General features: G+C 67.8%; 54 protein-coding genes, 1 other RNA gene and 1 pseudogene (2 of these 56 cut by a window edge). 30 read left to right on the top strand and 26 right to left on the bottom strand.

The genetic code is table 11. The features are described 5' to 3' along the window. A protein-coding gene (locus QGN32_RS22050; RefSeq protein WP_326546298.1) for a cytochrome c oxidase subunit 4 crosses the window boundary here: on the bottom strand, positions 1-383 show its 5' portion. The gene continues 37 nt to the left of window position 1, outside the view; the window shows 383 of its 420 coding nt (coding positions 1-383); the start codon lies at positions 381-383; its stop codon lies off the left edge, out of view. Between the two features lie 9 nt (positions 384-392). Further along, positions 393-1439: an aa3-type cytochrome oxidase subunit II gene (ctaC, locus tag QGN32_RS22045; protein ID WP_326546297.1), complete on the bottom strand. Its 1047-nt coding sequence runs from the start codon at positions 1437-1439 to the stop codon at positions 393-395. Positions 1440-1589: 150 nt separating this feature from the next. Here ctaC and asnB point away from each other — a divergent pair, with 150 nt between their 5' ends. Continuing rightward, the gene (gene asnB, locus QGN32_RS22040) at positions 1590-3518 is read left to right on the top strand and encodes an asparagine synthase (glutamine-hydrolyzing) (protein WP_326546296.1); all 1929 of its coding nucleotides are present in this window, start codon (positions 1590-1592) and stop codon (positions 3516-3518) included. A 131-nt stretch (positions 3519-3649) separates the two neighbouring features. Here asnB and QGN32_RS22035 read toward each other — a convergent pair whose 3' ends face one another. After that, positions 3650-4633, bottom strand: a complete 984-nt coding sequence (locus QGN32_RS22035) for a carbohydrate kinase family protein (protein WP_326546295.1) — start codon at positions 4631-4633, stop codon at positions 3650-3652. Between the two features lie 119 nt (positions 4634-4752). Here QGN32_RS22035 and QGN32_RS22030 point away from each other — a divergent pair, with 119 nt between their 5' ends. Beyond that, complete coding sequence (locus tag QGN32_RS22030) at positions 4753-5385, top strand: Rv0361 family membrane protein (RefSeq protein WP_326546294.1); 633 nt, start codon at positions 4753-4755, stop codon at positions 5383-5385. Positions 5386-5406: 21 nt separating this feature from the next. On the opposite strand, the gene QGN32_RS22025 is transcribed toward QGN32_RS22030, so the two are convergent. Beyond that, positions 5407-5781 carry a HesB/IscA family protein gene (locus QGN32_RS22025; RefSeq protein ID WP_326546293.1) on the bottom strand — a complete coding sequence of 125 codons (375 nt, stop codon included), beginning with the start codon at positions 5779-5781 and terminating at the stop codon, positions 5407-5409. A gap of 133 nt (positions 5782-5914) precedes the next feature. On the opposite strand from QGN32_RS22025, the gene QGN32_RS22020 reads away from it, so the two are divergent. From QGN32_RS22020 to QGN32_RS22005, 4 genes are read left to right on the top strand one after another with little or no spacing between them, the layout of a single operon-like run. Then, on the top strand, positions 5915-6595 hold the full coding sequence (locus QGN32_RS22020; RefSeq protein WP_326546292.1) for a DUF3043 domain-containing protein: 681 nt from the start codon (positions 5915-5917) through the stop codon (positions 6593-6595). 5 nt (positions 6596-6600) lie between these two features. Continuing rightward, the gene (locus tag QGN32_RS22015) at positions 6601-7131 is read left to right on the top strand and encodes a bifunctional adenosylcobinamide kinase/adenosylcobinamide-phosphate guanylyltransferase (RefSeq protein WP_326546291.1); all 531 of its coding nucleotides are present in this window, start codon (positions 6601-6603) and stop codon (positions 7129-7131) included. Beyond that, complete coding sequence (cobT, locus tag QGN32_RS22010) at positions 7128-8186, top strand: nicotinate-nucleotide--dimethylbenzimidazole phosphoribosyltransferase (RefSeq protein ID WP_326546290.1); 1059 nt, start codon at positions 7128-7130, stop codon at positions 8184-8186. Before QGN32_RS22015 ends, cobT begins: the two co-directional genes overlap by 4 nt. A 3-nt stretch (positions 8187-8189) precedes the next feature. Beyond that, positions 8190-8912, top strand: coding sequence for an adenosylcobinamide-GDP ribazoletransferase (locus QGN32_RS22005; RefSeq protein WP_326546289.1), 723 nt, complete (start codon positions 8190-8192; stop codon positions 8910-8912). Positions 8913-8921: 9 nt separating this feature from the next. On the opposite strand, the gene QGN32_RS22000 is transcribed toward QGN32_RS22005, so the two are convergent. Beyond that, positions 8922-10028 (bottom strand): branched-chain amino acid aminotransferase, encoded by a 1107-nt coding sequence (locus tag QGN32_RS22000; protein ID WP_326546288.1) that lies wholly within the window; start codon positions 10026-10028, stop codon positions 8922-8924. A gap of 23 nt (positions 10029-10051) precedes the next feature. Continuing rightward, positions 10052-11155 (bottom strand): glycine cleavage system aminomethyltransferase GcvT, encoded by a 1104-nt coding sequence (gcvT, locus tag QGN32_RS21995; RefSeq protein ID WP_326549202.1) that lies wholly within the window; start codon positions 11153-11155, stop codon positions 10052-10054. Positions 11156-11215: 60 nt separating this feature from the next. Here gcvT and QGN32_RS21990 point away from each other — a divergent pair, with 60 nt between their 5' ends. Beyond that, complete coding sequence (locus QGN32_RS21990; RefSeq protein ID WP_326546287.1) at positions 11216-12301, top strand: adenylate/guanylate cyclase domain-containing protein; 1086 nt, start codon at positions 11216-11218, stop codon at positions 12299-12301. 17 nt (positions 12302-12318) lie between these two features. Beyond that, positions 12319-13836: a leucyl aminopeptidase gene (locus tag QGN32_RS21985; RefSeq protein ID WP_326546286.1), complete on the top strand. Its 1518-nt coding sequence runs from the start codon at positions 12319-12321 to the stop codon at positions 13834-13836. Between the two features lie 3 nt (positions 13837-13839). On the opposite strand, the gene QGN32_RS21980 is transcribed toward QGN32_RS21985, so the two are convergent. Continuing rightward, positions 13840-15606: an SDR family oxidoreductase gene (locus QGN32_RS21980; protein WP_326546285.1), complete on the bottom strand. Its 1767-nt coding sequence runs from the start codon at positions 15604-15606 to the stop codon at positions 13840-13842. Positions 15607-15643: 37 nt separating this feature from the next. Then, the gene (locus QGN32_RS21975) at positions 15644-16000 is read right to left on the bottom strand and encodes an oxidoreductase (protein ID WP_326546284.1); all 357 of its coding nucleotides are present in this window, start codon (positions 15998-16000) and stop codon (positions 15644-15646) included. Positions 16001-16158: 158 nt separating this feature from the next. Here QGN32_RS21975 and sucB point away from each other — a divergent pair, with 158 nt between their 5' ends. The 5 genes from sucB to QGN32_RS21950 are packed head-to-tail and all read left to right on the top strand — an operon-like array spanning position 16159 to position 21240. Continuing rightward, a complete protein-coding gene (sucB, locus tag QGN32_RS21970) occupies positions 16159-17943 on the top strand; it encodes a 2-oxoglutarate dehydrogenase, E2 component, dihydrolipoamide succinyltransferase (protein WP_326546283.1) in 1785 nt (594 codons plus the stop codon). Between the two features lie 17 nt (positions 17944-17960). Then, positions 17961-18866: a TIGR01777 family oxidoreductase gene (locus QGN32_RS21965; RefSeq protein WP_326546282.1), complete on the top strand. Its 906-nt coding sequence runs from the start codon at positions 17961-17963 to the stop codon at positions 18864-18866. A 10-nt stretch (positions 18867-18876) separates the two neighbouring features. After that, entirely contained in the window at positions 18877-19560 is a 684-nt protein-coding gene (lipB, locus tag QGN32_RS21960; protein WP_326546281.1) for a lipoyl(octanoyl) transferase LipB, read from the top strand. Beyond that, entirely contained in the window at positions 19557-20483 is a 927-nt protein-coding gene (gene lipA, locus QGN32_RS21955; protein WP_326546280.1) for a lipoyl synthase, read from the top strand. The genes lipB and lipA overlap by 4 nt, the downstream gene beginning before the upstream one ends. 4 nt (positions 20484-20487) lie before the next feature. After that, positions 20488-21240 carry a DUF4191 domain-containing protein gene (locus QGN32_RS21950; protein WP_326546279.1) on the top strand — a complete coding sequence of 251 codons (753 nt, stop codon included), beginning with the start codon at positions 20488-20490 and terminating at the stop codon, positions 21238-21240. Between the two features lie 85 nt (positions 21241-21325). Here the strand turns inward: QGN32_RS21950 and QGN32_RS21945 are convergent, their stop codons facing one another. Next, entirely contained in the window at positions 21326-21808 is a 483-nt protein-coding gene (locus QGN32_RS21945; protein WP_326546278.1) for an RDD family protein, read from the bottom strand. Positions 21809-21954: 146 nt separating this feature from the next. On the opposite strand from QGN32_RS21945, the gene glnA (QGN32_RS21940) reads away from it, so the two are divergent. The 3 genes from glnA (QGN32_RS21940) to QGN32_RS21930 all read left to right on the top strand — a co-directional run bounded on the left by glnA (QGN32_RS21940) (position 21955) and on the right by QGN32_RS21930 (position 24195). Continuing rightward, positions 21955-23391, top strand: a complete 1437-nt coding sequence (gene glnA / locus QGN32_RS21940; protein ID WP_326546277.1) for a type I glutamate--ammonia ligase — start codon at positions 21955-21957, stop codon at positions 23389-23391. Between the two features lie 75 nt (positions 23392-23466). Beyond that, the gene (locus tag QGN32_RS21935; protein ID WP_326546276.1) at positions 23467-23991 is read left to right on the top strand and encodes a DoxX family protein; all 525 of its coding nucleotides are present in this window, start codon (positions 23467-23469) and stop codon (positions 23989-23991) included. A gap of 75 nt (positions 23992-24066) precedes the next feature. After that, positions 24067-24195 (top strand): hypothetical protein, encoded by a 129-nt coding sequence (locus QGN32_RS21930; RefSeq protein WP_326546275.1) that lies wholly within the window; start codon positions 24067-24069, stop codon positions 24193-24195. Here the strand turns inward: QGN32_RS21930 and QGN32_RS21925 are convergent. The 8 genes from QGN32_RS21925 to QGN32_RS21890 form a co-directional block, all read right to left on the bottom strand. After that, positions 24192-25052 carry a TIGR03619 family F420-dependent LLM class oxidoreductase gene (locus QGN32_RS21925; RefSeq protein ID WP_326546274.1) on the bottom strand — a complete coding sequence of 287 codons (861 nt, stop codon included), beginning with the start codon at positions 25050-25052 and terminating at the stop codon, positions 24192-24194. The two genes, QGN32_RS21930 and QGN32_RS21925, sit on opposite strands and share 4 nt — an antisense overlap. After that, the gene (locus QGN32_RS21920; protein WP_326546273.1) at positions 25049-25684 is read right to left on the bottom strand and encodes a PaaI family thioesterase; all 636 of its coding nucleotides are present in this window, start codon (positions 25682-25684) and stop codon (positions 25049-25051) included. The genes QGN32_RS21925 and QGN32_RS21920 overlap by 4 nt, the downstream gene beginning before the upstream one ends. 3 nt (positions 25685-25687) lie before the next feature. Then, entirely contained in the window at positions 25688-28654 is a 2967-nt protein-coding gene (locus QGN32_RS21915) for a bifunctional [glutamine synthetase] adenylyltransferase/[glutamine synthetase]-adenylyl-L-tyrosine phosphorylase (protein ID WP_326546272.1), read from the bottom strand. Positions 28655-28679: 25 nt separating this feature from the next. Beyond that, entirely contained in the window at positions 28680-30020 is a 1341-nt protein-coding gene (gene glnA / locus QGN32_RS21910) for a type I glutamate--ammonia ligase (protein WP_326546271.1), read from the bottom strand. Positions 30021-30080: 60 nt separating this feature from the next. Next, positions 30081-30761 carry a hypothetical protein gene (locus QGN32_RS21905; protein WP_326546270.1) on the bottom strand — a complete coding sequence of 227 codons (681 nt, stop codon included), beginning with the start codon at positions 30759-30761 and terminating at the stop codon, positions 30081-30083. 262 nt (positions 30762-31023) lie between these two features. After that, the gene (locus QGN32_RS21900) at positions 31024-32553 is read right to left on the bottom strand and encodes an alpha/beta hydrolase (protein WP_326546269.1); all 1530 of its coding nucleotides are present in this window, start codon (positions 32551-32553) and stop codon (positions 31024-31026) included. Positions 32554-32611: 58 nt separating this feature from the next. Beyond that, on the bottom strand, positions 32612-34129 hold the full coding sequence (locus QGN32_RS21895; protein WP_326546268.1) for an alpha/beta hydrolase: 1518 nt from the start codon (positions 34127-34129) through the stop codon (positions 32612-32614). Positions 34130-34174: 45 nt separating this feature from the next. Further along, complete coding sequence (locus tag QGN32_RS21890; protein WP_326546267.1) at positions 34175-35566, bottom strand: WS/DGAT/MGAT family O-acyltransferase; 1392 nt, start codon at positions 35564-35566, stop codon at positions 34175-34177. Positions 35567-35728: 162 nt separating this feature from the next. On the opposite strand from QGN32_RS21890, the gene panB reads away from it, so the two are divergent. Further along, positions 35729-36559 (top strand): 3-methyl-2-oxobutanoate hydroxymethyltransferase, encoded by an 831-nt coding sequence (gene panB, locus QGN32_RS21885; protein ID WP_326546266.1) that lies wholly within the window; start codon positions 35729-35731, stop codon positions 36557-36559. Here the strand turns inward: panB and QGN32_RS21880 are convergent. After that, positions 36556-37335, bottom strand: coding sequence for an enoyl-CoA hydratase/isomerase family protein (locus tag QGN32_RS21880; protein WP_326546265.1), 780 nt, complete (start codon positions 37333-37335; stop codon positions 36556-36558). The genes panB and QGN32_RS21880 overlap by 4 nt on opposite strands. A 63-nt stretch (positions 37336-37398) precedes the next feature. Here QGN32_RS21880 and QGN32_RS21875 point away from each other — a divergent pair, with 63 nt between their 5' ends. Further along, positions 37399-38892, top strand: coding sequence for a CYTH and CHAD domain-containing protein (locus tag QGN32_RS21875; RefSeq protein ID WP_326546264.1), 1494 nt, complete (start codon positions 37399-37401; stop codon positions 38890-38892). A gap of 16 nt (positions 38893-38908) precedes the next feature. On the opposite strand, the gene rnpB is transcribed toward QGN32_RS21875, so the two are convergent. Next, positions 38909-39327: RNase P RNA component class A (rnpB, locus tag QGN32_RS21870), an RNA gene on the bottom strand. Positions 39328-39386: 59 nt separating this feature from the next. On the opposite strand from rnpB, the gene QGN32_RS21865 reads away from it, so the two are divergent. The 3 genes and pseudogenes from QGN32_RS21865 to QGN32_RS21855 all read left to right on the top strand — a co-directional run bounded on the left by QGN32_RS21865 (position 39387) and on the right by QGN32_RS21855 (position 40629). Continuing rightward, entirely contained in the window at positions 39387-39866 is a 480-nt protein-coding gene (locus QGN32_RS21865; RefSeq protein ID WP_326546263.1) for a helix-turn-helix domain-containing protein, read from the top strand. Beyond that, positions 39830-40126: pseudogene (locus QGN32_RS21860) on the top strand (VOC family protein); the annotation flags it as partial. The gene QGN32_RS21865 and the pseudogene QGN32_RS21860, both read left to right, overlap by 37 nt. 5 nt (positions 40127-40131) lie before the next feature. Further along, a complete protein-coding gene (locus tag QGN32_RS21855) occupies positions 40132-40629 on the top strand; it encodes a methyltransferase family protein (RefSeq protein WP_326546262.1) in 498 nt (165 codons plus the stop codon). A gap of 6 nt (positions 40630-40635) precedes the next feature. On the opposite strand, the gene QGN32_RS21850 is transcribed toward QGN32_RS21855, so the two are convergent. Together QGN32_RS21850 and QGN32_RS21845 are read right to left on the bottom strand one after the other, a co-directional pair. Continuing rightward, positions 40636-42195, bottom strand: coding sequence for an HNH endonuclease signature motif containing protein (locus QGN32_RS21850; protein ID WP_326546261.1), 1560 nt, complete (start codon positions 42193-42195; stop codon positions 40636-40638). Positions 42196-42510: 315 nt separating this feature from the next. Continuing rightward, a complete protein-coding gene (locus QGN32_RS21845; RefSeq protein WP_326546260.1) occupies positions 42511-43128 on the bottom strand; it encodes a class I SAM-dependent methyltransferase in 618 nt (205 codons plus the stop codon). Between the two features lie 47 nt (positions 43129-43175). Between QGN32_RS21845 and QGN32_RS21840 the strand changes: the two genes are divergently transcribed. Next, a complete protein-coding gene (locus QGN32_RS21840; protein WP_326546259.1) occupies positions 43176-43757 on the top strand; it encodes a helix-turn-helix domain-containing protein in 582 nt (193 codons plus the stop codon). Here QGN32_RS21840 and QGN32_RS21835 read toward each other — a convergent pair. Genes QGN32_RS21835 through cobC form a run of 4 tightly spaced genes read right to left on the bottom strand, consistent with a single transcriptional unit; the run spans position 43745 to position 47707 of the window. Continuing rightward, the gene (locus QGN32_RS21835) at positions 43745-44833 is read right to left on the bottom strand and encodes a bifunctional RNase H/acid phosphatase (protein ID WP_326546258.1); all 1089 of its coding nucleotides are present in this window, start codon (positions 44831-44833) and stop codon (positions 43745-43747) included. The two genes, QGN32_RS21840 and QGN32_RS21835, sit on opposite strands and share 13 nt — an antisense overlap. Continuing rightward, entirely contained in the window at positions 44830-45567 is a 738-nt protein-coding gene (locus QGN32_RS21830) for a zinc ribbon domain-containing protein (RefSeq protein ID WP_326549201.1), read from the bottom strand. The genes QGN32_RS21835 and QGN32_RS21830 overlap by 4 nt, the downstream gene beginning before the upstream one ends. Before the next feature lie 2 nt (positions 45568-45569). Continuing rightward, positions 45570-46688, bottom strand: a complete 1119-nt coding sequence (locus tag QGN32_RS21825; protein WP_326546257.1) for a Nif3-like dinuclear metal center hexameric protein — start codon at positions 46686-46688, stop codon at positions 45570-45572. Further along, positions 46685-47707: an Rv2231c family histidinol phosphate aminotransferase CobC gene (gene cobC, locus QGN32_RS21820; RefSeq protein WP_326546256.1), complete on the bottom strand. Its 1023-nt coding sequence runs from the start codon at positions 47705-47707 to the stop codon at positions 46685-46687. Before cobC ends, QGN32_RS21825 begins: the two co-directional genes overlap by 4 nt. A 64-nt stretch (positions 47708-47771) precedes the next feature. Here cobC and QGN32_RS21815 point away from each other — a divergent pair, with 64 nt between their 5' ends. The 3 genes from QGN32_RS21815 to QGN32_RS21805 are packed head-to-tail and all read left to right on the top strand — an operon-like array spanning position 47772 to position 49757. Continuing rightward, positions 47772-48443 carry an HAD-IA family hydrolase gene (locus QGN32_RS21815; RefSeq protein WP_326549200.1) on the top strand — a complete coding sequence of 224 codons (672 nt, stop codon included), beginning with the start codon at positions 47772-47774 and terminating at the stop codon, positions 48441-48443. Further along, a complete protein-coding gene (locus QGN32_RS21810) occupies positions 48436-48930 on the top strand; it encodes a low molecular weight protein-tyrosine-phosphatase (protein ID WP_326546255.1) in 495 nt (164 codons plus the stop codon). Before QGN32_RS21815 ends, QGN32_RS21810 begins: the two co-directional genes overlap by 8 nt. Then, entirely contained in the window at positions 48930-49757 is an 828-nt protein-coding gene (locus tag QGN32_RS21805; RefSeq protein WP_326546254.1) for an SURF1 family cytochrome oxidase biogenesis protein, read from the top strand. The genes QGN32_RS21810 and QGN32_RS21805 overlap by 1 nt, the downstream gene beginning before the upstream one ends. Here the strand turns inward: QGN32_RS21805 and QGN32_RS21800 are convergent. Beyond that, a complete protein-coding gene (locus QGN32_RS21800; protein WP_326546253.1) occupies positions 49711-50682 on the bottom strand; it encodes a cobalamin biosynthesis protein in 972 nt (323 codons plus the stop codon). The genes QGN32_RS21805 and QGN32_RS21800 overlap by 47 nt on opposite strands. Before the next feature lie 51 nt (positions 50683-50733). On the opposite strand from QGN32_RS21800, the gene QGN32_RS21795 reads away from it, so the two are divergent. The 5 genes from QGN32_RS21795 to QGN32_RS21775 all read left to right on the top strand — a co-directional run. Next, entirely contained in the window at positions 50734-51546 is an 813-nt protein-coding gene (locus QGN32_RS21795) for an oxygenase MpaB family protein (protein WP_326549199.1), read from the top strand. 485 nt (positions 51547-52031) lie between these two features. Beyond that, positions 52032-53282 carry an IS256 family transposase gene (locus tag QGN32_RS21790; RefSeq protein ID WP_115326418.1) on the top strand — a complete coding sequence of 417 codons (1251 nt, stop codon included), beginning with the start codon at positions 52032-52034 and terminating at the stop codon, positions 53280-53282. Positions 53283-53447: 165 nt separating this feature from the next. Continuing rightward, positions 53448-54637, top strand: a protein-coding gene (locus tag QGN32_RS21785) for an IS3 family transposase (RefSeq protein WP_326546252.1) whose coding sequence is annotated in 2 segments (ribosomal slippage) — positions 53448-53718 and positions 53718-54637 — 1191 coding nt in all. Because the reading frame shifts where the segments join, the coding sequence is not laid out codon by codon here. Between the two features lie 47 nt (positions 54638-54684). Beyond that, positions 54685-55812 carry a tyrosine-type recombinase/integrase gene (locus QGN32_RS21780; protein WP_326546251.1) on the top strand — a complete coding sequence of 376 codons (1128 nt, stop codon included), beginning with the start codon at positions 54685-54687 and terminating at the stop codon, positions 55810-55812. Then, positions 55772-56681 carry the 5' portion of a tyrosine-type recombinase/integrase gene (locus QGN32_RS21775; protein ID WP_326546214.1) on the top strand. It continues 197 nt past the right edge of the window, so only the first 910 of its 1107 coding nucleotides appear in the window; it begins with the start codon at positions 55772-55774; the stop codon falls past the right edge of the window. Before QGN32_RS21780 ends, QGN32_RS21775 begins: the two co-directional genes overlap by 41 nt.

Genomic DNA, 56681 nt, shown 5'->3' with positions numbered 1-56681 from the left:
AGGCCCGCGACTGTGGTGATCACGAAGCAGGCGCCCGCCACGATGAGCCAGGGCAGCCACAGAGCCACCCCGACCGCGGCGATCGACGCCGACAGCGCGATGAGTATCGGCCACCAGCTGTGCGGGCTGAAGAAGCCGAGCTCACCGGCGCCGTCGCTGATCTCGGCGTCCTCGTAGTCCTCGGGCCGGGTGTCCAGGCGCCGGGCCACGAACCGGAAGAACGTGCCGGTGATCAGGGTCAGGCCGGCGGTCAGCACCAGCGCGGTGGTGCCTGCCCACTCGATACCGCCGTACTGGAACATCGCCGTCAACACGCCGTAGACGATGGCGGCGAGGACGAAGAAGGCGGTCAGGAACTCGAACAGCCGGGCTTCGATATGCATGTGGTGTCCCTACTTGCTGGCCTGCGTTAGCTGGGGCGCCAGTTCACCGCGACGGGTGTCGAACGGCTGGGTGGTGACGGCGGTCGGTGACTGGTTGATCGCCTGCAACGCTTCGGCGTTGGTCTTGCCGTCCATGCGCTGCTGCAGATACGCCTTGAAGTCGTTGGGCTCCACCACTCGCAACTCGAAGTTCATCATCGCGTGGTAGGTGCCGCACATCTCCGTGCAGCGGCCGACGAATGCCCCGGTCTGGTTGATCTCGCTGACCTGGAACGTGTTGTCGGAGTTGTTCGCCTTCGGATCCGGTAGCACGTCGCGCTTGAACAGGAACTCCGGCACCCAGAATCCGTGGATCACGTCGGCCGAGGCGACCTGGAACTCGATGCGCTTGCCGGACGGCACCACCAGCACCGGGATCTCCGCCGACGTGCCGAGCGTCTCCACCTTGTCGAACGCCAGGTAGGAGCGGTCCTGGGGGTGTTTGCCCGCGATCACACCGAATTCGCCGCCGTGCTCGCCCTCCGAGCCCTCCGGGCGCGATGCCACCGCGGCCGCGCGCTCAGGGTCGGCGCCATCGTAGGTGAAGGTGCCGTCGGCGAAATCCACTTTCTGATAGCCGAACTTCCAGTTCCATTGGAAGGCGGTGACGTCGACGACGACCTCCGGGTTCGGATCCTCGTGCAGCATTCGCTCCTGAACGACCACGGTGAAGTAGAACAGCACCGAGATGATCAGGAACGGGATCACGGTCAGCACGAGCTCCAGCGGCATGTTGTAGCCGAACTGACGAGGAAGCTCGGTGTCGGTCTTCTTGGCTCGATGGAACGCGGAGGTCCAGAAGATCAGGCCCCACACGATCGCGCCGACGACCAGCGATGCGATCACCGAACCGATCCACAGCTCGCGGTTGACGTGCGCTTCGGGCGTGATGCCCTTCGGCCACCCCAGACCCAGCACCTCGGACCAGCTGCAGCCGCTGAGCAGCAACGTCGTAGCACCCAGGACGATTGCCAGCGACGCCGTACGCGCCACCGCCTTCAGCCCGCGAGGTGTCACGTTGGAGCCTCCTAGAAGTCAGTGACGCGCGACCGCGGTGCGGTCAGTTTCTGGAGCGAATACTACGCAGCGTAGACCACGCGTGGGTGGCGGTCTCAACACACCTCGCACTTTGCGCTCCGCGCCGGCGGATTGGGCATACTTGGCGCCGTGTGCGGACTGCTGGCCCTGTTGCGTGACTCGTCCGCTGATATCTCCCCTGAGCTGATCGAAAGGGTCTCCCGGGCGTCGCACCTGATGCGTCACCGCGGCCCCGACGAGCCCGGGACCTGGTCCGACGACTGGGCCGTGCTGGGTTTCAACCGGCTCTCGATCATCGACATCGCGCACAGCCACCAACCGCTGCGGTGGGGACCGGCGGAGGCGCCCAACCGCTACGTGTTGGTGTTCAACGGCGAGATCTACAACTACCTCGAGCTGCGCGAGGAGCTGAGGGCCCTGCATGGCGTGGTGTTCAACACCGATGGGGACGGCGAGGCGATCATCGCCGCTTACCACCACTGGGGCACCGACGCGCTGACGCGGTTGCGCGGCATGTTCGCGTTCGCGCTGTGGGACACCGAGCGCGGCGAGCTGTTCTGCGCCCGCGACCCGTTCGGCATCAAACCGCTCTACATGGCCACCGGCCCGGGAGGCACCGCGGTGGGCAGCGAGAAGAAGTGCCTTCTCGAGCTGGCCGACACGCTGGGCATCGACCTGGCCATCGACGAACGCGCCGTGCAGCACTACACCGTGCTGCAGTACGTGCCGGAGCCCGAAACCCTGCACCGCGGGGTGCGCAGGCTCGAGTCCGGCAGCTACGCGCGCATTCGCCCGGGCGCCGAACCGGAGGTGACGCGCTACTTCCACCCCCGGTTCGCCGCAGTGCCCTTCTCCGGCCGTGAACAGGCGCGCTACGACGAGATCACCGCGGTTCTGGAGGACTCGGTCGCCAAGCACATGCGCGCCGATGTCACTGTCGGCGCGTTCCTGTCCGGCGGCATCGACTCGACGGCGATCGCGGCGCTGGCCATGCGGCACAACCCGAGGCTGATCACGTTCACCACCGGGTTCGAACGCGAGGGCTTCTCCGAGGTCGACGTCGCGGTCGCCTCGGCCGAGGCGATCGGCGCCAGGCACGTCGCCAAGGTGGTAACGCAGGCCGAGTTCGTCGCCGCGCTGCCCGAGATCGTCTGGTATCTCGACGAACCCGTCGCCGATCCGGCGCTGGTGCCGTTGTTCTTCATCGCCCGCGAGGCCCGCAAGCACGTCAAGGTGGTGTTGTCCGGCGAGGGTGCCGACGAACTGTTCGGTGGCTACACGATCTACCGGGAACCGTTGTCGCTGCGGCCGTTCGAGTACCTACCCCGGCCGCTGCGGCGGTCGTTGGGGCGGGCCTCGCGGCCGCTGCCCGAGGGAATGCGCGGCAAGAGCCTGCTGCACCGCGGTTCGCTCACCCTCGAAGAGCGCTACTACGGAAACGCGCGCAGCTTTTCCGACGAGCAACTGCGCGCGGTGCTGCCCGGCTTCCGCCACGAGTGGACGCACACCGACGTGACCGCACCGGTGTATGCCGCGTCGGCGGGCTGGGACCCGGTTGCGCGCATGCAGCACGTCGACCTGTTCACCTGGCTGCGCGGCGACATCCTGGTCAAGGCCGACAAGATGACCATGGCGAACTCGCTCGAACTGCGGGTGCCGTTCCTCGATCCCGAGGTGTTCGCGGTCGCGTCCAAGTTGCCCCATGACCAGAAGATCACCAGGGCAACTACGAAATTCGCTTTGCGTCGGGCACTGGAGCCGATCGTTCCCCCGCATGTGCTGAACCGGCCGAAGCTGGGCTTTCCAGTGCCGATCCGGCATTGGCTGCGGGCCGGGGAGTTGCTCGACTGGGCTTACTCGATGGTCAACTCGTCACAGGCGGATGAGCTGTTCGACCTGGGGGCGGTGCGCGTCATGCTCGACGAACACCGCAACGGCGCAAGCGATCACAGCCGTCGGCTGTGGACGGTCCTGATCTTCATGCTCTGGCATGCGATCTTCGTCGAGCACAGCATCACCCCGCAGATCGGCGAGCCGACCTACCCCGTGCAGCTGTAGCTACTCGAGCGCCCCTGGATCAGCTGTCGGCGCCGAGCGCCCCTGGATCAGCTGTCGGCGCCGAGCGCCCCTGGATCAGCTGTCGGCGCCGAGCGCCCCTGGATCAGCTGTCGGCGCCGAGCGCCTCCGGATCAGCTGTCGGCGCCGAGCGCCTCCGAGATCTCCGCGGCAGCCTCGTCGCCGTAGGCGTCGCCCAACCGCTGTACCGCCTCGTCACTATTCCAGCCCCACTCCTGCGGCCCCGGCGCCTCGAACACGAGGACGGCCACCAGCGAGGCGAGCTGAGCGGACCGCTCCAGGCTCAGCCCCGCACTGCGACCGGTCAGGAAGCCGGCCCGGAACGCGTCCCCGATGCCGGTCGGATCTGCCTTGTGCTTCTCCGGCACCACACCGACGTGGATGAAGGTGCCGTCGGAGCTGACCAGGTCAACCCCTTTGGGGCCCAGCGTGGTGACGCGCAGCCCGATCTGGCTCATCACCTGAGCCTCACTCCAGCCCGACTTCTGCAACAGCAGGTCCCACTCGTAGTCGTTGGTGAACAGATACGTGGCCCCGTCGATGAGCTTGCGGATCTCCTTACCGGAGAGTCGGGCCAACTGCTGTGAGGGATCGGCGGCGAAGGGCAGGCCGAGGTTCCGGCACTCCTCGGTGTGCAGGAACATCGCCTCGGGATCGTTGGCGCCGACGATGACCAGTTCGGGCGTCCCGATCCGCTTCGTGAGATCGGCCAGCGAGATGGTGCGTGCCTCGGACATGGCGCCCGGATAGAACGACGCGATCTGCGCCATGGCGTCGTCGGTGGTGCAGACGAACCGTGCGGTGTAGGCGGTTTCGGAGACGAGCACGCTCTCGGTGTCCACCCCGACCGCCTCCAGCCAACTGCGGTAGTCGTCGAAGTCGCGGCCCACGGCGCCCACCAACGCCACGTCGCCGCCGAGCACGCCGATGGCGAACGCCATGTTGCCCGCGACGCCGCCGCGGTGCACGACCAGATCGTCGACCAGGAAGCTCAGCGAGACCTTCTGCAGGTGATCGGGCAGCAGTTGTTCGGAGAATTTCCCGGGGAACCGCATCAGATGGTCGGTCGCAATCGACCCGGTCACCGCAATTGTCACGAACAACACCCTTCATTTGTTAAGCCGCCTAGGTAATCCTATGCGCTAACCTGCCTACAAAAACCCGCCAGCCACTGTAGACAGGCACATTCCTACACACATCTCGGGGGAGCAAATCTATGACCGGGCCGTACCCGCCCGAATACGGTGCTGGACCGACCGGCCCGCAAATGTATACGCAATCGTTTCCGTATCCGGAGAATGTTCCGTCGGGATATCCGGGCATGCTGCCCCCGCCGGTGCCGTACCAGAAGAGGAAGCGGTGGCCGATCGCGCTCGGCGCGCTGGTGGCAGTCGCGCTGATCGGCGCGGTGGTGGCGGCCATCGCCTTCTCGGGCGGCAGCAGCGAGGCGCCCAGGCCGGCCACGCTCAGTGAAACGTCGGCAGAGGCCGCGATTCAGGACTACCTGGACGCCCTGACCGATGGCGATGACGAAACGGTTGCGCGGCACACCTCGTGCGGGCTGTTCGACTCGGTGAAGGACAAGCGCTCGGATCTGGCGCTCGCGCGACTGTCGGGCGATGCGTTCCGCAAGCAGTACAGCAGCGCCGAGGTGGTGTCGATCGACAAGATCGTGCAGCCCTCACCGCACCAGGCGCAGGTGCTGTTCACCATGCGGGTGACGCCGGCGAGGGGTTCGCGCCGCGACCGGGCCGACACCCAGGAGCAGCAGGCCGTCGCGCAGTTGTTGGCGCAGGACGGCGAGATCCTGGTGTGTTCCTATCTGCCTCGCACGGCCGGCCAGTACTGACCGATTGCGATCAGTCCAAGCTCAGTTGAACGAGTCGCCGCAGGCGCACGAGCCCGTGGCGTTGGGGTTGTCGATAGTGAAGCCCTGCTTCTCGATGGTGTCGACGAAGTCGATGGTCGCGCCCTGCACATACGGCGCGCTCATGCGGTCCACCGTGAGGTTCACGCCGCCGAACTGCGCGGTCAGGTCACCGTCGAGCGCCCGATCGTCGAAGAACAGGTTGTAGCGCAACCCGGCGCAGCCACCCGGCTGCACGGCGATGCGCAGGGCAAGGTCGTCGCGGCCCTCCTGGTCCAGCAACGCCTTGGCCTTGGCGGCAGCAGCGTCGCTCAGGATGACGCCGTGGGTGGCGGTTGCCGTCCCGGGGGTTCCTGCCGACTCTTCCTGAACTGTCATTACGTCTCCTGTTAGGCCATATCGTTGGCATCCGTGTGGCGCGTACTCAGTCAACGGTACCTCGTTCGGCCGCTATTCCCGAGTCTGTCCCCAGCCCGTCGCCGCTGTCCGCGACGGAAGTAACCTGGCAGCCGTGAACCTGCTGGGCCGTAAGAAAGACAAGCAACCCGAATCGGACACCGGTGTGTCCGACGACACGGTCGAGACTGAGCCCTACGACGATGCCAAGCCCGCCGGCACCACCCCGCCCAAGGGCAGGCCGACCCCCAAACGCGCCCAGGCCAGTCGCAAGCGCGGACCTGTGTCGCCCGCGCCGATGACGGCCGCCGAGGCGCGCAAGCGCCGCAAAGAGATGCGCACCAAGATGACCCGCGAGGAGCGCCGCGCGGAGAAGGCGGCACGCCGCGAGCAGATGTCCGACCGCCGCGAGAAGATGATGGCCGGCGAAGAGGCCTACCTGCTGCCGCGGGACCAGGGGCCGGTGCGCCGCTATGTGCGCGACGTGGTGGACGCCCGGCGCAACGTGCTCGGGCTGTTCATGCCGTCGGCGCTGGGCCTGATCTTCGTGATGCTGGCGGTGCCTTCAGTGCAGGTGCAGCGCCTGCTCTCCCCCGCGATGCTCGTGCTCGTGGTCATCATGGTGATCGACGGCTTCGTCATCGGGCGCCGGGTCAACCGCCTGGTCGACGAGAAGTTCCCCGACAACACCGAAGGCGGCTGGAAGCTCGGTTTCTACGCGGCCAGCCGCGCCTCGCAGCTGCGCCGCATGCGCGCACCACGCCCGCAGGTGAACCGCGGCGACCAGGTCACCTGAGACCGGTGCGCACCCTGGTGCTCGGCGGCATCCGGTCGGGTAAGTCGCGGTGGGCCGAGGCGGCGCTGGCCGACGAGGCGACCGACCCGCAACCGGTGCGCTACCTCGCCACCGGGCCGGAGCCCGTCGGCGACCCCGAGTGGGCGGCCCGGGTGGCCGCGCACCGAGCGCGTCGGCAGGGCCGGTGGTCAACCGTCGAAACCACAGACGTCGCAACGTGTTTGCGTACCGAGCCCATCGCAACCCTGGTCGACGACATCGGTTCCTGGCTGACCGCGGCGATGGACCGGTCGGGCGCTTGGACCGATGGCTCGATCGCCACGGACGTCGACGACCTGCTCGACGCGGTCGGCGGGTTTTCGGCGCCACTGGCGGTGGTCAGCCCCGAGGTCGGGCTGACCGTCGTACCGGCGACGGCCGCGGGCCGCCGATTCGCCGACGAACTGGGTGCTCTCAACCAGCGGCTGGCCACGGTGTGCGACCGGGTGGTGCTGGTCATCGCCGGGCAACCGCTTCCGGTGAAGGAGCGGGCGTGACGGACTTTTCGGCCGTCGTGGCTCCCGACGCGGAGGTGGCCGCCGCAGCGCGGGCACGCCAGGACCAACTCATCAAGCCGGCCGGTTCGCTGGGCAGGCTCGAGGACCTCTCGGTGTGGGTCGCATCGTGCCAGGGCGCATGTCCGCCGCGGCCGTTGAAGCGGGCCCGGGTGGTGGTGTTCGCCGGTGACCACGGTGTCGCGGCGGCGGGTGTCTCGGCCTATCCGTCCGACGTCACCGCACAGATGGTCGCGAACTTCGACGCCGGCGGTGCCGCGATCAACGTGCTCGCCGAGGTCGCGGGCGCGAGCGTGCGGGTGGTCGACATCGCCGTCGACACCGATGAACCGCAGTCACCGTCGATCGGCGCGCACAAGGTGCGCCGCAGCAGTGGCAACATCGCCGTCGAGGACGCCCTGAGCCCGGACGAACTGACCGCCGCGCTGGAGGCCGGCCGCCGCATCGCCGACGACGAGGTCGACGCCGGGGCCGACCTGCTGATCGCCGGCGATATGGGAATCGGGAACACCACTCCCGCAACGGCTTTGGTCGCCGCACTCACCGACACCGAGCCGGTCGTCGTGGTGGGCCGCGGTACGGGCGTCGACGACGCGGGCTGGGCGCGCAAGACCGCGGCGGTCCGGGACGCGCTGTATCGGTGTCGGCACAGCGTCACCGATCCCGTTGCGCTCCTGCGCATCTGCGGGGGCGCGGATCTCGCGGCGATGGCAGGCTTCTGTGCCCAGGCGGCGGTGCGTCGCACACCGCTACTCCTCGACGGACTGGTGGTGACGGCGGCGGCGTTGCTCGCCGAGCGCCTCGCGCCGGGTGCCCGTCAGTGGTGGCAGGCGGGCCACCTGTCCACCGAGCCCGCACATGCGGTGGCCCTGAGCCGCCTCGGCCTCGAGCCGATCGTCGACATGGGGATGCACCTCGGCGAGGGCACCGGGGCAGCGATCGCGCTGTCCATCGTGCGGGCCGCGGTGGCCACGCTGACGTCGATGGCCACGTTCGAGGAGGCGTGCGTCGTCACCCGCCCACGCGAGGAGTGCTAGCTCGTGATCCGATCGCTTGCAGGGGCGTTCGCATTCGGGACCGTCGCACCGGTGCGCGCCACGGCGGCCGTCGGCCCAGGGGCGCTGACGGCTCTCCCGGTGGCGGGCGCGGCGATCGGTGGGCTGGCCGCCGCCACGCTCTGGGCGGCATCCTGGGCGTTCGGACCCGGACCGCTGGCCGGTGTGCTCGCGGTGGCGACGGTGCTGGTGGTGACCCGTGGCCTGCACATCGACGGGCTCGCCGACACCGTCGACGGCCTGGGCTGTTACGGCCCGCCGCAGCGGGCCCTCGAGGTGATGCGTGACGGCTCGGCCGGCCCGTTCGGCGTGGCCGCAGTGGTGGTCGCGGTCCTCATCCAGGCTTTCGCCTTCACCAGCTTGACTGCCGTCGGGCTGGTCGTGGCGGTCATGTCGGGGCGCGTCGCGGCGGTGCTGGCCTGCAGGCGTGGCGTGCCCGCCGCTGAGGGCAGTTCGCTGGGTGGTCGGGTCGCCGGCACCCAATCGGTCGCGGTGATCGTCGCGTGGGTCGTCGCGGTCGCGGCGTTGGCCGTCATCGCCGGTTCACGACCGTGGCAGGGGCCGCTGGCCGTCGTCGTCGCGCTGTCGTGCGGGGCGCTGCTGGTGGCTCACTGTGTCCGGCGCTTCGGCGGCCTCACCGGCGACGTACTCGGCGCCGCGATCGAAGTCACGACCACCGTCGCCGCGCTGGGCCTCGCCATCCGCTGACGGCCAGGCTCAGCCGAGCCGGGCCATCCAGCCGTGCGTGTCGGCGAACGTGCCGCGCTGAATCCCGGTCAGCGTGTCGCGCAGCGCCATCGTGATCTCCCCCGGCCCGCCGTCGGCGATGCCGAACTCACCGTCGGCGTGCTTGACCCGAGCGACCGGCGTGATGACCGCCGCGGTCCCACAGGCGAATACCTCGGTTATCTCGCCCGCGGCCGCCTTCTTCTGCCATTCTTCCACGTCGATCTTGCGCTCCTCGACGGCGAAACCGGCATCGGTTGCCAACTGCAGCAACGAATCCCGTGTCACCCCCGGCAGGATCGAGCCGCTCAGCTCGGGAGTGACCAGCCGTGCCGACCCGCCGCTGCCGAACACGAAGAACAGGTTCATCCCGCCCATCTCTTCGACGTACCGTCGTTCGGCGGCGTCCAGCCACACCACCTGGTCGCAGTCGTTGTCCGCCGCTTGAGCCTGTGCGAGCAGCGAAGCGGCGTAGTTGCCACCGAATTTCGCCGCGCCGGTGCCACCGGGGCAGGCCCGCACGTACTCGGTGGACAGCCACACGCTGACCGGTTTGATACCGCCCTTGAAGTAGGCGCCCGCGGGTGAGGCGATGACCATGTAGCGGTACTGGGTTGCCGGGCGCACCCCGAGTCCGGGCTCGGTGGCGAACACGAACGGCCGCAGATACAGCGATTCCTCCCCACCGGCGGGCGGGACCCATCGCTCGTCGACGGCGATCATCTGACGCAGCGACTCGATGAAGACGTCCTCGGGCAGTTCTGGGATCGCCAGCCGGCGCGCCGACATGCGTAGCCTGCGCGCGTTGGCCTCGGGCCGAAACGACACCACCGAGCCGTCGGCCCAGCGATACGCCTTGAGACCCTCGAAGATCTCCTGCGCGTAATGCAGCACGATTGCCGACGGGTCGAGTTCGATCGGGCCGTACGGGGTTACGCGCGCGTTGTGCCAGCCGTCACCCTCGACGTAATCGATCGAGACCATGTAATCGGTGTGGTAGTGCCCGAATCCGGGATTGGCCAGGATCGACGCCCGTACCTCGTCGTTCGCCGGGTTCGCGTTGCGCTCAACCGTGAACTCGAGGGGGCCGTCAGTCATGCAGCGATTGTATATCTGCACCGCTACCGGGTTTTTGCCTCGATGAACGGCGGCTTGAGCACCTCGCACTCGACGGCGCGGCCGCGGACGTCGACCGTGACCCGGTGTCCGTCGGCGATGTCGGCGGCGGTGTCGATGAGGGCTAGCGCGATGCCGGCTTTCAGCGTGGGAGAAAAGGTTCCCGACGTCGTCACGCCCACCTGACGGTCACCGTCGAGCACCGCGAGGTCCGCGCGCAACACTCCCCTCCCGACCGCCTTCAGCCCGCGCAGGAGTCGACGTGGGCCGCGCTCCTTCTCGGCCAGCAACGCCTCGCGCCCCCAGAACGCGTCCTTGCGCCAGCCGATGGCCCAACCGCAGCGCGCCTCTAGCGGCGAGAAGTTCAGCGAGAGCTCGTGACCGTGCAGCGGATAGCCCATCTCGGTGCGCAGGGTGTCGCGGGCGCCGAGACCCGCAGGCTCGCCACCCGCCGCCGTGACCGCCTCGAGGAGTGCGTCGAACACCACAGTCGCGCGGTCCCAGGAGGGCAGCAGTTCGTAGCCGTGCTCGCCGGTGTAGCCGGTGCGGCAGACCCGCACGGGCACTCCGTCGAACTCGGCGTCGGCGTAGCCCATGTAATCCATGTCGGTCGGTAACCCCAGCGCGCCGACCACCCGGGCCGATTTCGGCCCCTGAACCGCGAGCACCGCGTAGGACCGGTGTTCGTCGGTGATCGTCAGGCCGGCCGGCGCTCGCTCCCACAGCGCTTCGACGACCGCGGCGGTGTTTGCGGCATTGGGCACCAGGAAGATCTCGTCGTCGGAGACGTAGTAAGCGATGAGGTCGTCTATGACACCGGCGACCCCGCCTACATCGGTGCAGCACAAGGTGTATTGCGCCTTGCCCGGGCCGATGCGGCCCAGGTCGTTGGTGAGGGTCGAGTTGATGTACTCGGCGGCGCCGGGTCCGCGCACCGACGCCTTGCCCAGATGGCTGACGTCGAACAGCCCGACCGAGGTACGGGTCGCGGTGTGCTCGCTGACCGTACCCGCGTACGAGACCGGCATCAGCCAGCCGCCGAACTCCGCGAAGCTGGCCCCCAGTTCACGGTGGCGCTCTTCCAACGGGCCTCTCGACACGTTGTTCATCTCAGCGTGTGTCACGCCGATCCACCCTAAGGGAGCCGCCCAGTTGGCACACTTGTGCGGGTGGTCGACCTCGACGCGCTGGAAGCTGCGGGGATCGCCGACGCCCACGGACGGGCCGGGCTCATCGCCTACCTCGACTCGCTGGGGTTCACCGCCGAGGACATGGTCGACGCCGAGCGCCGCGGCCGGCTCTTCGGCCTCGCCGGCGACGTGCTGCAGTGGTCGGGGCGCCCCACCCACAGCCTGCGCGCGGTCGCCGAGCGGCTGGGCGTACCGCTCGCCGACCTGGCCCGTGCCTGGCAGGCGCTCGGGCTGACGGTGAGCGACCTCGACCTGCCGGCGCTGAGCCAAGCCGACGTCGACGCGCTGGCGTCCTGGCGGACGATCAGCGCGATGATCGGCGCCGACGCGGCGCTGAATTTCCTGCGGATCATCGGCGCGACGATGGCGCGCCTGGCCGAGGCCAGCGGGACGATGATCCGGCAGGCACAGCCCGACCTGCTGCTGGGGCACAGTCGCGACGAGCTCACCACGGCACGGGCTCACCGCGCGGTTGCCGAGCTCGTGCCGGGAATCTCGGCGTTGATGGATTCGGTGTGGCGTCACCACATCGCCAGCGCCCGGGCCTACTTCGAGGCCGTGGTCCATGATGCGTCGGCCATGGTCACCTGCGGAGTCGGGTTCGCCGATCTGTCCGGCTTCACGGTGCTGACTCAGCGGCTCAGCCCGACCGAGTTGTCCGATCTGCTGGTCGAGTTCAGTGGCGCGGTGAGCGATGTGGTGCACGCCGACGGCGGCCGGGTGGTGAAGTTCATCGGCGATGAGGTGATGTGGGTGGCGCCGGCCCCCGCGCAGCTGGTCGACGTGGCCACCGATCTCGTCGAATATCCGCGGGCACGCGAGGCCGGCCTGGGGATACGGGCCGGCCTGGGGTACGGCTCGGTGCTGGCGATCGGCGGAGATTACTTCGGCACCCCGGTCAACCTGGCCGCGCGGCTGGTGAGCGCCGCGACGCCCGGTCAGATCCTCGCCGCTGCCGATGTGCGCGACGCGCTGCCCGACCGGCCCGCGACCCCGCTGGATCCATTGACACTCAAGGGCTTCGAGGGTCCGGTCACGGCCTACGACCTCCATGTCGGGGGCTGAAGCTAGGGTTGGGGTTCGTGAGCCCTGCAACCGCCGGATACCAGGCCCCTGCCGTCACCGTCAGCTCGTCGTTACGCAAAGGCAAAGACGGCGCCCCGGTGCTGATCGTGCCCGTGGTGAACGGGGACGACGACTCCTCGGCGAAGGTGGTGTCGAGCCCGTTCCTCGACGCCGCGGCGGTCACGGATATCGAGGGCGCGCTGGAGGCGCTCGGCGCCAAGGCCGGCAGCGAGCAGGTGACCCGCGTCGTCGCGCCGTCCCTTTCGGTGGCCAGCGTGTTGGCGGTCGGGCTCGGCAAGTCACGCGACAGTTACCCAGCGGACCTGATCCGCCGCGCCGCCGGGGTGGCGGCCCGGTCGCTCAACGGCTCCGAGGCGGTCCTGACCACGCTGTCGGATCTCGACCTGACCGCCGCGGTCGAGGGATTGATCCTCGGCGCCTACCGGTTCAGCGATTTCCGCAGCGACAAGACCGCCCCCAAGGACGCCGGCCTGCGCGAGATCATCGCGTTGGCCTCGGGTACCAGATCGGGCAGGGACTCCGCGCAGCGGGCGGCCGACATCGCGACCGCGGTGGCCACCGCTCGCGATCTGGTCAACACCCCTCCGAGCCACCTCTTTCCCGCCGAGTTCGCCCAGCGGGCAAAGGCTTTGGGAGACGCGGTGGGTCTGGGCGTGGAGATCCTCGACGAGAAGGCGCTGGAGAAAGCGGGTTATGGCGGCATCGTCGGCGTCGGCAAGGGTTCGTCACGCCCACCGCGACTGGTTCGGTTGACCCACAAGGGCGCGAAACGCAAAGGCAAGAAGGTCGCCCTGGTCGGTAAGGGCATCACGTTCGACACCGGCGGTATCTCGATCAAGCCCGCGGCGAACATGCACCACATGACCTCGGACATGGGCGGCGCCGCGGCTGTCATCGCCACCGTGGTGCTGGCGGCGAAGCAGAAACTGCCGATCGATGTCATCGCCACGGTTCCGATGGCCGAGAACATGCCCTCGTCGACCGCGCAGCGTCCCGGCGACGTGCTGACCCAGTACGGCGGCACCACGGTCGAGGTGCTCAACACCGACGCGGAGGGCAGGCTGATCCTGGCCGACGCGATCGCGCGGGCCGGCGAGGACAAGCCGGACTACTTGATCGAGACCTCGACGCTCACCGGCGCCCAGACCGTCGCGCTCGGCGCCCGCACACCGGGGGTCATGGGCAGTGAGGAGTTCCGCGACCGGGTGGCGCATATTTCGCAGGCCGTCGGGGAGAACGCCTGGCCGATGCCGTTGCCCGAGGAACTCAAAGACGACCTCAAGTCGACGGTCGCCGACCTGGCCAACGTCAGCGGTTCCCGGTACGCCGGCATGCTCGTGGCAGGCACGTACCTGCGCGAGTTCGTGCCCGAGGGCGTGCAGTGGGCGCACGTCGACATCGCGGGCCCGGCGTACAACACCGGAGGGCCGTGGGGCTACACCGGCAAGGGCGGTACCGGTGTGCCGACGCGCACGATGTTCGCGGTCCTGGAGGATATCGCCGCGAGCGGCTAGCCGTTAGACGACCTTGCCGCGCGCGGTGCTGCGCATCACCGGCGGGAGTAGGTGCGCGACCCCGTAGACGATGTGCGCCTCCGGGGCGACCGGGCGGATCGGTTTGTTCTTCTTGACCGCGGAGACGATCGCGTTGGCGACTTTGTCGGGACCGTACCGGCGCCTGGAGAACGCCGTCACGAGTTGGGCGCGACGGGCTTCGACCTTGTCCCTCTTGCCTGCGGGGGCGTCGAACCGGGTGGTGCGGACGATGTTGGTGTCGATCACGCCGGGGCACACCGTCGTCAGGCCGACGCCGGCTTGGTCCAGTTCGGCGCGCAGGCAGTCGCCGAACATGAACACCGCCGCCTTGCTGGTGGCGTAGGCGTTCATCGACTGCTGCGGCGAGTAGGCCGCCATCGAGGAGATGTTGACGACGTGCCCGCCCAACCCGCGGTCGACAAGTTTGCGCCCAAAAGACCTGCAGCAGTTGACGACTCCGCCGAAGTTGATGGCCAACACCCGGTCGTACTCCGCACGCGGCGTGTCGAGGAACATGCCGGCGTGCCCGACACCCGCGTTGTTCACCACGATGTCGGGCACTCCGTGTTCGGCGCACACCCGGTCGGCGAACCGTTCGACAGCGTCGGCGTCGGACACGTCGACGGTGTACGCGTGCGCGATGCCTCCTCGCGCTGCGATCTGGGCCGCGGTCTCCTTGACGGTGCCCTCGTCGACATCGCTGACGACGATCTCGGCACCCTCGCGCGCGAATGCAAGCGCCGTCTCGCGACCGATACCGCTACCCGCGCCGGTAACCGAAACCAGTGTGTCACCGAAATATTCGCGCGGCCGACCCACCTGTGCGCGGAGCAGTTCGCGCGCCGGGGGGTTGCCGTCGAGGAAGTCGACGAGCTGCTCGACCGACCGGGCGATCGCCTCCGGGTGCGACATCGGCGACCAGTGCCCGGCGCGGATGTCGCGACGCCACAGCCGCGCCACCCAGTGCTTGGTGTCGTCGTAGACGTAGGGCCGCACGAACGGATCCTTGACGTTGACGATGAGCTGTACCGGGACGTCGACGTGGTGGTCCGGCCGTTCCGGCTTCATCGACCGCCAGTAGTTGGCGCCGTAGACCTTGACGCTCTTCGCAGCATCGTCCTTGTAGGTCGCGGAATGGTTCAGTTGCTCGTGCGGAATACCGTCCCGCACCAGCAGGATCTGCCGGACCACCTCCGCGACGAAACCGCGCACGGCCAACGGGGCCACGCCCGGGATCGACAAGAGTCCCATGTAGGCAAAGGACAGGAACTGGCTCAGCGCACGCACGAACCGGCGCGGTCGCCACGGGCGCATCACGCTGCCGGTGATGAAGCGGTTCAGGTGGTCGATGCTGGGGCCGGAGATCGACGTGAACGATGCGACGCGGTCACCGGCGCCCGGCCGGGCCAGGTACTCCCACATGGCTGCCGAACCCCAGTCGTGGGCGATGACGTGCACGGGTTGCCCAGGGCTGACGGCGCTGACGACGGCCTCGAAGTCATCGGCGTACTGCGACATGCGATAGGCCGAAACACGCTTGGGCACAGTCGATTTGCCGACCCCACGGTTGTCGTATCGCACGATACGGAAGCGCTCGGCCAGCAGCGGCACGATGCCGTCCCACAGCACGTGCGAGTCCGGCCACCCGTGCAGGAGCACCAGGGTGGCACCGTCGGCATTGCCGTCTTCGTAGACCGCGATCCGCACGTCGTCCGAGCTCTCGACGAACCGCTGAGAGATCTCCTCCATCACACCTCCCGCGACTGACGGAACCGCCGGTACCGTATCAGCGCTCGTCGAGTTCCCGGCGGGCCGCACGACGGCGTTCGATGCGGCGTCGCTCGTCGTAATCTCGCATCCGCTGCGGGTACCCGACTTTCTGCACGTCGTAGACGGGGATGTTCAGCCGGTCGGACAGCCGCCTGGCGCCGGCATCTCCCCCCGCCCGGCGCCGGGTCCACTCGCCGTCGGCGGCAACCAGCACCACGGTGACGTCGGTGACGGTGGTCTTCGGTTCCACGAAAGCTTCCACGCCGGTATGTTCGGCGACCCATTCGCGCAGGTAGTTCAGGTCCGCTGCAGGGTCGTTACCCGGAGCCCTGGCTTCACGCTTCCCGCGCCGAAATCTGTCGAGGACGCCCACTCCCGTCCGTGCTCCCTTCGGTCACCCTTCTCGATAGTGCCAGAGCGACGGGACAGAAGGTCTGCGGCGAACTGCGCGTCCGGACGTGACAGGATGGGTATGCAGACGATCACCCAGCACGACTGACGACCGTTCAAGGGAGCGAGGGAGTCAATCACATGGCCATCTCCGTTCAGATGCCCGCACTCGGTGAGAGCGTGACCGAGGGGACTGTCACCCGATGGCTCAAGCAAGAGGGTGACACGGTCGATCAAGATGAGCCGTTGCTCGAAGTCTCCACCGACAAGGTGGACACCGAGATTCCAGCACCCGCTTCCGGTGTGCTGAAGAAGATCATCGCCCAGGAGGACGACACCGTTGAGGTCGGCGGTGAGTTGGCGGTCATCGGCGATGCCGACGAGGGCGGCGACTCCGATGGCTCCGATGACTCCTCCACCGAGGAAGAGCCGGAAGCCGAGGAAGAACCGGAGGCCGAAGAGGAGAAGCCGGCAGAGGAGCCCGCCGCGCAGCCCGAACCCGCTGCCGAGGAGACGGAATCGGAATCCGGGCCGAAGGCCAAGCCGGCCGCGAAGTCGTCGGGCAAGACGACGCCGGTGCTGATGCCCGAACTCGGCGAGTCGGTGACCGAGGGCACCGTCACCCGCTGGCTGAAGAAGGTCGGCGACAGTGTGGAAGTCGACGAACCACTGCTCGAGGTGTCGACGGACAAGGTCGACACCGAGATCCCCTCGCCGGTGGCGGGCACGTTGGTTTCGATCACCGCAGAAGAGGACGACACGGTAGAGGTCGGCGGCGAGCTGGCCAAGATCGGTGACGCCGACGCGGAGGCCGGTGGCGAGCCCGAGCCCGAGCCAGAACCCGAACCAGAACCAGAACCAGAACCAGAGCCCGAGCCGGAACCTGAACCAGAGCAAGAGGCCAAGCCCGAACCGAAACCCGAGCCGAAACCCGAACCCAAGCCAGCGCCCAAGCCCAAGGCCGAACCGCAGCCGGCGAGCGAATCCGGCCCGTACGTCACCCCGTTGGTACGAAAGCTCGCCGCGGAAAACGGCGTCGACCTCGCCAACGTGAAGGGCACCGGCGTCGGCGGACGGATCCGCAAACAGGACGTCCTCGCAGCGGCGGAAGCCAACAAAGCCCCGGCGGAGGCGCGGGGCAAGACGGCTGCGGCGGCGAAGGCACCTGCCGAGGCCACCGTGTCCTCGGCGCCGCTCGCGCACCTGCGCGGCACCACGCAGAAGGCCAATCGCATCCGGCAGCTGACGGCGAAGAAGACGCGCGAATCCCTACAGGCGACAGCGCAATTGACGCAGACCCACGAGGTCGACATGACCAGGATCGTGTCGCTGCGGGCACGCGCGAAGGCCGGCTTCGTAGAACGCGAGGGCGTGAACCTCACGTACCTGCCCTTCATCGCGGTGGCGGTGATCGACGCGCTGAAGGCTCATCCGAACGTCAACGCCAGCTACAGCGAAGACACCAAGGAGATCACCTACTATGACGCCGAGCACCTCGGCATCGCGGTGGATACCGAACAGGGGCTCTTGTCGCCGGTGATTCACAACGCCGGTGACCTGTCGCTGGGCGGACTGGCGCGCGCGATCGCCGACATCGCCGCGCGGGCCAGGTCGGGTGACCTCAAGCCCGACGAGTTGTCCGGTGGGACGTTCACGATCACCAACATCGGCAGCCAGGGCGCGCTGTTCGACACACCGATCCTGGTGCCGCCGCAAGCGGCGATGCTGGGCACCGGCGCCATCGTCAAGCGACCCCGGGTGATCGCCGACGAGTTCGGTAACGAGTCGATCGGTGTGCGCTCGGTGTGCTACCTGCCGCTGACCTACGATCACCGGCTGATCGACGGTGCGGACGCCGGCCGCTTCCTGACCACCGTCAAGCGCCGGCTCGAAGAAGGCGCATTCGAGGCCGACCTGGGTCTGTAGAAAGGCTTACGCCCGACGTGTCCGAAGCTGTAATCGCGATCGCGGGATCCTCCGGTCTGATCGGCACGGCACTGGTGTACGCACTACGCGCCACCGACCGCCGGGTGCTGCGCATCGTTCGGCGCGCGCCGTCGAACGCCGACGAACTCTTCTGGAATCCCGATGCCGGTGAGTTCGACCCTGCGGCGTTGGCCGGGGTCGACGCAGTGGTCAACTTGTGCGGGGTCAGCGTCGCCGACAAGCGGTGGTCGGGCGCGTTCAAGCAGAGCCTGCGCGACAGCCGGATCGGGCCGACGGAGGTGCTCGCGACCGCGGTGGCCGAGGCCGAGGTCCCCGTACTCGTCAACGCCAGTGCGGTCGGCTTCTACGGTGACACCGGCCCGCAGATCACCGATGAGACCGCGCCCGCCGGCGACGGGTTCCTGGCCGATCTCTGCGTGGACTGGGAGGCCGCCACCTGGGCCGCGCAACAGGACGGCGCCCGGGTCGTGCTGGCGCGGTCCGGCTTGGTGCTGGCCCCCGCGGGCGGGATGCTCGGTCGGCTCAAACCGCTGTTCTCCCTCGGACTGGGCGCCCGACTGGGCGACGGTCGCCAGTACATGCCGTGGATCAGTCTGGAGGATGAGGTTCGCGCGCTGCTGTTCGCGATCTCGCACGACGAACTGTCCGGGCCGGTCAACCTCACCGGTCCCGCCCCGGTGACCAACGCCGAGTTCACCACGGCGCTGGGCCGCGCGGTCAACCGCCCGACACCGCTGATGGTGCCGGGGTTCGCACTGCGCATGGCGCTGGGTGAACTCGCCGACGAGGGCCTGCTCGACGGCCAGCGCGCCATCCCCGCGGCGCTCGAGCGTGCCGGATTCGCCTTCCACCACAACACCATTGGCGAGGCGTTGGCGTTCGCCACCACGCCACCGGAGTAGCGTCGTAGCCATGGCGGGTTCCATTCGGTCGGTGACAGCGCCGATCGACGTGCGCCGGCTGGGCTCGATCGACTACGAGGAGGCCTGGCGGCTGCAGCGCGAGATCGCCGAGAAGCGGATCGCGGGTGGCCCGGACACCCTGCTGCTGCTCGAGCACCCGCCGGTGTACACCGCGGGGCGCCGCACCCTGGCCGAGGAACGGCCGGAAGCCGGTGCCGGCGGCGTACCCGTCATCGACACCGATCGCGGCGGCAAGATCACCTGGCACGGGCCCGGCCAACTGGTGGGCTATCCGATCGTGGGGTTGGCCGAACCGCTCGACGTCGTCAACTTCGTTCGGCGCCTCGAGGAGTCGCTGATCAAGGTTTCCTCCGACCTCGGCGTGCGAACCGGCCGGGTCGAGGGCCGCTCCGGGGTGTGGGTACCAGCCGACGACCGGGGCCCGGCGCGCAAGCTCGCCGCGGTCGGGATCCGGGTGGCGCGCGCGACGACCCTGCACGGGTTCGCGCTGAACTGCGACTGTGATCTGTCCGCCTTCTCGGCGATCGTGCCGTGCGGCATCTCCGACGCCGGGGTTACTTCGTTGACGGCTGAACTGCGACGTCGGGTCGGGGTGGCGGACGTCGTCGACCAAGTGGCCGACGCCGTGTGCGACGCCCTGGACGGTCGGTTGCAGGTAGCGTTGACATCGTGACCGTGACACCCGAAGGTCGCCGACTCTTGCGCCTCGAGGTCCGCAACGCCGAGACACCGATCGAGCGCAAGCCGCCGTGGATCAAGACCCGCGCGAGGATGGGCCCGGAGTACCAGGAGCTCAAGGCGCTGGTCAAACGCGAAGGCCTGCACACCGTCTGTGAGGAGGCCGGCTGTCCCAACATCTTCGAATGCTGGGAGGACCGCGAGGCCACGTTCCTGATCGGCGGTGAGCAGTGCACCCGTCGCTGTGATTTCTGCCAGATCGACACCGGCAAGCCCGCCGAACTGGACCGCGACGAGCCGCGCCGGGTGGCCGAGAGCGTGCAGGCGATGGGCCTGCGCTACTCGACCGTGACCGGCGTGGCCCGCGACGATCTACCCGACGGTGGCGCCTGGCTGTACGCCGAGACGGTGCGCGCGATCAAGGAGCTCAACCCGAACACCGGCGTCGAGTTGCTGATCCCCGACTTCAACGGTGACTCCGCTCTGCTGCAGCAGGTATTCGAGGCGCGTCCAGAAGTGCTGGCGCACAACGTCGAAACCGTCCCGCGCATCTTCAAGCGGATTCGGCCCGCGTTCCGCTACGAGCGGAGCCTGGACGTGCTCACCGCGGCTCGCGACTACGGGCTGGTCACCAAGTCCAACCTGATCCTCGGCATGGGCGAGACGCCCGACGAAGTGCGTACCGCGCTGACCGATCTGCACGGCGCGGGCTGCGACATCGTCACGATCACCCAGTACCTGCGGCCGTCGCTGCGCCACCACCCGGTCGAGCGCTGGGTGCATCCCGACGAGTTCGTCGAGCTCGAGCAGTTCGCGCAGCGGCTCGGCTTCGCCGGTGTGCTGGCCGGTCCGCTGGTGCGGTCGTCGTACCGTGCCGGGCGGCTGTATGCCCAGGCCAAATCCGCGTCCGTATCCTGAACGGATGGCGAAGAAGCGCAATCCGGCTGAGGTCAAGGCTGCGAAAGCCGAGGCGAAGGCGGCCCGCAAAGCCGCGTCCAAGCAACGCCGCAGCCAGCTGTGGCAGGCGTTCCAGATGCAGCGCAAAGAGGACAAGCGGCTGCTGCCGTACATGATCGGTGCGTTCGTGCTGATCGTCGCCGGTTCCGTGGCGCTCGGACTCTTCGCGGGCGGCTTCACCACCTACACGATGATTCCGCTGGGCATCGTGCTCGGCGCGCTGGTGGCGTTCATCATCTTCGGCAGACGCGCGCAGAAGTCGGTCTACCGCAAGGCGGAGGGCCAGACGGGCGCGGCGGCATGGGCGCTGGACAACCTGAGGGGCAAGTGGCGGGTGACGCCCGGTGTCGCGGCGACCGGCCACTTCGATGCCGTGCACCGGGTGATCGGCAGGCCCGGCGTCATCTTCGTCGGCGAGGGTTCGCCGTCGCGGGTGCGGCCGCTGCTCGCGCAAGAGAAGAAACGCACCGCCCGACTGGTCGGCGACACCCCGATCTACGACGTCATCATCGGCAACGACGAAGGCGAAGTGCCACTGGCCAAATTGGAGCGCCACCTCAACAAGCTGCCCGCCAACATCACCGTCAAGCAGATGGACTCGCTGGAGTCGAGACTGGCCGCGCTGGGCACCAAGGCCGGGCCCGCCGCGATGCCGAAGGGGCCGCTGCCGACGCAGGCCAAGATGCGCGGCGTGCAGCGCACCGTGCGGAGGCGCTGACCCTTCCGCGTTCCGCGAAACAGACGAAATGGTCGTAGTCCGACCGGATTTTCAACCAGAACGTCGGTTTCGGCGCCAAGGGAAGTTACCGCCGGACCACCGCGGTGTTCGTGAACCGGTCCTGGTAGCCCCGGAAGTCCCGGTCGGTGAACAGCGCGGGTATGACGAAGAACACCAGCAGCCCGCGCACCGTGGCGCGGCCGATCCCGACGTGCATGCGGTGATCGATCGAGGCGACCCGCAGGCCCAGCGCCCACTGTCCGGGTGTGAAGCCGAACAGCCGCACCGAGACGATGCCGAGCACCAGCCACACCACCGCGATGGACGTGGAACCCAGCGACGAGTACAGAAAGGCATCCCGGCTCACCAACCCGAGCCCGACCACGAATCCCACCAGCCCGTAGGCGATGAACCAGTCGAGCATCAGCGCGGCGATGCGCCTGCCGAACCTGGCGATCGAGCCGGGGCCGGTCTCCGGCAAACCGAGGCGCTGTCCGGGATAGTCGTCGGGTCCGGTGTCGCTGGTCGGATCCGGACCCGACAGCCAGGACCCCAGTGTTCGGGCCATAGACTCAGGATATGCGGGACTCTGCGAAGTCCATCAGGCCGCTGACGTGAGATTGCGTAACTTCGGCGCAACATCCGGTTGACGACCGTGCAACATCGTGTCCTTAGCGTCAACCCGCGAGTTACCAGATATAAGGAGAGAACTCAGTGGCAGAAAAGACCGCCGACGACATTCTCAAGCTGATCAAGGACCAGGACGTCGAATACGTCGACATCCGGTTCTGCGATCTGCCCGGCGTCGTTCAGCACTTCTCGATTCCGGCTACGGCCTTCACACAGGATGTCTTCGAGGACGGCCTGGCCTTCGACGGCTCGTCGGTGCGCGGATTCCAGTCGATCCACGAATCCGACATGATGTTGCTGCCGGACCCCGAGACCGCACGCATCGACCCGTTCCGCGCCGCGAAGACGCTGAACATGAACTTCTTCGTGCACGACCCGTTCACCCGCGAGGCCTACTCACGCGACCCCCGAAACGTCGCCCGCAAGGCGGAGAACTACCTGGCCAGCACCGGCATCGCCGACACGGCATACTTCGGCGCCGAGGCCGAGTTCTACATCTTCGACTCGGTGACCTTCGATTCGAGGATCAACGGCACCTTCTACGAGGTGGACTCCGAAGCCGGCTGGTGGAACACCGGCGAACCGGTCGAGGCCGACGGCAGCGCGAACCGTGGTTACAAGGTCCGGCCCAAGGGCGGCTACTTTCCGGTCGCGCCGTACGACCACTACGTGGACCTGCGCGACAAGATGGCCACCAACCTGATCAACGCCGGCTTCACCCTCGAGCGTGGCCACCACGAGGTGGGCACCGCGGGTCAGGCGGAGATCAACTACAAGTTCAACACGATGCTTCATGCCGCCGACGACGTGCTGCTGTTCAAGTACATCGTCAAGAACACCGCATGGCAGGCCGGCAAGACCGTGACCTTCATGCCCAAGCCGCTGTTCGGCGACAACGGGTCCGGCATGCATGCGCATCAGTCGCTGTGGAAGGAAGGCCAGCCGCTGTTCCACGACGAGTCCGGCTACGCGGGCCTGTCGGACATCGCGCGCCACTACATCGGCGGCATTCTGCACCACGCGCCGTCGTTGCTGGCGTTCACCAACCCGACGGTGAACTCCTACAAGCGCCTGGTGCCCGGCTACGAGGCGCCGATCAACCTGGTGTACAGCCAGCGCAACCGCTCGGCGTGTGTGCGTATCCCGATCACCGGCAACAACCCGAAGGCCAAACGCCTGGAGTTCCGCTGTCCCGACAGCTCGGGCAACCCGTACCTGGCGTTCGCCGCGATGCTGATGGCCGGCATCGACGGCATCAAGCGCAAGATCGAACCGCAGACCCCGGTCGACAAGGACCTCTACGAACTGCCGCCGGAGGAGGCCGCCAACATTCCGCAGGCGCCCACCTCGCTGTCGGCGGTCATCGACAAGCTCGAAGAGGACCACGAATACCTCACCGAGGGCGGGGTGTTCACCGAGGATCTGATCGAGACCTGGATCTCCTACAAGCGGGAGAACGAGATCCTGCCGGTACAGATCCGGCCGCACCCGTACGAGGTGGCGCTGTACTTCGACGTGTAAACACGATTCGACACTTCGGGCCGGGCGGATCATTTCGCCCGGCCCGAAGTGCGTCTGCGCGTAGGGTCGAAACGCATGACGACCTTCGATGCACGCCTCTCCAGTTACTCGTCACCGCTGCTGAGCCTGTTCCGGATCATCGCCGGACTGTTGTTCACCCTGCACGGCACGATGAAGATGTTCGGTTGGCCAATCGGTGAGGCCGTGCCGGTCGGCACCTGGCCGCTCTGGTGGGCCGGGCTGATCGAACTCGTCGCCGGTCTGTTGATCACTGTCGGATTATTCACGCGGATAGCGGCGTTCATCGCCGCCGGCGAAATGGCGGTCGCCTACTTCTGGATGCACTGGCCGCCGCTCGACGGTCCGCCGGCGAGTTTCTGGCCGATAGAGAACGGCGGAGAAGCCACGCTACTGTACTGCTTCGGTTTCCTTGCGCTGGCCGGGTTGGGCGCCGGGGCCTTGTCGGTCGACACCCGGCGAGGCGGTGGGCCAGGTGGTGCGAGACCGAGTCGCGTAGCCACGGGTACCGCCGCTCCCACCGGTCATGCCACCGACGAACCCGTCCGGCGTCGCGGCCTCCTCAGCCGATTTCGACGGTGAGGCGCGGACCGGCGGTTTCACCGCCAGCGCACAGAACGCACGTCTCGTCGTGACCGCGACGGAGGGACGATCGCGATGAGCACTGACGCGAACGGCGGGCGGCGCCCGACAGTCGGCGGGTCTGAACTCGCGGCCGGTCTCGACGTCGAGATCGTCGGTGGCCTAGCCGCGCCGGTGAGCGACGTGATCGCTCGTTGGGGCTAGCGGTCCAGACCGAGGTCCTTCCGGAACCGCTTCATCCCGTCGATCTTCTCGGTCAGCGATGCCTGCGGACCGGCGTAGAACATCCAGGGCATCGTGATGATGCCGGTGACGCCGCCTGCCGCCGCGCGGTCGAAGTGCTCGGCGGTGAACGCGTCGGTCAGCGGCGTCAGGATCTCGAAACCGTCCATCCCCAGGCCGTTTTCGGCGCGCAACTCGCGCAATTTGGCGACCCGTTCGAGCGCCCGGTCGGTGGTGATGAGGTCGCCGATCCAGCCGTTGTGACGCGCCGCTCGGCGTAACGCGATGTCCGAGAGCCCGCCCACATACACGGGGATCGGCGGCGGCGTGGGTTCCATCTCCAGCCGGGGCGTCTGATAGAACTCGCCGCGGAACTCGGTCCAGCCCGGTTTCCACAAGTCCTTCATCAGCTCGAGCATCTCGTCGGTGCGTTTGCCGCGCCGCGCGAACTGCTGGCCGATCAACGTGAACTCTTCCTCGCACCAGCCGACGCCGATGCCGAGTTCCAGGCGCCCACCGGCCAGAACGGCCGCTGTGCCGATCGACTTCGCCGCCGAGTACGGATCCCGCATCGCGGGCAGGTACACCGTGGTGACGAACCGAGCCCGCGATGTGACCAGGGCCAGGCCGCCGATCAGCACCCACGGGTCCGGCCAGTCGGTGAACGCCTCCCACCGGCGTCGACCGTCCTTGGTGTAGGGGTACGGCGTCCTCAACGTCTCGAGATTGACGACGTGGTCCGGTATCGCGAGACCCTCGTAGCCGAGATCGTCTGCAGCTGTGGCGATTTCGACAACCTGTTGGGTGTCGAGGAAAGCAAGGCTGACGTAGAACTTCATCCGACGTCCCTGGCCCATGCCGGCCGGATGAAGACGCCCTCCGCCTCCACGGTGGGCCCCTCGGCGTCGATCAGATAGCCACGCGCGAATGTCTTGACACCCTCGGACCGCTCCACGAACGCCTCCGCGCGTAATCGACCCAGCGGCGTTCCGCGCAGATAGCGAAGCGAGATGGTACCGGTGAACTTCGGCTGGGTCAGGCCTTCGCTCGCGGCCTCACCAAGCAGGTGGTCGAGCACCAACGCGCAGATACCGCCGTGCACCCACCCCGGCGGCCCTTCATACGCGCCGCTCAGCGTGAACTCGGTCCAACAGCGACCGTCGCCTTCATGATGGATGATCATCGGGGGTGCAATCGCATTGCGCAGTCCGACGGCCGGGTTCGCCCACGCCAGCGGACGTCCGGTGGCCTCGTGACGCAAGGTCGTGGTCACCGAACGGTGCTTGCTCTCCAGCAGCTGGGTGACTGCCTCGATTTTCGCTTGGGCATCGGCGACCGCGGTCTCGTCGATCTCGGTGTGCAGGCTCGCATAGATCAGTTTCCGCACCGCATCAGTCAACGGACCGTACAGCGCTCGCTGCCGCTGGTACTCCTCGTCGCTGATCGAGTCGAACCCGAAATCCATACTCATCTGCTATGCCTCACCGCCGAATACCTTGCGCACCACTGCCTTTGCCCGCCTCGTCACCCGCAGGTAGTTGTCGAGGAACTCGCCACCGTCGTCGGTGTCCCAACCGGCGGCCACCGCAACGGCATTCAACTGGCGGCCGCCTCCGGGCAGTTGATCGGTGGGCTTACCCCGCACCAGCACCAGCGCGTTGCGCGCGCTGGTCGCCGTCAGCCACGCCTGGCGCAGCAGTTCGACATCGCCCTCGGCGATCAGTTCGGCGACGCCGATCGCGTTGAGTGACTGCAGCGTCGACGTGTTGTGCAGTGCGGGCACCTTGTGCGCATACCGCAGCTGCAGCAACTGCACCGTCCACTCGATGTCGGCCAGTCCCCCGCGTCCCAGCTTGGTATGGGTGTTCGGGTCGGCGCCGCGCGGCAGCCGTTCGGCGTCAACCCGCGCCTTGATCCGCCGAATCTCCTGCACCGCTTCGGCGGACACACCGCCGGGCGGGTAACGGACCTTGTCGATCATCAGCAGGAACCGCTCGCCGAGGTCGGGATCGCCTGCCACGCAATCGGCCCGTAACAGCGCCTGCACCTCCCACGTCTGCACATACCGCGCGTAGTAGGCCTGGTACGAGGCGAGGGTACGCACCAGCGGGCCGTTGCGGCCCTCCGGGCGCAGGTTCGCGTCGACCTCCAGCGGCGGGTCGGAGCTCGGCGTCCCGAGCAGCGTGCGCACCTGCTCGGCGATCGTCACCGCCCACCTCACCGCATCCGATTCCTCGACTCCGGGTTCGGGTTCGCATACGAACATCACATCGGCATCCGAGCCGTAGCCCAATTCGCCGCCGCCCAACCGGCCCATCCCGATCACCGCGATGCGAGCCAGCGGTCCCCGGTCCGACGTGTTGGCGCGGATCACCGCCTCCAGCGCGGCCTGCAGCACCGCGACCCAGACGGCCGTCAGCGCGCGACACACCTCGGTGACTTCGAGCATGCCGAGCAGATCGGCCGAGGCGATCCGCGCCAGTTCACGCCTGCGTAGTGTGCGCGCGGCCGCGATCGCCCGCTGCGGATCGGGATATCTTGCGGCCGAAGCGACCAACGCCCGCGCGACCGCATCGGGTTCGGTGTCGAGCAGCTTGGGCCCGTCGGGGCCGTCGGCGTAGGACTGGATGACCTCCGGTGCGCGCATGAGCAACTCCGGAACGTAGGCCGAGGTGCCCAACACCTTCATCAGCCGCTTGGCGACGGCGCTCTCGTCGCGCAGCGTCGCGAGGAACCACCGCTGGTCGGACAGCGCATCGCTGATGCGGCGGTAGGACAGCAGGCCCGCGTCCGGATCGGGCGTGTCGGACAGCCAATTGAGCAGGGTCGGCAACAAGACCTGCTGCACCCGGCCGCGACGGGCGCTGCTACTGGTCAGCGCGGCCAGGTGTGTCAGCGCGCTCTGCGGGCCTTCGTATCCCAGGGCCGCCAGCTGCCGTTCGGCGGCCTCTTGGGTCATGCCGTCCGACATGCTCAGTGCCGGTTGGCCAACCGATTCCAGCAGCGGCTGGTAGAACAGCTTCTCGTGCAGCCGCGACACCCGCAGGCTCTGTCGCTTGAGCTCTTCACGCAACACACCGAGCGCATCCCGGGTCCCGTCGGGGCGCACGTGGGCGGCCCTGGCCAGCCAGCGCAGCGCTTCGTCGTCCTCCTCGTCGGGGAGCAGGTGGGTACGCACCAGCCGCTGCAACTGCAGCCGGTGCTCGAGCAACCGCAGGAACTCGTATGACGCCGTGAGGTTCGCCGCATCGTCGCGCCCGACATACCCCCGTTTGCCGAGCGCGTCCAGCGCGCCGACCGTCGATGCGACGTGCAGCGCCTCGTCGTTGCGGCCGTGCACCAGCTGCAGCAGTTGCACCGCGAACTCGACGTCGCGCAGCCCGCCGGTACCCAGCTTGATCTCCCGCGACCGCTGACGGGCGGGCACCAGTTCCTCGACCCGCCTGCGCATCGCCTGCACCTCAGACACGAAGTCTTCGCGCTCGCAGGCCGTCCACACCATCGGCGTCACCGCCTCGATGTAGGCCCGGCCCAGCTCGGGATCGCCGGCGGCCGGTCGGGCCTTCATCAACGCCTGGAACTCCCAGGTCTTGGCCCAGCGCTGGTAATACGCGACGTGCGAGTCCAGCGTGCGCACCAGTTGACCGTGCTTACCCTCCGGCCGCAGTCCGGCGTCCACTTCGAAGAAGGCGTCGGCGGCGAACCGCATCAGCTCCCCGGCCACCCGGGTCGCCAACGCGTCGGCGGGCTCAGCGACGAAGATGACGTCGACGTCGCTGACGTAATTGAGTTCGCGCGCACCGCATTTGCCCATCGCGATGATCGCCAAGCGGGGCGGCGAGTCCCCACCGGTCGTCTTGATCGCGAGGTGCAGCGCGGCGGCCAGCGCCGCGTCGGCGAGATCCGAGAGGTGCTCGCCGACGGTCGGGAACGGCAGGACCGGCTCGTTCTCCACCGTCGGCGCCAGGTCGAGACTGGCCAGCACCAGCAGCCGGTCGCGGTAGAGCTTGCGCAGCGGCTGCAGTGCGCTCGTCGTGTCGGATGCTTCGTCGGCCTGCGCGACGAACATCTCGCGCAAGGCGTCGGCGGGCGGTAGCGTGACGTCGCCGGCGAGCAGCCGCCAGTTCTGCGGATGGGCGACGAGGTGGTCGCCGAGGGCCAGCGAGGAACCCAGCACAGCGAACAGCCGTCCCCGCAGGCTTCGGTTGGTGAGCAGAGCGCGGTTGAGTTCGTCCCAGCCGGCGTCGATCGCCTCGGCGAGTCGGACCATCGTGCGCAGCGCGGTGTCGGCGTCGGGGGCACGCGACAACGACCAGAGCAGTTCGACGTGCGCGTCGGTGTTCCAGCCCAGCAGGTCGAGGTCCGCGGGCGCGGTGGGTTCGACGAGCCCCAGCCGGCCTACGCTCGGCAGCTTCGGACGCTGCGTCGCAGGTTTGGCCACGCTAGAAAGGTAGCGCGAGCGCCAATTAGAGAGACAGGTAGGCCTTCAGCTCGAACGGCGTGACGTGGCTGCGGTAGTTCTCCCACTCCGCGCGCTTGTTGCGCAGGAAGTAGTCGAAGACGTGCTCGCCCAATGCTTCCGCGACCAGTTCGGAGTTCTCCATCTCGGTGAGCGCGGCACCGAGGCTGCCGGGCAACTCCTTGTAACCCATCGCGATGCGCTCCTCCGGGGTGAGGGTCCAGACGTTGTCCTCTGCCTCGGGTGCCAGCACGTAGTTCTTCTCGATACCCCGCAGCCCCGCGGCGAGCAGCACCGCGAACGTCAGGTAAGGGTTGCACGCCGAGTCCGGGCTGCGAACCTCGACGCGCCGCGAGGAGGCCTTCCGCGGCGTGTACATCGGAACCCGTACCAGCGCCGAGCGATTCGCCGCACCCCACGAGGCCGCCGTCGGCGCCTCGCCGCCGTGCACGAGGCGCTTGTAGGAATTCACCCACTGATTGGTGACGGCGCTGATCTCCTTGGCGTGCTCGAGGATGCCCGCGATGAACGACTTGGCGACATCGGAGAGTTGCAGCGGGTCGTCGGGGCTGTGAAAGGCGTTGGTGTCGCCCTCGAACAGGCTCATGTGCGTGTGCATGGCCGATCCGGGGTGTTCGGCGAAGGGCTTCGGCATGAACGACGCGCGCACCCCGTCGGCGAGCGCGACCTCCTTGACGACGTAGCGGAACGTCATCACGTTGTCGGCCATCGACAGCGCGTCGGCGTAGCGCAGGTCGATCTCCTGCTGGCCGGGCGCGCCCTCGTGGTGGCTGAACTCGACCGAGATGCCCATCTGCTCGAGCGCGTCGATGGCGTGGCGGCGGAAGTTTGGCGCCGAATCATGCACGGCCTGGTCGAAGTATCCGCCGTTGTCCGCGGGCACCGGCACCGTGCCGTCGTCCTCGCCCGGCTTCAGTAAGAAGAACTCGATCTCCGGATGCACATAGCAGGAAAAACCGAGATCACTGGCCTTGGCCAGTTGCCTGCGCAGCACGTGGCGCGAGTCCGCCCATGAGGGCGAACCGTCGGGCATGGTGATGTCGCAGAACATCCGCGCCGAATGGTTTCGGTCCGAGCCGTCCGTCCACGGCAGCACCTGGAACGTGGACGGGTCGGGGCGGGCCACCATGTCGGCTTCCGACACCCGGGCGAAGCCCTCGATCGAGGAACCGTCGAAACCGATGCCTTCCTCGAACGCGCCCTCGAGTTCGGCAGGAGCGATCGCGACCGACTTCAGGTATCCGAGCACATCGGTGAACCACAGCCGGACGAAGCGGATGTCACGTTCCTCCAGCGTGCGCAGCACGAATTCCTTCTGCCGATCCATGACCGCAGCGTAGGCACCGGCTGTTAATTCCGTGTTACACGGCGGCTGCGTTCAGTGGGATCACCAGATGCGGCGCAATTGGGCGCCGGTGCGACGGTGGTGCAGTTGCGCCTGCCGCTCCTGCCCGGTGAGCACAGCGGTGCCCGCCGGGAGGTGGTCGAGCACCTCGTCGACCGCCACCTTCGTCACCGTGACCTCGGGGAACTCGTCGGCCTTGTAGAAGCGGGCCTGCAGGATGCCCCACGGCCAGTCGGCCTTGTCCAGCCAGTTGTGCACGCCGGGGTCGCGCTTGGTGACGACGCCGCGAAACCAGCCGTCGGGATCGATCCGCGCCTGGACGTCGTTGAGGCTGGACTGCCGGTTCACCCAGTCCACGGTCGAGAAACGGTCGTCGGCCACCAAGATCTGCCAGTAGTAGCAGTTCGCCGGTACCGGGAACTCGACGATGAGCGCCTCGTCGTCGGCGATCTGATGGATGCCGTCGTAGTAGGCCTGCTTGGTGGCCAGGCCGCCGCCCTGCTGAATCCACTTCGACCGCAGCAGCACGTTGAAGCCGTGGTGCTCGCGGTAGTACCGGACCAGCTCCATGTCGAAGTCGATCATTCCCTTGATCCAGTCGCCCAGCTCAGAGAACCGTCGCGCGATCTCGACGGGCGTCATGTCCTCGCCGGCGTCATCGAGGCGGTTGATGGCTACCTGGGCGTCGATCTCGATGTTCCAGTCGCAGGCGCACTTGCGCATCAGGAGCTTGCCGGCTCCGGGGTTGAGCGGCCACCAGTCCCCGTCGTACCCCTCGGGGCGGTCGACTGCACACAGAGCTCGCCGAGCGGTCGCAGCGGGCGAACGGCGACCCCTCGGCCGTCGACGACCGGGCGCAGCTGACGGTGATGTTCATCGGCGGACTCATGCTCAGCGCCGCGGCGACCGGTCAGCCGGTGATCGAGCGAGATCGTCTGGAGCTGCTGCTCGCTCAGATCGCCGACAGCACGTCCGGAGGCCGGAGCTAACACCGCAAGCCCGCGGGCGGCAGGACCGAGTCGACGAGAAAGTCGACCACCGCGGTGTCGACGCAGGCGTCGCCGTTGAAGACCACCGTGTGTTGGGTGCCGTCAAAGGTGATCAGCCGCGCGTCCATCTGTCGGGCGAGGTCGACGCCCGCCTGGTACGGCGTTGCGGGGTCCCGGGTGGTGGAGACGACGACCACCTTGCCGGGTCCCGGTGACGAGGCGGGGTGCGGCGACGACGTAGGCGGCACCGGCCACATCGTGCAGACGTCGCGCGGGGCGAATCCGGTGAACGCACCGTAGGACAGGAACGGGGCGGCCCCGCGGACCCGGCGGTCCACCTCGGCCCACGTGGCGGCGTCCGACGGATATGCGGCATCGACGCAGCCGATCGCGGTGAACGCGTCCTGCTGGTTGGTGTAGTGCCCCGATGCGTCGCGGCCCTGGTATTCGTCGGCGAGCAGCAACAGGTCGCCGGCGTCCGTGCCGCGCTGCAGTCCGAGCAGGCCGCTGGTCAGGAACTTCCAGTGTTGCCGCGTGTACAGCGCGTTCACCGTGCCCGTGATCGCGTCCTGGTAGCTGAGCCCGCGCGGCTCGGACGTGGGGCCTGGCCGCTGCACCAGGGGATCGACCAACTGGTGGTAGCGCTCGACGAACCGGGCGGGGTCGGTGCCCAGCGGGCAGCCCGCCGACGTGGCGCAGTCGCTCGCATAGTCGTCGAACGCCGCCTGGAAACCGGCCATCTGGCGGATCCGCTGGTCGATCGGGTCGAGCTGCGGGTCGACCGCGCCGTCGAGCACCATGGCCCGAACCCGGTCGGGGTACTGCTCGGCGTAGGCGGCGCCGAGGCGGGTGCCGTACGAGAAACCGAGATAGTTGAGCTGGTCCTCGCCGAGCGCCGCGCGCACGACGTCCATGTCGCGCGCCGAGGTCGCGGTACCGACGCCGGCCAGGAACTCGACACCATTCCTGTCGGTGCACGCCCGTGCGAACTGCTCGTACAGCCGCTCGATGTGTGCGACGCCGGCCGGGCTGTAGTCGGCCAGCGGTTCGCGGCGGAACGCGTCGAACTCGGCGTCGGTGCGGCAGCGCAACTCCGGGGTCGAGTGTCCGACACCACGTGGGTCGATACCGACCAGATCGAAGCGGCGCCCGATCTCCGAGTCGGCCAGCACGGCGCCCATGCCCGCGACGGTGTCGACCGCCGATGCTCCGGGCCCGCCGGGGTTGACCACCAGCACCCCGATCCGGTCGCCGGTGGCCGGCACCCGGATGACAACTAGTTGCGCTTGTACGCCTTCGGGTTTCGCGTAGTCGATGGGTACGGAGACGGTGCCGCACCGGGCGGTCGGGATCGAAGCCGTCTCGGCGCCGTCGTCGATGAATCGTTCACATCCGCTCCACGCCGGCGGCTGACCGTACACCTGGCCGGATCGGTCCACGGGCGTCGCGGCGCCGACGGGGCAGGCGATGATGAACACCACCGCGAACGCCGACACCGTCCGCCCCACCCGCCACATGGCTGACATGGTTGCACGTCGCCCCCGCAGCGTCGCGGGCCGCGATACAACGGTGACCCGGCTGTGATCAGGCCGACGAGCAGGTGGTGTCCTGCGGCGGGACCGCGAGGTCGATGAGGTAGCGGGCGGCGATGTCGTCGACGCACCGGTTGCCCTGGAACACCACCGTGTGCTGGGTGCCCTCGAACGTCACCAGAGAGCCGCCGAGTTGCTTGGCCAGTTCCACGCCCGCCTGGTACGGCGTCGCGGGATCGTTGGTCGTCGACACCACCAGCGTCGGCGGCAGCCCCTCCACCTTGAGCTCGTGCGGTTCGCTGGTCGGCGGCACCGGCCAGAACGCGCACGTGCCCAGCGGGGCGTGCCCGGTGAACTCGCCGTAACTCATGAACGGCGCCGCCAACCGGACCCGCCGGTCCTCCTCGGCGACCTTGTCGCGGTCGGTCACCGCCGGCTTGTCCATGCAGTTGACCGCAACCCGGACGTCGGTGGAGTTGTTGTAGTGGCCCTGCTCGTCGCGGCCCATGTAGAGGTCGGCCAATGCGAGCATGGTGTCGCCGGTCCCCCTCTGCATCTCGCTGAGCGCCTGCGTCAGGTGCCGCCACAGGTTCGGCGAGTACAGCGGCAGGATGGTGCCGACGATCGCATCGGAGTAGCTCAGCCCGCGCGGGTCCCACGTCTTGAGCGGTTCGTCCACCAGCGGGTCGACCAGGCTGTGGTAGACGTCGGTGGCCTTGGCCGGGTCGGTGCCCAGCGGGCAGTCCGGGTTCTTCGCACAGTCGGCGGCGTAGTCGTCGAAGGCGGTCTGGAACGCGGCGGCCTGGCGCACGTTGGCTTCGGTGGGGTCGGCATTGGGGTCCACGGCGCCGTCGAGGATCATCGCGCGCACCTTGTCCGGGAAGCTCTCGGCGTAGGTGGCCCCGATCCGGGTGCCATAGGAGTAGCCCAGGTAGGTCAGCTTCTCGTCGCCGAGCGCCTCTCGCATCGCGTCGAGATCCTTGGCCACGTTGACGGTTCCCACGTTGGCGAGGAAGTCCTTGCCCATCTTGTCCTCGCAGCGCCCGACGAACTCCTTGGTCTCCTTCTCGATCTCGGCGATGCCCTGCGGCGAGTAGTCGACCTGAGGTTCGGCCCGCAACCGGTCATTGTCGGCGTCGGAGTTGCACCACAGTGCCGGGGTGGAGTTCGCGACGCCCCGCGGATCGAAACCGACGAGGTCGAAGCGCTCCCGCACCGATTCCGGCAACGAGCCGACGACGCCCACCGCCGCTTCGACACCGGACTCCCCCGGCCCGCCCGGGTTGATGATCAGGGAGCCGATCTTGTCGCCGGTCGCCTTGAACCGGATCATCGCGATGCGGGCGACGTCGCCGTCGGGATCGTCATAGTCGACCGGGACCGACAGCATTCCGCACTCGGCGCCCGCCGGAATCCGCGACTCGTCGGGTTGTTTGGTCTGGCACTTGACCCACTCGATCGGGCTGCCGGGCGGCGGCACCGCGACCACGGCGCGGCCGTCGACCAGCTGGCTGCATCCGGTGGCCGCGAGCAGCACAGTGGTCGCGAGGACCCCGATCTTGGCGTTCATGGGTCCACATGCTGCCATGGCCGCCCATCGGCGCTGGCTAGGGCGCTATCGCGTGGCGGCCAACAACTCGTCGAGGGCGGCGGAGAAATCGTCGGCCATGTCCCACAGATCGGGGAGCAACTCAGGGCACGACACGATGCCGACGTTGAGCGATCCGGCCAGCGACATCACCGTGATGTTGAGCCCCGAACCGTGAAAGATCGGCCCGAGCGGATACATCGCCTTGATCTCACCGCCCAGGTAGAACAGCGGTATCTGCGGGCCCGGCACGTTGGAGACGACGAGGTTGTGCACCGGCCTGGCGCCGCTCAACCTGCTCGCCGCATAGACGCGCATCGCGACACCGAACACCGCGGGCGCGGCGAATTGGGTCCAGTCCTGCAGCAGGGTCGCGCCGATGGCCGAACTGTGTTGCTTGGCAACGGAGTTCGCCTCGGCGATGGATTTGAGCCGGGTCGCCGGGTCGTCGATGTGTGTCTCGAGTCGCGAGAACATCCCCGATACCTGGTTGCGGCCGGGCCGATCGGACTTGTCGTGCACCGAGACCGGCACCATGGCGACGAGCGAGTTCTCCGGCAGTGCGCCGCGCTCGGCCAGGAACTTGCGCAGCACCCCGGACACCAGGGCCATCACCACGTCGTTGACCTTGACCCCGAAGTGGTTCTTCACGGTCTTGATGTCTTCGAGGTCCAGTTGCGTGAAGGCGACGTTGCGGTGCCCGGTCACGTTGGTGTTGAACGACGTCCTCGGCGCGGCGAACGGCGGGGCCATCGAGAGCCCGGAGCGGGCGCGACGAACCGTGTCGACCACCGAAGACAGCGTCATGGGCAGGGCGTTGACCAACTTGAGCGGCCGGGTCGCGAACCTCACCGCACCGCTGACGGCGATCTCCAGACCGCTCGCGTCGCCTGCGCCATCGACCGGGTCGGGCGGCGCCGCGTCCGGTTCGGTGCTGCACAACTGCGACAACATGCTGGCGCCGGTGACCCCGTCGACGCCGGCGTGGTGCACCTTCGTCATCACCACGACACACCCGCCGTCCTGCGGATCGGTGCCGCCGACGTTCTCGATCACCCACTTCTCCCACAGCGGACGGCTGCGATCGAGCGGCAGCGACGCGATATGGCCGCAGATCTCCGCGAGCTCGCGCCGGCCGCCCGGCGCCGGCAGGCCGATGCGGTGCAGGTGCCGGTCGACGTCGAAGTCCTTGTCTTCCACCCACACCGGATGGTCGAGGTTGAACCGGCTGTCGGCCAGCTTCTCGCGAAACTCCGGCATCGCCTTGATCCGCTGGGTGAACGCATCGCGGAAGCGATCGAAGGTGTATCCCCCGGGCATGGTCGAGGTGTCGATCTCGAGTATCGAGCACACATGCAGCGGCTGCTGCGCGGTTTCGAGATACAGGAAACTGGCGTCGAGCCCGCTGAGCCGTTGCATGTCGCCGATGTTATGCCCGGCGAGCGCAGGTGTGAGGAAATCCACTCAACACCGCTTTCAACATCTCCGGCACAAAGTGGCAGACTGGGGGCGTCAGACGAACCCGGGGACCCGATCCGGCCTCGAGGATTCGACCCGACCCACCCAAATTGGGGGACATCGATGTCTGAGCAGACCGTCTACGGCGCTGCCGAGCCACGCGTGAAAATACGCACCCTGCATCTGCAGAAGTGGAAAGCCGAAGGCCACAAATGGGCCATGCTCACCGCCTACGACTACTCGACCGCCCGCATCTTCGACGACGCCGGCATCCCGGTCCTGCTGGTCGGTGACTCGGCCGCCAACGTGGTCTACGGCTACGACACCACCGTGCCCGTGAGCATCGATGAGCTGATCCCGTTGGTGCGTGGCGTGGTGCGCGGCGCCCCGCACGCGCTGGTCGTGGCCGATCTGCCGTTCGGCAGCTACGAGGCAGGCCCTGAGCAGGCGCTCACTACGGCCACGCGGTTTCTGAAGGAGACCGGCGCGCACGCGGTCAAACTCGAGGGCGGCGAGCGTGTGGTCGACCAGATCGCGACGTTGAGCGCGGCGGGCATCCCGGTCATGGCGCACATCGGGTTCACGCCCCAAAGCGTCAACGGGCTGGGCGGCTTCCGGGTTCAGGGCCGCGGCGACGCCGCCGAGCAAACCGTCCACGACGCCATCGCCGTGCAGGAAGCAGGCGCGTTCTCTGTCGTCATGGAGATGGTGCCCGCCGAACTGGCCACCCAGATCACCGGCAAGCTGACCATTCCGACCATCGGGATCGGCGCGGGCCCGAACTGCGACGCTCAAGTGTTGGTATGGCAGGACATGGCGGGCCTGACCAACGGCAAGATCGCGAAGTTCGTGAAGCGCTTCGGTGATGTCGGCGGCGAATTACGCCGCGCCGCAGAGCAATACGCCTCCGAGGTGGCCGGCGGGCTGTTCCCCGCCGACGAGCACTCGTTCTAGGAGAATTTCGGCTTCCGCTTGGCCAGGAAGGCGTCGACGCCCTCATGGCCGTCGCTGGACACCGCGCGTGCGGCGATGAGCCGTCCCTCGAGCTCCATCTGCTCCTCGAGACCGTTGGCGAACGTCCCGAGCAGCAGTTGCTTGACACCGCCGTTGGAGCCCGCCGCTGTCGCGGCCATCTGATCGGCCAGCTTCGCGGCCCGGTCGGCCAGCTCGGCGTCGGGTACCACCTCGGTCACCAGGCCCCACTGCGATGCCTCCTGCGCCGAGAGGGTGCGGTTGGTGAGCATGAGCTCCTTGGTCTTGGTGATGCCGATCAGTCGCGGCAGGTAGTACGACGCGCTGCCGTCGGGGCTCAGCCCCACCCGGGTGTAGGCCATCGTGAACGACGCGGACTCGGCGGCCAGCACCAGATCGCCGGTCACCGCGATCGAGAAGCCCGCGCCCGCGGCGGTCCCGTTCACGGCGGTGATCAGCACCGCGTTCATCCGCGCGAAGGTCGATATCGCGCGATGAAGATCGTCGGCGACGCCCTTGATATGCGAACCCCGGTCCGGCGCGGACGCGAACGACTTCAAATCGCCACCCGCGCAGAAGAACCGGCCCGACCCGGTGAGCACGACGACCTTGGTCGCGTTGGTGTCGCACCGCTTGGCGGCGGTGGCCAGCTCACGAGTCATGGTGCCGTTCATGCCGTTTGCCGCGTCGGGCCGGTTCAGCGTGATGCGGGCGATGGCGCCGGTCTGCTCGAAGGTCAGCGTTTCGTATTCGGTCACAGCTGGACCCTAGCTTCCTGACACTCCGAGGCATTGACGAGCATATGGCAGGCTGGTGCCACCATGGGTAGATCGAATGACAAGTCGTCGCGGCATCTGGAGGTCGAGCGCAAGTTCGACGTCGATGATTCAACAGTGTCGCCGTCATTCGACGGGTTGTCATCGGTGGTCCGCGTCGAACGGTCACCAGCGCAACGCCTGGAGGCGGTTTACTTCGACACCCCTGACCACGATCTCGCCGCGCGCCGGATCACACTGCGCCGCCGCACCGGCGGCCCGGACGAAGGATGGCACCTCAAGCTGCCCGCCGGCCCCGACGCCCGCACGGAGGTCAGGGAGCCACTCGGCGAGGCCGACGAGGTGCCGGAAACACTGCGTGACACCGTGCTGGCGATCGCGCGCGATCGACCGCTGCGACCGGTCGCGCGAATCTCCACCCGACGCACCGTGAACGTGCTCTACGGGTCCGACGGGGCGTCACTGGCCGAGTTCTGCGATGACCAGGTGACCGCTTCGGCCGAGCCCGGCGGCCCGGAGCAGGAATGGCGCGAGTGGGAACTCGAGCTGGCCCCCGAGTTGGCCGAAACCGCCGACCGCGACCTGCTCGACCGGTTGTCCAACCGGCTGATCGACGCGGGAGCGGTGCCGGCGGCCAGCGGTTCGAAACTGGCGCGCGTGTTGGCGGAGTCTTCGGAGCCGTCGGTGGTGCGACAACCGGCCGACCCGCTGCATCGGGCGGTGGCCGAACAGGTCGAACTGCTGATCGAGTGGGACCGTGCGGTACGGGCCGACGTGTGGGACTCGGTGCACCAGATGCGGGTGACGACCCGCAAGCTCCGCAGCCTGCTGCAGTCGTCGCGGGACGCGTTCGGCATCTCCGATGACGCCTGGATTCTCGACGAACTTCGGCAGCTCGCCGCGATCCTGGGCGTCGCGCGGGATGCCGAAGTGCTGGCCGAACGCTACGAGCAGGCACTGGACGGGCTGCCCGACGAGCTGGTCCGCGGCCCGGTGCGCGAGCGGCTGGTCGACGGCGCCAAGCGGCGCTACCAGGCCGGGCTGCGGCGGTCGTTGATCGCCATGCGTTCGCAGCGCTACTTCCGGCTGCTCGACGCGCTCGAAGACCTGGTCGCCGCCGAACCGGCGGCGCCGCCGGGCGAGGAGGAGCGTGGGCAGGCGACCATCGACGCGGCCTACAAGCGGGTCCGCAAAGCGGCCAAGGCCGCTGCCGAAGCCGAGGCCGACGACCATAAGGACGAGGCGCTGCACCGAATCCGCAAGGGCGCCAAGCGTCTTCGCTACACCGCCGCGGCGACGGGCGCCGCCAAGGTGTCGGATCGGGCGAAGACCATTCAATCGCTGCTCGGTGATCATCAGGACAGCGTGGTGAGCCGGTCTCACCTCGGTCAACAGGCCGAGGCCGCGCATGCGGCCGGTGAAGACACGTTCACCTACGGGCTGCTCTACCGGCTGGAGGAGGAACTCGCCCAACGTTCACGCGAGCAGTTGGACGACGCGCTCGCCAAGCTCGCCAAGGCGGTGCGCAAGGCCCGGTGACCCGGGCCCGGCAGGGGGGATGAGTTGGCCTGTAAGCCGGATTCTGTCCCTCACCACCGCAGCTGACCGCGGCGGCGAGGTGGCGACCATCCATCTGGACACACCGTCGCCGGGTGCCTCGAGCGGCCTACCCGCAGGCTCGGGCGAGCAACCCTCGGGCGCCTGCGCGGCCGCAACCAGGTTGCGGCCTTCTTGGCCTTGCTTCGGGTGGGGTTTGCCTAGCCACTCCGGTCACCCGGAATGCTGGTGCGCTCTTACCGCACCGTTTCACCCTTACCACCCCAGGTCCGAAGACCCAGTGGTGGCGGTCTGTTTTCTGTGGCACTTTCCCGCGAGTCGCCTCGGATTGCCGTTAGCAATCACCCTGCTCTGTGAAGTCCGGACTTTCCTCGAAATCCCGGCGAACCTGGATTCCGCGGCCGCCCGGCCAACTCATCCGCGGATTCAACGTACTGCCTGTCGCCGCTGTTCCGCGAGTTCGACATACTTGGGCCATGGCGCAGGTGCCCGCGGCCCGCTATCTGCTGCGCGCCAAGGATCTGGTCGACGCCCGGTACGCCGAGGCGATCACCGTCGATGACCTCGCCGCGGCGGCCGGGCTGTCGCGCGCCCATTTCAGCAGGATGTTCACCCGGACATTCGGCGAATCGCCCCGCGCTTATCTGCAGACCCGCCGATTGGAACGCGCCGCAGCGCTGTTGCGCTACACAGACCGCTCGGTCGCCGATATCTGCGTGATGGTCGGATTGCAGAGCGTGGGGTCGTTCACCACCAGCTTCGCCCGCGTCTACGGACTGCCCCCGGCCGCATACCGCGCCAGCCTGCCGCCCGCGGCGATCCACGCCCGGATACCCACCTGCATCCTCAAGCGCGACACCCGGCCTCCCGCCGACAGTAGGGTGCGCAAGACAGCACACGGGGAGAAGACGGACGAGACGGCCCGCCCGGCCAGGATGATGGGTCGATCGTGTTGATGGCCGTACCGGGTCAACCGGTCATGGGCGAGCCGACCCGCAAGCAGGTGTTGGATCTGACCGCCAAGGGGTTTGCGGGCACGGTGTTTCTGACCACCGAGGACTGCCGGGCGTCGTTTGAGGAAATGCGTTCGCGCGGTGTCGAGTTCACCGAGGAGCCGCACGAGGTGCCGTACGGCGTCGACTGCGGGTTCCGCGACCCGTCCGGCGACAGCGTGCGGCTGACCCAGCTCGCGGACATCTCGGCAGTGGCGGGGTAGAACGCATGCGGATCACCACCGCTGCGCTCGCTTCGGCGGCCTTCTTCATGGTCGCGCCCGGCACCGTCGTCGGGCTCGGCCCGTGGTTGATCACGCACTGGGATCTTGCCGATGCACCGGCGTGGCGCGTGACAGTGGGCGGGATCCTGATCGTGCTCGGTCTGATCGCGCCCATCCACGCATTCGTGGAATTCGTGAAGGCCGGCGGCACCCCCATGCCCGTCGCGCCGACCCAACGACTGGTCGTGACCGGCTTCAACCGGTTCGTCCGCAACCCGATGTATGTCGGCCTGATCATGGCGATCCTCGGCCAGGCAGTGCTTTTCGGCAACCTGTGGCTGGTCGTCTACGCCGCGATCGGCTGGGCGATCACGGCGACGTTCGTCCACTTCTACGAGGAACCCACCCTCGTTCGCACCTATGGGCGACAGTACGAGGTGTACCGCGAGAACGTGCGCGCTTGGATACCCCGGCTGAGGCCGTGGGTGCCGGCGCGCAACTAATCGACGTTAGAAGGGTGGGGGGTCGGCGGCGTAGGGGTCGTCGTGGCGGCGTTCGGCGACGTGGGACTCGTTGTCGCGGCGTTCGGCGACGTGGGGCTCGTTGTCGCGGCGTTCGGCGATGTCGGTCTCGTTGTGGCGGCGTTCGGCGTCGATGGCTCGGGCGCGGTTTTCGGCGCGGGTGTGTTTGCGTCGCGGCATCATCAGCGCGCGAGCATCGTCGGTGACCGCGGTGTCCTCCGTTGACCGACGCTGCACGGGTGCGGTGGGCCGGCACAGGGTCGGGAACAAGAATTTCGCGCCGGGATCGGTGGTGTATTTCTGTCCGTGCCGCGAGGTCCACTCCACGGTGCCGTCGGGGTGCTGCACATCGCGCCACCCACCAAAAGTCTTGAGCAGGTGATGTTTTCGACACAGACATTTGAGGTTCGACGCCTGCGTCGGCCCCTGCGGGTAGGCGATCGTATGGTCGATATCACAGTGGTGGGCGGGCTCAGCGCAGCCGGGAAACCGACACGTCAGATCCCGGCACCGAACGAACCACGCCAACACCGCCGAGGGGATATAGCGGGCCTCGGGCGGGGCATCGCCGGGATGGACCACCGGTCGAATCGTGGCGGTGCCGGCCAGCTTGGCCGCCAACAGCGGCGCGGGCAGCATTCCTTTGCCCAGCAGGTAGGCCGGGTCGCTGGGCGCCGGCCCGGCCGGCGGATCCTCGGTGCGCGGTTCCTCACCATCCAACTGCGCTGCAGCGTCATCGCTGAGCGACTCCTCGCCGGCCACCACGTGGATAACCACCGCATTGGAGGTGCCCGCGGCGGCGTCACAGCCTGGGCGTGCACACGCGCACTGCAGCCGCTCAGCACCGTGACCGAGCGCACCAAGCGCATCAGCGCGGCGCTGCTCGACGGTGCGCGGATCGTGCTCGCACACCGCAGCAGCCATCGCCTCCAGGCGCGCATCCAGGGCCGCGGCATCGCTGCTGAACAACCAGCCCTGCACTGAGGCGGTGCCCGACCCGTCGGCCGGATCGTGCACATCCACACAGCGCCCCCGCGCGGCGTATTCGGTGTGGCGCACCGCGGCCGGGTCATAGCGCTGCACCCAGTTGTCGATCGCAGTGCGCAGTTTGACCACCGACAACGTCGCCCATCCGCTGAGTTGGGCGGCCAACTCGGAGTCGAGTTTGGCGATCGCTTCGGCGTCGCGCACCAGCCGGGTCCGGTTGATCACCACGCTGACCATGCGATAGCAGATCGCGCCGGCGGCGAATACCTGCGCCACCCGCGGTAGGCGGTGGCGCAGGTCGTAGGCGATCGACAGGTGATGCGAGGCCACCCCCAACGACACGTTCTGGGCGGCGGCGACCTCAGCGGCAGCCATCGACCAGTTGTCGATGCACCACTGCTCACGATCGACCGCCCCGGCCTCGGCGATCAACCGTTCGAGCACATCGGCGGCCGCGGCCAGCCGGCGCGCACAGGCGGCGTTTTCCACCCGCGCCCACGCCCCCACCCCCGCCGCACCCCGCGGCGTACGGCACGCCCGCTCCACCAAACCTTCGAACATACAAGCGAACCTACGCCACACCGGAGACCAAACCCGACCGCACCACCAACCCAAAACCCACCCTGTGGATCAATCCCACATTGGGGATAACTCACGACACGTCACTCGGGGGCGACTACCGGGTTTGCAGTTCCAGATGCCCATGACGAAATCGCACGGCCGCGTGGGCTCCGGCGATTGGGACGCGATCGCCACCGAACTCGACGCGACCGGCGGCGCCCTGCTCCCCGATCGGTCGCCAAGCTCGAGGCCGCCGCGATCAGGAATCTCTATTGCACGGACGAGATGTTCATTCTTCACGATGCAGCGTGACGGCTAGCGCCTCCGCAGAATGATAACGTTGTCGACCCACGCCGCCGGCTCGCCTTCCGGCGTCCTCACCTCGCGTGTCCGGGCGTCGATCTCAGCCGGCTCCCATTCGGCCTCAGGCAGATTCAGCGCCGCAACGACCTCGTCGGGCGGGGCGAACGTGTGATGGTGTCCATCGAGTTTTGATGCCCACGGCGGCGGCCCGCTGTGATCGACGATCAGCAGAAGCCCGCCCGAGCGCACAGCGCGTGCGGCCGCGCTGAGGATCGCCGTCCGATCGAGTGGAAGAGTCGAATGCAGGAACTGCACATTCACCAGATCGAATTCCCCCTCGGGGAAGCTCTCCGACAGGTCGTGCTGCTGAAAGTCGATGCGGTCACCCACTCCTCGCGCCGCAGCATCCTCGGCGGCACGTCGCAAGGCAGTGTCGGAGATGTCGACGGCGACCACCCGCCATCCCCGTTCCGCGAGCCACATTGCGTCGCCGCCCTCTCCGCTGCCGAGATCCAGTGCGACGCCCGGGTCCAGGGCCGACGCGACCTCGACGAGCCGAACGTTCACCCGTCCGCTCCAGATCCGGTTCTGTTCGCTGTAGCGCTCTTCCCAATGTTGTTTGGCGTTCATGCGTCCACCTTGCAGCCATAGCCCGCAAAATGGCAATCTTTCTTGCCATGGAGGCAAAGGCAGAGGATAGCGTGGACGCGCGGGTACGACGCAGGCTGCGCGACCTGCGCATGCAGCGGGGCCTGACCCTCGAAGACGTCGCGGGGCGGTCCAACATCGATGTGTCCACGCTGAGCCGACTCGAATCCGGCAAGCGCCGCCTCGCCCTGGACCACCTGCCGAGGTTGGCCGCCGCGCTGTCGGTGAGCACCGACGAACTGCTGCGGACGCCGGCGATCGAGGATCCTCGGGTACGCAGCGGATCCCACACGGCACACGGAATCACATACTGGGCACTGAACCGCCAGGCCGCGGGCGGTCTGCAGGCATTCAAGATCAGGATCAGCGCCCGCCGCCGCACCCCGCCCGCCGAACTCCCGGTGCACGAGGGGCAGGACTGGATTTACGTGCTGTCCGGCCGACTGCGCTTGATCCTGGGCGAGCGCGACTTCACCGTCAAAGCCGGTGAGGTAGTGGAGTTCTCGACGTGGACACCGCACTGGTTCGGTGTGGTCGAGGGGCCTGTCGAGGCGATCACGATCTTCGGGCCCCACGGTGAGCGGCTCCACCTGCACGATCAGTCCAGGTAGGCCGTCTGGTTGACCAGTCGCACCGATGCCGCGCCATCGGGATAGAACTCGGCGATCGACAGCGACGCCAGGTCGAGGTGCAGCCGGTAGAGGATGCTCGGGCCGCCGTCGAGCGCCGCCCGCAGCAGCGTCTTGATGGGTGTAACGTGCGAGACCACCAGCACGGTCTCGCCGGCATGCTCGGCGATGATTCGCGCCTTGGCCCGACGGACACGTTCGGCGGCGGCGTCGAAGCTTTCTCCCTGCGGCGGCGCCGTCGAGGTGTCGCGCAGCCAGCGCCGGTGCAAGTCCGGATCCCGTTCCGCGGCTTCGGTGAACGTCAGTCCCTCCCACGCCCCGAAGTCGGTCTCGATCAGGTCGTCGTCGACGGTGACGTCCAAAGCGAGCACCTTGGCCGCCGCCGCCGCGGTGTCGTACGCGCGCTGCAGCGGTGACGTGACCACGGCGGCGACGCCTCCTCGCCGTCCCAGGTACTGCGCGGCCGCTTCGGCCTGCCGGCGCCCGAGGTCAGTCAGCGCCGGGTTGCCGCGGCCCGAGTACCGGCGATCGACGGACAACTCCGTCTGGCCGTGCCGCAGCAACAGAAGCCGCGTCGGTGCGCCTCGTGCGCCAGTCCAGGCGGACGGGTTCGACGCCTGATGCGGTTTGGGTTGTCCTGTGTCCGGGGGCATTTGGGCGGCGGCGTCCATGGCCTCGTTGGCCAACCGGTCGGCGTGGCTGTTCTCCGCGCGGGGAATCCATCGGTACGTGATGTGCGCGAAGCGCGCGGCGAGCGCCGTCGCCTGTCGGTGCAGCGGGGCGATGTCCGGATGCTTGACCTTCCACCGGTCGGACATCTGCTCCACCACGAGCTTGGAGTCCATGCGCACGTCGACCTCGTTCGCGCCCAGGCTCGCCGCCTCCTTTAACCCGGCGATCAGGCCGCGGTACTCGGCGACGTTGTTGGTGGAACGGCCGATCGCTTCCTTGCTTTCGGCAAGCACGGTGCCGTGGTCCGCCGACCACACCACCGATCCGTAACCCGCCGGGCCGGGGTTGCCGCGCGAACCGCCGTCCGCCTCGACGATGACCTTCACCCGCCGGTCCCCTTGACCCGCAACAGAATCGCGCCACATTCGGGACAGCGCAGCACGTCGTCGTCGGCCGCCCCGGAGATGCGCGCCAACTCCCCCTTGTCGATCTCGATCCGGCATGCTCCGCAGCGGCGGCCCTGCAACTGCCCGGCGCCCGCTCCGCCACGGGCGCGTTGCCGTTCGTAGAGCCCAACGAGGTCCGGATCGAGCGACGCGACCAGCTCGTCGCGACGCGACAGCCCTTGGTGCCGTTGCTGGTCCAGCTCCGCGCACGCCGCGTCGAATGCCGTCTGCGCGTCGCCGAGGTCCTTCTGCAGTTCGTCGATTCGCCCGAGCGCGCTCTGCTGGTCGCCTTGCAGCTCCTCGCGCCGCTCCATCACCTCGAGCTGCGAATCCTCCAGCGCCGTCTGCCTACGCTCCAACGTGTTCAGCTCGTGCTGCAATTCGGTGAGCTGTTTGGCGTCGACGGTGCCATCCGTGAGCAACTTGCGGTCCCGCTCCTCACGCTGGCGGACCGCGTCGATCTCAGACTCGAACTTGGCGATCTGCGCGTCCAGGTCTTCGATGGCGATCTGCAGTGCGGCGAGCCGGTCGTTGGCCTCGCGGTGCGCTGTCCGCACCTCCTCCAGCCGCTGCTGTTCCGCGAGATTCTTGGCCCGGTGCTCCAGACGACTCAACGATGCGTCGAGCTCGGCCAGCTCCAGTAACGACTGTTGTTGGACTACTTCAGCTTTCATGCTCATCTCTCGACGTTCCACGGGTCGGTGCGCACATTCGAAACCCGCACGGGTAGCGCGTCACCGAAGTGAGCCCGCAGCAGGTCTGCAGCTTGACGGCACCACGGGAACTCACTGGCCCAGTGCGCGACGTCCACGAGCGCCACTTCCGATGCGCGCCGGTGTTCGTCGGCGGGATGGTGCCGCAGGTCTGACGTCACGTACGCGTCGACACCGACGCGGGCGACAAGGCCGAGCAGTGAGTCACCGGATCCGCCACAAACCGCGACCCGCGACACGGACGCGTCCGGATCGCCCGATGCCCGTACACCCCACGACGTGGTTGGTAGCGCCTGACGTATGCGGGACACGAACGCCGACAACGGCTCCGGGCGGCCCAACACGCCGATCCGTCCCAGGCCGGTATTCCCGGGGATCGGCGCCAACGCGAAGATGTCGAATGCGGGTTCCTCGTAGGGATGTGCGCCCCGCATCGCGGCCAGCACATGGCCGCGCAACCGCGCAGGGGCGATGACCTCCACCCGATCCTCGGGGACGCGTTCGACGGATCCGACGCTGCCGATCGCCGGTGACGCGCCGTCGTGCGGGAGGAACTGTCCGGTTCCGGTCGTCGTCCAGCAGCAGTGCGAATAGTCGCCGATGCGGCCGGCGCCGGCGGCGAACATGGCTTCCCGCAGCGCCTCTGAGTTCTCTGCAGGCACGAATACGACCCACTTGTCCAGGTCGGGTTCCGTGCTCGCCGGCGCGAGTACCTCCTCGACGGTCAAACCCAACGTTTCGGCCAACGCGTCGGAGACGCCGGGCGACGCCGAGTCCGCGTTGGTGTGCGCGGTGAACAGGGCCCGGCCGCTCCGGATCAGCTGGTGGATCAGGGCGCCCTTGGCCGTGCCGGCCGCGACGGTGTCGACCCCGCGCAGCAGCAGTGGATGGTGTGCCAGCAGAAGCCCGCGGTCGGGTACCTCGGCGGTGACGGCGGCGGTGGCGTCGACGGCGACGGTGACCGTCTCGACCGTCTCCGACGAATCACCGCAGACCAGACCCACCGAGTCCCAGTCCTGTGCCAATTGCGGCGGATACGCCGCCTCGAGCACGTCGATGATGTCCGCCAGCCGCGCGCTCACCGCAGCACCTCGGCCATCGCCTCGGCGAGAACCGGCCACTCCGGACGCACGGCGGCACGCAGGAACTGGCCGCCGAGTCCGACGAACGTGTCGCAGCGACGCACGGCAATACCGCTGCGGTCCAGGTGTTTTCGCATCAACTCGGCATCCGGGACGCTGAACAGGACGAATGGAGCCGAACCGGTGACAACATGCACGCCGATGGTAGTCAATCCCGCCACCATTGCCGCGCGCACCTCGAGCAGGCGCTGAGCGGCACGGGCGGCCTCGGCGACCGCCTCGGGCGCGCTGCAGGCGCCGATGGCCTCGAGTTGCAGCGTGCCGACCGGCCAGTGCGGGCGTCGTGCGGTCAACCGCGCCAGCACATCGGCCGGGCCGAGGGCGTAGCCGACCCGCAGCCCCGCCAGTGCCCACGTCTTGGTCAGGCTGCGCAGGACCACCACGTCGGGCAGCGCCTCGGCGGCCACGGAAGCGGGCTCACCGGCGACGGCATCGGCGAACGCCTCGTCGACCACCACGATGCGACCGGGTCGGCGCAAGGCCAGCATCTGCTCCCGGGTGTGCAGGACGCCGGTGGGATTGGTCGGATTTCCGACGACGACGAGGTCGGCGTCATCGGGCACCGCGTCCGCGCGCAGCGCGTAGGGCGGTTCGAGGATCACGTGCTCGAACCGCACCCCGGCGGCCGCCAGCGCCGCCTCAGGTTCGGTGAAAGACGGCGCGATCAGCGCGGCCCGTCGCGGCTTCAGGTTGGCCAGCAGCGCGAACCCCTCGGCCGCCCCGGCCAGCGGCGCGACCTCGTCCGTGCTGCGGCCATGCCGGCGGGCGACCGCAGCGACCGCCCGCTCGACGTCGGTCGCGCTCGGGTACCGGGCGAGATCGGTCAGGCGGCCCGCGAGGCGGTCGACCAGCCAGGACGGCGGAGTATCGGCGCGGACGTTGACGGCGAAATCCAGCATCCCGGGAGCCACGGCCTCGTCACCGTGGTAGCGCGCGGCCGCGCGCAAAGGACTCGCCACATCACGACCCTAGTGCGCCGCGTGCCCAGCTTCTGCGATCGGGGAGAATGGACCCGTGACCGACATGCTGGCCTCCACGACCACGGCGACCCGCCCCCAATTGGTGATCTTCGACCTCGACGGCACCCTGACCGACTCGGCGCAGGGCATCGTCTCGAGTTTCCGCCATGCGCTGGGGTCGGTCGGCGCCGTGGTGCCCGACGGAGACCTGGCCGGCATGATCATCGGCCCGCCCATGCACCACACCCTGCAGGGTCTCGGCCTGGGCGACCGGACCGAGGCGGCCATCGCGGCGTACCGCGCGGATTACCGGACCCGTGGCTGGGCGATGAACCGGGTCTTCGACGGCATCCCCGCGCTGCTCGCCGACCTGCGTGCGGCCGGCGTGCGGTTGGTTGTGGCCACCTCGAAGGCCGAGCCGACCGCGCAGCGGATCCTCGCCCACTTCGGCCTCGCGGACTGTTTCGAGGTCATCGCGGGCGCGAGTGTCGACGGCTCGCGAGCGAGCAAGGTCGATGTCGTCGCCCACGCGTTAGCCCAGCTGGACACCCTGCCGGAGCGCACCCTGATGGTCGGTGACCGGTCGCACGACGTCGAAGGCGCCGCCGCGCACGGCATCGAAACCGTGGTCGTGGGATGGGGTTACGGAAGGGGCGATTTCGATGGACCGGACGCCGTCACCCCGACGGCCCACGTCTCGACGGTGGCCGACCTCCGTGAGGTGTTGGGTGTCTGAATCGCTGCACGTCACGTTCATCTGCTCGGGCAACATCTGCCGCTCGCCGATGGCCGAGAAGATGTTCGCCCACCAGATCGCCGGGCGCGGGCTCGGCCACGCGGTCCGGGTCAGCAGCGCTGGGACCGGGGGCTGGCACGCCGGCGAGCCCGCCGACCGTCGGGCAGGCCACGTGTTGCACGAGCACGGCTATCCGATCGCACACCGCGCCGCCCAGGTCGACGAGGACCACATGTCCGCCGATCTGGTGATCGCACTGGGCCGCAACCACGTTCGGATACTTCTGGACCTCGGCGTCCCCGCCGAGCGGATCCGGATGCTGCGGTCGTTCGACCCGCGCTCGGGTGCCCATCCCTTGGACGTCGACGATCCCTATTACGGCGATCACGCCGACTTCGAGGAGGTTTTCGCGGTCATCGAAGCGTCGTTGCCGGGGCTGCACGACTGGGTCGACGAGCAACTCGCGATCCGGGGAATCGCCAGCTGATGCGCCGGTGGACATTTCTGCTGCGGCCGCCCTGGCTGGCGTTGTTCGTCGTGGTCGCCGCATTCGCCTATCTGTGCTTCACCGTGCTGGCCCCGTGGCAGCTGGGCAAGAACACCAAGACCTCACGGGAGAACGCGCAGATAGCGCACTCGTTGACGGCCGAACCCGTGCCCGTGACGTCGCTCCTGCCGAACCAGGATTCGGCGGCGCCAAACGACCAGTGGCGTCGCGTCACCGCGAGCGGGCGCTATCTGCCGGAGGGTCAGGTGCTCGCGCGACTGCGGGCGGTCGAGGGGGAACCCGCATTCCAGGTGCTGGTGCCGTTCGCCGTCGACGGTGGGCCCACCGTCCTCGTCGACCGCGGATATGTCCGGCCGATACAGGCCTCGGGGGTGCCCGAGATTCCGCCCGTGCCGGACGGCACGGTGACCATCACCGCACGGTTACGCGACTCCGAGGGGCTGGCGCAAGGCAAGGAGCCGTTCCGGCAGGACGGCACCCAGCAGGTGTACTCGATCAACACCGAACAGATCTCGGCCATCACTGGAATCCCGGTGGCCGGTTCGTACCTGCAGTTGGAGGCCGACCAGCCGGGCGGGCTCGGCGCGATTCCGCTGCCTCATCTCGACGCCGGGCCGTTCCTGTCCTACGGCATCCAGTGGATCGCGTTCGGCATCATCGCGCCGATCGGGTTGGGCTATTTCATCTACGCCGAGCTGCGCCAACGCAGACGGGAGAAGGCCGCAGAGGAGGCGGCGCAGGCTCGGCCCGGGGCTGCGCTCACGACGGAGGACAAGCTCGCCGACCGCTACGGCCGACGACGCTGAGCCCGAGCGCGGCCGACGCCGCGGCCACCTGAACCGCCCGCGACAACCGCACGGCCCGCCTCAGATCGGAGGCCTGCGGCGGTGGGCCGTCGCCGAGCATGGGGCGGATCTGCAGTTCATGCGCGTACTGGGTGGGGCCGCCGAGTCGCACTCCCAGCGCCCCCGCGAACGCAGCTTCCGCCACGCCGGCGTTCGGGCTGGGATGGCGCCGCGCGTCGCGCTTCCAGGCCTGCAGGGCCGCGACCGGCGAGCCGCCCACCACTGGCGCGCACAGGGCCACCAGCACCGCGGTCACCCGCGCGGCGAGGTAGTTCGCGGCATCGTCGAAACGCGCTGCCGCCCAACCGAACCGCAGATAGTAGGGCGACCGGTGGCCGATCATCGCGTCGAGGGTGTTCGCGCCGCGGTACAGCAGGACGCCGGGAACGCCGCCGACGGCGGCCCACAGCAGCGGCGCCACGTGGGCGTCGGAGGTGTTCTCCGCGACCGACTCGAGCGCCGCTCGGGCGAGACCGGCCTCGTCGAGCGCCGCCGGATCGCGGCCGCACAGCGCGGGCAGCAGCCGCCGGGCCGCTTGGAGGTCGCCGCGATCCAGGTGTCGTGCCATCTGGTTTCCGGTGCGGGCCAGCGAGGTCCCGCCCAGCGCGACGAACACCGACGCGGCCGTGGTGACGGCGGTCGCGGGAGCGGCCCGCCGCGGCGCCCGCTCCGCCGCGATTCCGAGCAGCGTGAGCGCGCCGAGCAGCGCGGCGGTGTGCAGCGCGCCCGCGGCTCGGGTGTCGGCGTAGGTGCGACGCTCCAAAGCCGCTGCCGCACTACCGAAGAGCGCCACCGGATGGCCGCGCCGGGGGTCGCCGAACAGCGCGTCCGCGACGCAACCGGCCGCGATCCCCGCCGCGCGCGGGCGTGAGGACGGCGCAAACACTTCGCGAGCGTCTCACAAGGTGGTTCACTCGAATGCATGAGGTTCGGGCCACTGCGTCGGCCGAGGCGCGTCGTCGATCTGCTCAATCCCGCGGCGGTGCTGGCACCGGCTGCGAACGTGATCATGCAGTTGGCGTCGCCGGGGGTGGGGTACGGCGTGCTGGAGAGCCCGGTCGACAGCGGCAACGTCTACAAGCATCCGTTCAAGCGAGCCCGCACCACCGGTACGTATCTGGCGGTGGCGACGATGGGCACTGAGGCCGATCGTCAGCTGATCCGCGAGGAAGTCGACCGCGTGCACGCGCTGGTCCGGTCGACCCCGTCAAGCCCGGTGTCGTACAAGGCGTTTGACCCGCACCTGCAGCTCTGGGTGGCCGCCTGCCTGTACCGCTACTACGTCGACCAGCATGAGTTCCTGTACGGCCCGCTCGACGAGGATGCGGCCGATGCGATCTACGTCGACGCCAAGAAGCTGGGCACCACGCTGCAGGTGCGTGAGGACATGTGGCCGCCGAACCGCGACGCGTTCGACGAATACTGGAAACGCTCGCTGGACGAACTGCGCATCGACGAGCCGGTACGCGAGCATCTGCACGGTGTGGCCGCGATGGCCTTCCTGCCCGCTCCGCTGCGACTGCTCGCCGGCCGCTTCAACCTGTTCGCGACAACGGGGTTCCTGCCGCCGGAATTCCGTGAACACATGCGGTTGCCGTGGTCGACAGATCAGCAGCGCAGGTTCGAGATGTTGCTGACCGCGCTGCGCCTCGCCGACCATGTGATCCCGCGGGACGCCTGGCTTCTCGGCTATCGGCTGTATCTGTGGGACATGCGGGCCCGAGCGCGCCTCGGCAGGCGCGTCGTGTGACCGGTGGGCGCGGACGGTATCGAACCGCCGACCGCTGGTGTGTAAATGCCTTTGGACAGCGTTTGCACTGTCTCAATGTGTCCGCTCCGCCCAGATAAGTCCAGCTCAGCGTGTCGCAGCTGTTTCGGCGCGTCTGCCGTGTCTCAACGGTGTCTGCGCCTCATGGCACACTTTCGGCACAGCGGGGGTTTCGGTCTGAGGTGCTTGGCAGATGCGTCCGCCAACAGCGACTCACTCGTGAAACTGCGCCAGGAACGCTTCGCGCCGCAATGGTTCCTTTCTCCGGCTGACCCACGCTCAGGGCGTTCCGCAGTTGGACGATAGTTACGGTTCGGGTAAGTCCCCTGGGGTGGTGGGGTTTCGGGGGTGAGGCGAGCGAGCCGGGACTGACTTGAGGTGTGTCGGTGAGCCTCTTGAAGTGGGGCATCGCGTAGTGGTCATTGAGTTACCGACCAAAGTGACTCAAGTAAAGGACGCACCACGCGATGACCCAGGACTATTCTGCCTTGCTCGCCCAGCTCGATGCGCTCAAGTCCGCTGATGCGGGCGCGGTGTTCGCCGAGTTGATCCGTGCTGGACTGCAGGCGTTGATCGAGGCCGAGGCCGCTGAGGCGATCGGGGCCGGGCGCTATCAACGCAGCGAGCAACGCAACACGCACCGCAATGGGCATCGGGCCAAGACGGTGTCGACGACGTCCGGGGACATCGAGGTCAAGATCCCCAAGCTGCGGGCCGGCTCGTTCTTCCCGTCGCTGCTTGAGCGGCGCCGCCGCATCGACAAAGCGCTGCACGCGGTGATCATGGAGGCCTACGTCCACGGTGTCTCCACCCGCAGCGTCGATGACTTGGTTGCTGCCCTCGGCGTCGGCTCGGGGGTCTCCAAGTCCGAGGTGTCGCGTATCTGCGCCGGTCTCGATAAGGAGATCGAGGCGTTTCGGACCCGCAGGCTGACTCACACCCAGTTCCCCTACGTGTTTTGCGATGCCACGTTTTGCAAGGTCCGCGTCGGGGCCCATGTGGTGTCCCAAGCGCTGATCGTGGCCACCGGGGTGTCCATCGACGGCACCCGCGAAGTGCTCGGCACGGCCGTGGGTGACAGCGAATCCTTCGAGTTCTGGCGCGAGTTTTTGGGCTCGCTCAAAGCGCGCGGCCTGACCGGGGTGCATCTGGTGATCTCCGATGCCCATGCGGGCCTCAAAGCCGCCGTGGCCCAGCAGTTCGCCGGATCGTCGTGGCAGCGCTGCCGGGTGCATTTCATGCGCAACCTGCACGGCGCGGTCGCGGCCAAACATGCCCCGGCGGTCACGGCGGCGGTCAAGACGATCTTTGCCCACACCGATCCCGCCGAGGTCGCCGCTCAATGGGATCAGGTAGCCGACACGCTCTCGGCGAGCTTTCCGAAAATCTCGACAATGATGGATGAGGCCAAAACCGATGTGTTGGCGTTCACCGCGTTCCCGCGGGCGCACTGGCAAAAGATCTGGTCGAACAACCCCATCGAACGGCTCAATAAAGAGATCAAACGCCGCGCCGACGTGGTAGAAATCTTCCCCAACCCTGCGGCGTTCCTACGACTGGCGACCGCGGTGGTCATAGAAGCCCACGACGAATGGCAAGTCACTCGCCGCTACCTCTCCGACATCTCGATGGTCGAGCTGCGCAAAGTCATCGCCGCCAAACAGGCCGCCGCTGAACCCGCCGCCAAAGCCCTCGCCGAACAGCGCCAAATCGCCTAGCATTCACCACGACTCGTTGATCACTACGCGTACACCCACGCCGATCCGAAGTCCACCACGCCACGGGACTCTGTCTACGGTTCGCGGGTGATGTTGAGTGGGGTTGACCCCTGATGGTGGACACCTGACTGGTGGGACTGCTGGTCCTGCGGGAAGGTTGTCCGTATGTCGGACAAGCGTCGGAAGTACACCCCGGAGTTTCGGGAGCAGGCTGCCCGCCTGGTAATCGAGACCGGCCGACCGGTGGCGCATGTAGCCGCCGAGATCGGCGTCGGTGAACAAGTGCTGGGTCGTTGGGTGCGCTTCCAACGTCAGGCGGCCGCAGCTCGCGATACTGGCGCGGTGTTGGATGCTGATGAACGCGCGGAGCTGGAGCGTCTGCGTCGTGAGAACGCCGAATTACGGTTGGATCGTGCGTTTTTGAAAAAAGCCGCGGCCTTCTTCGTCTCCGAACAGAACCGGTAGAGGCCTACCGGGTGATCGAGGCGGAGAAGGCCATCTACACGGTCAAGCGGATGTGCGAGCTGCTGGAGGTGTCGCGATCGGGATACTACAAGTGGCGCAAAGCCCGAGAGGTGGGGCCGACTCCGACAGCGACGCGGCGCGCCGAGTTGGACGCCAAGGTCGCCGCCTTTCACAAGGCGTCCGACGGCGTGTACGGGGCGCCGCGGATCCTGGCCGACCTACGCGACGACGGCGAGACGGTGTCGCGCAAGACGGTGGCGGCCTCGCTGCGCCGGCAGGGGTTGGCCGGGATCAGCCCGCGCACGTTTGCGCCGGTGACCACGGTGGTGGACCTGGATGCTGCAGTGCCAGAAGACCTGGTGGGGCGCCGTTTCGATACCGGTGAGCTGGATCGGGTGTGGACGTCCGACATCACCTATCTGCGTACCGGTGAGGGCTGGCTGTACTTGTGTGCGGTGCGTGACGGCTGCAGTCGGCGGGTGATCGGCTGGGCCATCGATGACCACATGCGCACCGACCTCGTCGAGTCTGCCGTGGCGATGGCCGTGGCGATGCGCGGGGAGCTGGCCGGCGAGGTGGTTTTGCACGCCGACCGTGGCTGTCAGTACACCTCGGCTCAGCTGGCGCGGTTCGCCCGCGAGCACAACCTTGCCCGCTCGGTGGGCCGCACCGCGGTGTGTTGGGATAATGCTGCGGCTGAATCATTCTGGGCGACACTGAAAGTCGAGTTCTACGACCGCTACCTCTGGCCGAGCAAGGCAGCAGCTAAGCTCGCCGTAGGCGATTGGATCGAACGCGTCTACAACCGACGCAGACGCCATTCGGCACTCGATATGATTAGCCCGGTCGACTTCGAAGACCGACTCACTCAGATGGCAAAAGCCGCCTGACCCTGTGTCCACCAAAAGGGGTCAAGCCCACCCGCGCGGAGGCTGTTTTGCCCGTCGACAAGAGTGGCCGTTTCTACGTTGTCGAGTCGGTTCCGCTGCTCCATCCTGAGGCACAGACGGTTCGGGAGATGCTCGAGGGTTGGCGCAACCAGCAGCTATGCCGCAACCTCGCACACGAGACGATCGGGCAGCGGATCCGGCTCGTCGAGCGGTTCCTGGCGTATACGAATGAGTTTCCGTGGACGTGGACACCGGCGATGGTTGAGGAGTTTTTCAGCGACCTGCGCTCGATATCGCGCCGCAAGCAGTCAACGATCCGCGGATACCAGAACGCCTTGCGGCTGTTCTGCTCCTACGTGAGTCATCCCGACTATGGCTGGGACCGGGTGTGCGAACAACGATTCGGAAGCCATCCTGCGCAGGTCTTCTTCGAGTGGAACACCGCAGCGCATGTCCAAGACAACGAGTCATCTCCGACCAAGCGGGCCTTCACTAGAAGCGAGCTGCAGGACTTCTTCGATCACGCCGACGACCAAGTCACCCTGATCGCCGCCTCGGCACGCAAGGGATGGTTGCCCGCCTACCGCGACGCGATAATGTTCAAACTTGCCTACTCGTACGGGTTGCGGTTCAACGAACTTCGACATCTGCAAACCGTTGACTTCGCCCGTAATCCACACGCCCGCGAGTTCGGACGCCACGGCGTGGTTCATGTCCGCTACGGCAAGGCGAAGCGAGGGTCCCCGCACAAGCGCCGCAGTGTGTTAACCGTGTTCGATTGGACGCCAGAGGTAATCACCGATTGGTTGACGCACGGACAGCGTTGCATGGACGACGGCATCGACCTGTTTCCTAGCGAGCGCGGAGCGCTGGTAGGCGAAGACACCGTCCTGCGCCGGTTCCGCCGCTACTGCCACGACCTTGAGCTGTCGGCCGGGCTGGATCTGCACTCGCTGCGCCGCTCGTATGCGACTCATCTCATCGAGGACGGTTGGGACCCGATGTTCGTGCAGCCTATCTACAGCCCCTGGAAGGGTGTCCGCGACGTGCACCACGCATCGAAGAAGGGGGTGAATCCGTGTGGTGGAGGTGGTTATCTTCTGCCGTCCATCACGCAGATTCTTCGGAGGTTCGATGCTCGTACAGCGGGTGCTGACGCCCGGCTCGTCGCTTGAATCCTGGACCGTCCTCGGCGACGGCGGGCCGGTGGAGCCGATCGAGCGCTACCTGGCCTACATGACCGATATCGAGCGGTCCCCGAACACGATCAAGGCTTACGCCCACGATCTGAAGGACTGGTTCGTCTACCTCGATATCCGCGGCCTGGACTGGCGTGAGGTGCGGCTGGAGGACCTCGGCGAGTTCGTCTCGTGGTTGCGGCTGCCGCCCGCCGGCCGCGCGGGCGGGGTGTCGATGCTGCCGTCGGCGGACCATCATTGCTCGGCGGTGACGGTCAACCGAAAGCTCTCCGCTGTCGGTGGTCTGTATACCTTCCATGCCCGTCACGGTGTCGATCTGGGAGATCTGGTCACCGAGTTGCAGCCGGCCCGGCGGCGCCGGTCGGGGTGGAAGCCGTTCCTCTACCACCTCAGCGGCGGCAAGCCCGAGCGGCGGCGCACGATCAAGCTCGCTGCTGCCCGCAAGCGGCCGACCTTGATCACGGCCACCCAGATGCAGGCCATTCTGGATTCCTGCACACGGCTGCGGGATCGCTTCTTGTGGGCGCTGTTGTGGGACAGCGGCATTCGGATCGGTGAAGCCCTCGGCTTGCGGCACGAGGATCTGGCGGTGGCCGAACGGGAGCTGACCGTCACCCGCCGGATCAACGACAACCGGGCCCGCGCGAAATCGCCGCAGCAACGCACTGTCCCTATCAGTGCCGAGTTGGTCCGGCTCTACGGGGACTATCTGCATGCCGAATACGGAGACCTGGATTCGGACTACATCTTCGTCAACCTTTGGGGCGGGGCATTCGGGCATCCGTGGACCTACGCCGCGGTCTACGACCTGGTGCTGCGGTTACGCAAGACGCTCGGGTTCGATT

Origin of the sequence: Mycolicibacterium sp. ND9-15, assembly GCF_035918395.1 — a bacterium.
Taxonomy (GTDB): domain Bacteria; phylum Actinomycetota; class Actinomycetes; order Mycobacteriales; family Mycobacteriaceae; genus Mycobacterium.
This window is presented reverse-complemented; position numbering and strand designations above follow the sequence as displayed.

What these genes read in the sequence shown, in the direction of transcription:
- QGN32_RS22030 (WP_326546294.1), top strand. Translation starts at nt 4,753, where the DNA reads ATGACCGGGCCGTACCCGCCCGAATACGGTGCTGGACCGACCGGCCCG.
- QGN32_RS22025 (WP_326546293.1), bottom strand. Translation starts at nt 5,781, where the DNA reads ATGACAGTTCAGGAAGAGTCGGCAGGAACCCCCGGGACGGCAACCGCC.
- QGN32_RS22000 (WP_326546288.1), bottom strand. Translation starts at nt 10,028, where the DNA reads ATGACTGACGGCCCCCTCGAGTTCACGGTTGAGCGCAACGCGAACCCG.
- gcvT (WP_326549202.1), bottom strand. Translation starts at nt 11,155, where the DNA reads ATGAACAACGTGTCGAGAGGCCCGTTGGAAGAGCGCCACCGTGAACTG.
- QGN32_RS21980 (WP_326546285.1), bottom strand. Translation starts at nt 15,606, where the DNA reads ATGGAGGAGATCTCTCAGCGGTTCGTCGAGAGCTCGGACGACGTGCGG.
- sucB (WP_326546283.1), top strand. Translation starts at nt 16,159, where the DNA reads ATGGCCATCTCCGTTCAGATGCCCGCACTCGGTGAGAGCGTGACCGAG.
- lipB (WP_326546281.1), top strand. Translation starts at nt 18,877, where the DNA reads ATGGCGGGTTCCATTCGGTCGGTGACAGCGCCGATCGACGTGCGCCGG.
- QGN32_RS21950 (WP_326546279.1), top strand. Translation starts at nt 20,488, where the DNA reads ATGGCGAAGAAGCGCAATCCGGCTGAGGTCAAGGCTGCGAAAGCCGAG.
- QGN32_RS21945 (WP_326546278.1), bottom strand. Translation starts at nt 21,808, where the DNA reads ATGGCCCGAACACTGGGGTCCTGGCTGTCGGGTCCGGATCCGACCAGC.
- QGN32_RS21935 (WP_326546276.1), top strand. Translation starts at nt 23,467, where the DNA reads ATGACGACCTTCGATGCACGCCTCTCCAGTTACTCGTCACCGCTGCTG.
- QGN32_RS21930 (WP_326546275.1), top strand. Translation starts at nt 24,067, where the DNA reads ATGAGCACTGACGCGAACGGCGGGCGGCGCCCGACAGTCGGCGGGTCT.
- QGN32_RS21925 (WP_326546274.1), bottom strand. Translation starts at nt 25,052, where the DNA reads ATGAAGTTCTACGTCAGCCTTGCTTTCCTCGACACCCAACAGGTTGTC.
- QGN32_RS21920 (WP_326546273.1), bottom strand. Translation starts at nt 25,684, where the DNA reads ATGAGTATGGATTTCGGGTTCGACTCGATCAGCGACGAGGAGTACCAG.
- glnA (WP_326546271.1), bottom strand. Translation starts at nt 30,020, where the DNA reads ATGGATCGGCAGAAGGAATTCGTGCTGCGCACGCTGGAGGAACGTGAC.
- QGN32_RS21905 (WP_326546270.1), bottom strand. Translation starts at nt 30,761, where the DNA reads ATGCGCAAGTGCGCCTGCGACTGGAACATCGAGATCGACGCCCAGGTA.
- QGN32_RS21900 (WP_326546269.1), bottom strand. Translation starts at nt 32,553, where the DNA reads ATGTCAGCCATGTGGCGGGTGGGGCGGACGGTGTCGGCGTTCGCGGTG.
- QGN32_RS21895 (WP_326546268.1), bottom strand. Translation starts at nt 34,129, where the DNA reads ATGAACGCCAAGATCGGGGTCCTCGCGACCACTGTGCTGCTCGCGGCC.
- QGN32_RS21890 (WP_326546267.1), bottom strand. Translation starts at nt 35,566, where the DNA reads ATGCAACGGCTCAGCGGGCTCGACGCCAGTTTCCTGTATCTCGAAACC.
- panB (WP_326546266.1), top strand. Translation starts at nt 35,729, where the DNA reads ATGTCTGAGCAGACCGTCTACGGCGCTGCCGAGCCACGCGTGAAAATA.
- QGN32_RS21875 (WP_326546264.1), top strand. Translation starts at nt 37,399, where the DNA reads ATGGGTAGATCGAATGACAAGTCGTCGCGGCATCTGGAGGTCGAGCGC.
- QGN32_RS21865 (WP_326546263.1), top strand. Translation starts at nt 39,387, where the DNA reads ATGGCGCAGGTGCCCGCGGCCCGCTATCTGCTGCGCGCCAAGGATCTG.
- QGN32_RS21855 (WP_326546262.1), top strand. Translation starts at nt 40,132, where the DNA reads ATGCGGATCACCACCGCTGCGCTCGCTTCGGCGGCCTTCTTCATGGTC.
- QGN32_RS21850 (WP_326546261.1), bottom strand. Translation starts at nt 42,195, where the DNA reads ATGTTCGAAGGTTTGGTGGAGCGGGCGTGCCGTACGCCGCGGGGTGCG.
- QGN32_RS21845 (WP_326546260.1), bottom strand. Translation starts at nt 43,128, where the DNA reads ATGAACGCCAAACAACATTGGGAAGAGCGCTACAGCGAACAGAACCGG.
- QGN32_RS21840 (WP_326546259.1), top strand. Translation starts at nt 43,176, where the DNA reads ATGGAGGCAAAGGCAGAGGATAGCGTGGACGCGCGGGTACGACGCAGG.
- QGN32_RS21830 (WP_326549201.1), bottom strand. Translation starts at nt 45,567, where the DNA reads ATGAAAGCTGAAGTAGTCCAACAACAGTCGTTACTGGAGCTGGCCGAG.
- QGN32_RS21815 (WP_326549200.1), top strand. Translation starts at nt 47,772, where the DNA reads ATGCTGGCCTCCACGACCACGGCGACCCGCCCCCAATTGGTGATCTTC.
- QGN32_RS21805 (WP_326546254.1), top strand. Translation starts at nt 48,930, where the DNA reads ATGCGCCGGTGGACATTTCTGCTGCGGCCGCCCTGGCTGGCGTTGTTC.
- QGN32_RS21790 (WP_115326418.1), top strand. Translation starts at nt 52,032, where the DNA reads ATGACCCAGGACTATTCTGCCTTGCTCGCCCAGCTCGATGCGCTCAAG.